The 57175-nt window shown below is 49.0% G+C and carries 53 protein-coding genes; 41 read left to right on the top strand and 12 right to left on the bottom strand.

The features are described from left to right. Positions 1–476 precede the first annotated feature (476 nt). Together EV211_RS04600 and EV211_RS04605 are read left to right on the top strand one after the other, a co-directional pair. Entirely contained in the window at positions 477–1775 is a 1299-nt protein-coding gene (locus EV211_RS04600) for an RNA-binding domain-containing protein (protein ID WP_133528247.1), read from the top strand. Positions 1776–1970: 195 nt separating this feature from the next. Then, the gene (locus EV211_RS04605; RefSeq protein WP_133528248.1) at positions 1971–2927 is read left to right on the top strand and encodes a DMT family transporter; all 957 of its coding nucleotides are present in this window, start codon (positions 1971–1973) and stop codon (positions 2925–2927) included. Positions 2928–3053: 126 nt separating this feature from the next. Here the strand turns inward: EV211_RS04605 and EV211_RS04610 are convergent, their stop codons facing one another. Together EV211_RS04610 and EV211_RS04615 are read right to left on the bottom strand one after the other, a co-directional pair. After that, positions 3054–4532, bottom strand: a complete 1479-nt coding sequence (locus tag EV211_RS04610) for an amino acid permease (protein ID WP_133528249.1) — start codon at positions 4530–4532, stop codon at positions 3054–3056. A gap of 200 nt (positions 4533–4732) precedes the next feature. Next, positions 4733–5614, bottom strand: a complete 882-nt coding sequence (locus EV211_RS04615; RefSeq protein ID WP_133528250.1) for a LysR family transcriptional regulator — start codon at positions 5612–5614, stop codon at positions 4733–4735. A gap of 191 nt (positions 5615–5805) precedes the next feature. Here EV211_RS04615 and EV211_RS04620 point away from each other — a divergent pair, with 191 nt between their 5' ends. Beyond that, entirely contained in the window at positions 5806–7197 is a 1392-nt protein-coding gene (locus EV211_RS04620; protein WP_133528251.1) for an ATP-binding protein, read from the top strand. On the opposite strand, the gene EV211_RS04625 is transcribed toward EV211_RS04620, so the two are convergent. Next, positions 7184–7867, bottom strand: a complete 684-nt coding sequence (locus EV211_RS04625) for a hypothetical protein (protein WP_133528252.1) — start codon at positions 7865–7867, stop codon at positions 7184–7186. The two genes, EV211_RS04620 and EV211_RS04625, sit on opposite strands and share 14 nt — an antisense overlap. A 134-nt stretch (positions 7868–8001) precedes the next feature. On the opposite strand from EV211_RS04625, the gene EV211_RS04630 reads away from it, so the two are divergent. After that, positions 8002–9012 (top strand): lysine exporter LysO family protein, encoded by a 1011-nt coding sequence (locus EV211_RS04630; RefSeq protein ID WP_133528253.1) that lies wholly within the window; start codon positions 8002–8004, stop codon positions 9010–9012. A gap of 24 nt (positions 9013–9036) precedes the next feature. Here the strand turns inward: EV211_RS04630 and EV211_RS04635 are convergent, their stop codons facing one another. Next, positions 9037–9816, bottom strand: a complete 780-nt coding sequence (locus tag EV211_RS04635; protein ID WP_133528254.1) for a CorA family divalent cation transporter — start codon at positions 9814–9816, stop codon at positions 9037–9039. Positions 9817–9930: 114 nt separating this feature from the next. On the opposite strand from EV211_RS04635, the gene EV211_RS04640 reads away from it, so the two are divergent. The 9 genes from EV211_RS04640 to EV211_RS04680 all read left to right on the top strand — a co-directional run bounded on the left by EV211_RS04640 (position 9931) and on the right by EV211_RS04680 (position 20135). Next, on the top strand, positions 9931–10938 hold the full coding sequence (locus EV211_RS04640) for a lysine exporter LysO family protein (protein ID WP_133528255.1): 1008 nt from the start codon (positions 9931–9933) through the stop codon (positions 10936–10938). Positions 10939–10951: 13 nt separating this feature from the next. Further along, positions 10952–11761, top strand: a complete 810-nt coding sequence (locus EV211_RS04645) for an AAA family ATPase (RefSeq protein WP_133528256.1) — start codon at positions 10952–10954, stop codon at positions 11759–11761. 3 nt (positions 11762–11764) lie between these two features. Further along, positions 11765–12955, top strand: a complete 1191-nt coding sequence (locus tag EV211_RS04650) for a vWA domain-containing protein (RefSeq protein ID WP_133528257.1) — start codon at positions 11765–11767, stop codon at positions 12953–12955. An 18-nt stretch (positions 12956–12973) separates the two neighbouring features. After that, positions 12974–13759: a MerR family transcriptional regulator gene (locus tag EV211_RS04655; protein WP_133528258.1), complete on the top strand. Its 786-nt coding sequence runs from the start codon at positions 12974–12976 to the stop codon at positions 13757–13759. A 114-nt stretch (positions 13760–13873) separates the two neighbouring features. After that, the gene (locus EV211_RS04660) at positions 13874–15235 is read left to right on the top strand and encodes a Sapep family Mn(2+)-dependent dipeptidase (protein ID WP_166635372.1); all 1362 of its coding nucleotides are present in this window, start codon (positions 13874–13876) and stop codon (positions 15233–15235) included. A gap of 55 nt (positions 15236–15290) precedes the next feature. Beyond that, the gene (locus tag EV211_RS04665; protein ID WP_133528260.1) at positions 15291–16667 is read left to right on the top strand and encodes a Na+/H+ antiporter NhaC family protein; all 1377 of its coding nucleotides are present in this window, start codon (positions 15291–15293) and stop codon (positions 16665–16667) included. A gap of 280 nt (positions 16668–16947) precedes the next feature. Beyond that, positions 16948–17367, top strand: a complete 420-nt coding sequence (locus EV211_RS04670) for a hypothetical protein (protein ID WP_133528261.1) — start codon at positions 16948–16950, stop codon at positions 17365–17367. 11 nt (positions 17368–17378) lie between these two features. Continuing rightward, a complete protein-coding gene (locus EV211_RS04675; RefSeq protein ID WP_133528262.1) occupies positions 17379–19166 on the top strand; it encodes an N-acetylmuramoyl-L-alanine amidase in 1788 nt (595 codons plus the stop codon). A 126-nt stretch (positions 19167–19292) separates the two neighbouring features. Next, positions 19293–20135: a sialidase family protein gene (locus tag EV211_RS04680; RefSeq protein ID WP_133528263.1), complete on the top strand. Its 843-nt coding sequence runs from the start codon at positions 19293–19295 to the stop codon at positions 20133–20135. Between the two features lie 72 nt (positions 20136–20207). On the opposite strand, the gene lexA is transcribed toward EV211_RS04680, so the two are convergent. Beyond that, complete coding sequence (lexA, locus tag EV211_RS04685) at positions 20208–20855, bottom strand: transcriptional repressor LexA (RefSeq protein ID WP_133528264.1); 648 nt, start codon at positions 20853–20855, stop codon at positions 20208–20210. Positions 20856–21183: 328 nt separating this feature from the next. Between lexA and EV211_RS04690 the strand changes: the two genes are divergently transcribed. Further along, positions 21184–22347 (top strand): FIST signal transduction protein, encoded by a 1164-nt coding sequence (locus EV211_RS04690; protein ID WP_133528265.1) that lies wholly within the window; start codon positions 21184–21186, stop codon positions 22345–22347. A gap of 19 nt (positions 22348–22366) precedes the next feature. Next, on the top strand, positions 22367–23797 hold the full coding sequence (locus tag EV211_RS04695) for an aldehyde dehydrogenase family protein (protein ID WP_133528266.1): 1431 nt from the start codon (positions 22367–22369) through the stop codon (positions 23795–23797). Positions 23798–24075: 278 nt separating this feature from the next. Here the strand turns inward: EV211_RS04695 and EV211_RS04700 are convergent, their stop codons facing one another. Beyond that, positions 24076–24840, bottom strand: coding sequence for an IclR family transcriptional regulator (locus EV211_RS04700; RefSeq protein ID WP_133528267.1), 765 nt, complete (start codon positions 24838–24840; stop codon positions 24076–24078). Between the two features lie 266 nt (positions 24841–25106). On the opposite strand from EV211_RS04700, the gene infC reads away from it, so the two are divergent. Genes infC through rplT form a run of 3 tightly spaced genes read left to right on the top strand, consistent with a single transcriptional unit; the run spans position 25107 to position 26245 of the window. Next, complete coding sequence (gene infC / locus EV211_RS04705; protein WP_442866704.1) at positions 25107–25637, top strand: translation initiation factor IF-3; 531 nt, start codon at positions 25107–25109, stop codon at positions 25635–25637. 23 nt (positions 25638–25660) lie between these two features. Continuing rightward, positions 25661–25861 carry a 50S ribosomal protein L35 gene (gene rpmI / locus EV211_RS04710; protein WP_133528269.1) on the top strand — a complete coding sequence of 67 codons (201 nt, stop codon included), beginning with the start codon at positions 25661–25663 and terminating at the stop codon, positions 25859–25861. A 24-nt stretch (positions 25862–25885) separates the two neighbouring features. Beyond that, positions 25886–26245 (top strand): 50S ribosomal protein L20, encoded by a 360-nt coding sequence (gene rplT / locus EV211_RS04715; RefSeq protein ID WP_133528270.1) that lies wholly within the window; start codon positions 25886–25888, stop codon positions 26243–26245. A gap of 164 nt (positions 26246–26409) precedes the next feature. On the opposite strand, the gene EV211_RS04720 is transcribed toward rplT, so the two are convergent. The 4 genes from EV211_RS04720 to cbiM form a co-directional block, all read right to left on the bottom strand. Next, complete coding sequence (locus EV211_RS04720; protein WP_133528271.1) at positions 26410–27114, bottom strand: queuosine precursor transporter; 705 nt, start codon at positions 27112–27114, stop codon at positions 26410–26412. Between the two features lie 741 nt (positions 27115–27855). After that, positions 27856–28623 carry an energy-coupling factor ABC transporter ATP-binding protein gene (locus tag EV211_RS04725; RefSeq protein WP_243108546.1) on the bottom strand — a complete coding sequence of 256 codons (768 nt, stop codon included), beginning with the start codon at positions 28621–28623 and terminating at the stop codon, positions 27856–27858. A gap of 53 nt (positions 28624–28676) precedes the next feature. After that, positions 28677–29543, bottom strand: a complete 867-nt coding sequence (cbiQ, locus tag EV211_RS04730) for a cobalt ECF transporter T component CbiQ (RefSeq protein WP_133528273.1) — start codon at positions 29541–29543, stop codon at positions 28677–28679. Further along, a complete protein-coding gene (gene cbiM, locus EV211_RS04735; RefSeq protein WP_133528274.1) occupies positions 29527–30645 on the bottom strand; it encodes a cobalt transporter CbiM in 1119 nt (372 codons plus the stop codon). The genes cbiQ and cbiM overlap by 17 nt, the downstream gene beginning before the upstream one ends. 608 nt (positions 30646–31253) lie before the next feature. Between cbiM and larE the strand changes: the two genes are divergently transcribed. The 12 genes from larE to EV211_RS04795 all read left to right on the top strand — a co-directional run bounded on the left by larE (position 31254) and on the right by EV211_RS04795 (position 44320). Then, a complete protein-coding gene (larE, locus tag EV211_RS04740; RefSeq protein ID WP_133528275.1) occupies positions 31254–32003 on the top strand; it encodes an ATP-dependent sacrificial sulfur transferase LarE in 750 nt (249 codons plus the stop codon). Between the two features lie 147 nt (positions 32004–32150). Further along, the gene (gene larB / locus EV211_RS04745) at positions 32151–32909 is read left to right on the top strand and encodes a nickel pincer cofactor biosynthesis protein LarB (protein WP_133528276.1); all 759 of its coding nucleotides are present in this window, start codon (positions 32151–32153) and stop codon (positions 32907–32909) included. Further along, entirely contained in the window at positions 32906–34264 is a 1359-nt protein-coding gene (gene larC / locus EV211_RS04750) for a nickel pincer cofactor biosynthesis protein LarC (RefSeq protein ID WP_133528277.1), read from the top strand. Before larB ends, larC begins: the two co-directional genes overlap by 4 nt. Continuing rightward, positions 34264–34692 carry a DUF3842 family protein gene (locus EV211_RS04755; protein ID WP_133528278.1) on the top strand — a complete coding sequence of 143 codons (429 nt, stop codon included), beginning with the start codon at positions 34264–34266 and terminating at the stop codon, positions 34690–34692. Before larC ends, EV211_RS04755 begins: the two co-directional genes overlap by 1 nt. Then, on the top strand, positions 34679–35863 hold the full coding sequence (gene coaBC, locus EV211_RS04760; protein WP_133528279.1) for a bifunctional phosphopantothenoylcysteine decarboxylase/phosphopantothenate--cysteine ligase CoaBC: 1185 nt from the start codon (positions 34679–34681) through the stop codon (positions 35861–35863). The genes EV211_RS04755 and coaBC overlap by 14 nt, the downstream gene beginning before the upstream one ends. A gap of 98 nt (positions 35864–35961) precedes the next feature. Next, positions 35962–36816: an arsenic efflux protein gene (locus EV211_RS04765; RefSeq protein ID WP_133528280.1), complete on the top strand. Its 855-nt coding sequence runs from the start codon at positions 35962–35964 to the stop codon at positions 36814–36816. Positions 36817–36829: 13 nt separating this feature from the next. Continuing rightward, entirely contained in the window at positions 36830–37249 is a 420-nt protein-coding gene (locus EV211_RS04770) for a Fur family transcriptional regulator (RefSeq protein WP_133528281.1), read from the top strand. A 139-nt stretch (positions 37250–37388) separates the two neighbouring features. Continuing rightward, positions 37389–38936 carry a radical SAM protein gene (locus EV211_RS04775; protein WP_133528282.1) on the top strand — a complete coding sequence of 516 codons (1548 nt, stop codon included), beginning with the start codon at positions 37389–37391 and terminating at the stop codon, positions 38934–38936. Between the two features lie 894 nt (positions 38937–39830). Beyond that, on the top strand, positions 39831–40526 hold the full coding sequence (locus tag EV211_RS04780; protein ID WP_133528283.1) for an iron-sulfur cluster assembly scaffold protein: 696 nt from the start codon (positions 39831–39833) through the stop codon (positions 40524–40526). An 11-nt stretch (positions 40527–40537) separates the two neighbouring features. Further along, positions 40538–41533, top strand: coding sequence for a GGGtGRT protein (locus tag EV211_RS04785; RefSeq protein ID WP_133528284.1), 996 nt, complete (start codon positions 40538–40540; stop codon positions 41531–41533). An 11-nt stretch (positions 41534–41544) separates the two neighbouring features. Next, on the top strand, positions 41545–42093 hold the full coding sequence (locus EV211_RS04790) for a DUF4234 domain-containing protein (RefSeq protein ID WP_133528285.1): 549 nt from the start codon (positions 41545–41547) through the stop codon (positions 42091–42093). A gap of 154 nt (positions 42094–42247) precedes the next feature. Continuing rightward, positions 42248–44320: an ATP-binding protein gene (locus EV211_RS04795; protein ID WP_133528286.1), complete on the top strand. Its 2073-nt coding sequence runs from the start codon at positions 42248–42250 to the stop codon at positions 44318–44320. Positions 44321–44472: 152 nt separating this feature from the next. Here EV211_RS04795 and EV211_RS04800 read toward each other — a convergent pair whose 3' ends face one another. Further along, on the bottom strand, positions 44473–45219 hold the full coding sequence (locus EV211_RS04800) for a hypothetical protein (RefSeq protein ID WP_133528287.1): 747 nt from the start codon (positions 45217–45219) through the stop codon (positions 44473–44475). A 204-nt stretch (positions 45220–45423) separates the two neighbouring features. Further along, positions 45424–45873, bottom strand: coding sequence for an Lrp/AsnC family transcriptional regulator (locus tag EV211_RS04805; protein ID WP_133528288.1), 450 nt, complete (start codon positions 45871–45873; stop codon positions 45424–45426). 435 nt (positions 45874–46308) lie between these two features. Here EV211_RS04805 and EV211_RS04810 point away from each other — a divergent pair, with 435 nt between their 5' ends. The 11 genes from EV211_RS04810 (at position 46309) to tig (ending at position 56592) form a co-directional block, all read left to right on the top strand. Further along, positions 46309–46509, top strand: a complete 201-nt coding sequence (locus EV211_RS04810) for a FeoB-associated Cys-rich membrane protein (RefSeq protein ID WP_133528289.1) — start codon at positions 46309–46311, stop codon at positions 46507–46509. Between the two features lie 1298 nt (positions 46510–47807). Beyond that, positions 47808–48929 (top strand): ATP phosphoribosyltransferase regulatory subunit, encoded by a 1122-nt coding sequence (locus tag EV211_RS04815; RefSeq protein WP_166635373.1) that lies wholly within the window; start codon positions 47808–47810, stop codon positions 48927–48929. Beyond that, positions 48922–49560: an ATP phosphoribosyltransferase gene (gene hisG / locus EV211_RS04820; RefSeq protein ID WP_133528298.1), complete on the top strand. Its 639-nt coding sequence runs from the start codon at positions 48922–48924 to the stop codon at positions 49558–49560. Before EV211_RS04815 ends, hisG begins: the two co-directional genes overlap by 8 nt. Beyond that, positions 49557–50729, top strand: coding sequence for a pyridoxal phosphate-dependent aminotransferase (locus EV211_RS04825; RefSeq protein ID WP_133528291.1), 1173 nt, complete (start codon positions 49557–49559; stop codon positions 50727–50729). The genes hisG and EV211_RS04825 overlap by 4 nt, the downstream gene beginning before the upstream one ends. Beyond that, positions 50726–51313: an imidazoleglycerol-phosphate dehydratase HisB gene (gene hisB / locus EV211_RS04830; protein WP_133528292.1), complete on the top strand. Its 588-nt coding sequence runs from the start codon at positions 50726–50728 to the stop codon at positions 51311–51313. The genes EV211_RS04825 and hisB overlap by 4 nt, the downstream gene beginning before the upstream one ends. Then, positions 51313–52050: an imidazole glycerol phosphate synthase subunit HisH gene (gene hisH, locus EV211_RS04835; protein ID WP_133528293.1), complete on the top strand. Its 738-nt coding sequence runs from the start codon at positions 51313–51315 to the stop codon at positions 52048–52050. Before hisB ends, hisH begins: the two co-directional genes overlap by 1 nt. A gap of 2 nt (positions 52051–52052) precedes the next feature. Beyond that, positions 52053–52775, top strand: a complete 723-nt coding sequence (hisA, locus tag EV211_RS04840) for a 1-(5-phosphoribosyl)-5-[(5-phosphoribosylamino)methylideneamino]imidazole-4-carboxamide isomerase (RefSeq protein WP_133528294.1) — start codon at positions 52053–52055, stop codon at positions 52773–52775. Positions 52776–52853: 78 nt separating this feature from the next. Beyond that, entirely contained in the window at positions 52854–53612 is a 759-nt protein-coding gene (hisF, locus tag EV211_RS04845) for an imidazole glycerol phosphate synthase subunit HisF (protein WP_133528295.1), read from the top strand. 43 nt (positions 53613–53655) lie between these two features. Next, entirely contained in the window at positions 53656–54375 is a 720-nt protein-coding gene (gene hisIE / locus EV211_RS04850; RefSeq protein WP_207667990.1) for a bifunctional phosphoribosyl-AMP cyclohydrolase/phosphoribosyl-ATP diphosphatase HisIE, read from the top strand. Continuing rightward, on the top strand, positions 54372–55151 hold the full coding sequence (locus EV211_RS04855) for a histidinol-phosphatase (protein ID WP_133528296.1): 780 nt from the start codon (positions 54372–54374) through the stop codon (positions 55149–55151). The genes hisIE and EV211_RS04855 overlap by 4 nt, the downstream gene beginning before the upstream one ends. 340 nt (positions 55152–55491) lie before the next feature. Beyond that, positions 55492–56592 (top strand): trigger factor, encoded by a 1101-nt coding sequence (gene tig, locus EV211_RS04860; protein ID WP_133528297.1) that lies wholly within the window; start codon positions 55492–55494, stop codon positions 56590–56592. The last annotated feature ends 583 nt before the right edge of the window (positions 56593–57175 follow it).

Below are 57175 nucleotides of genomic sequence, written 5' to 3' on the forward strand. Positions count from 1 at the left end.
GAATGAAGGAAACACTAGGTTATTTGAGCCCGGTAGAATACAGGCGTTCTCTTGGATTAGCTGCATAGGCAGTCCAAGAAAATGTCCGCACCCCCCATTGATCCCGGCATCTTTAATATTGAGCAGTTTTATGATATCATTGTTCATACAGTTATTCTCCTTTCATAGATGAAATGTTTGTACATCCATGATAAAAGGAGAAGGCTAAAAGGGCAACCGGCATATTTGCTGGCTGCCCTTTAAAACTAGATTTGCCCCCAACTCCAGCCCCCAAAAAGTTTGTAAGACTATTCCATATCATTCCAGTTTGTGGAATTTATTTTGCCCCCAAATAACTTTGGATACCCGGGGCGGCTCCTTTTATCGTTGGCGTATTCGGCATAGGCTATTGACATATCCGTTCTTATACATTAGAATATATAAGAACAGATAAGAATGTATAAGAACGAGGCAAGTGTGACAATGGAGGTGTTGAAATGAATATGACAGAAGGTTCGACCATTGAATTTAAAAGGATATATGTAAATGATATAGCGAAGACAGCCGTTGCTTTTGCAAATACAAAGGGCGGCAGGATATACATAGGAATCGAAGATGACGGCACAGTCGCAGGAATAGACGATGCGGATGATGTAATGCTAAAGTGTACTAATAATCTACGTGATTCCATCAAGCCGGACATTACGTTGTTTTCAGAATGCCGGATGGAAAATATAGAAGGAAAAGATGTTATTGTACTGGAAATACAGAAGGGTACTGCCTCTCCCTATTATATAGCATCCAAGGGTATTCGACCGGAAGGCGTGTTTGTACGGCAGGGATCCTCTAATGTACCGGCAACCGAAACTGCCATCCTGAAAATGATCAAAGAAACGGATGGAGACGAATATGAAGATGTTAGGTCTCTTGATCAGAATCTGACTTTCCTGGAAGCGGTAAAGGTATTTGATAATGAGAATATCCCATTCGGGCTGACTCAGCAGAAAACTCTTGGTATTATTAATACTGACGGTGTCTACAGTAATCTTGGGCTTTTGATCTCTGATCAGTGCGTTCATACGATCAAAGTTGCAGTTTTTGAGGGAACAGAGAAGCTTGTTTTCAAGGATCGCACTGAGTTTACCGGATCACTATTAAAACAGTTATCCGACGTATTTGAAATGCTGGGGCGTTACAATAGAACACATTCGGAATTCGGAGGGTTGTACCGTGTCGACACTCGCGATTATCCCATTGAAGCGATTCGTGAAGTTCTGCTTAATGCATTGGTGCATCGCGATTATTCCTTCAGTGGCAGTATACTTATAAGCATTTTCGACGATAGAATAGAAGTCGTATCACTGGGTGGCCTTGTAAAGGGCATAACATATGACGATATTATGCTTGGCGCATCGATACCGAGAAACAAGAAGCTGGCCAATCTTTTCTATCGCCTGAAACTGATCGAGGCATATGGGACAGGAATGCCGAAAATCATCAGCTGTTACAAGGAATGCTATACCAAACCCATGATGGAAGTATCCGATAATGCCTTTAAAATCACGCTTCCCAATATGAATTTAGCAGGGAAAGAAATAATGACAGGATCTTTGACTGTAAAAGAAAAGGCGTGCTATGAACTATTCAAAGGGGAACGAGAATTAACACGCAAACAGGTGGAATCATCCCTGACTGTGTCGCAGCCCTTTGCTGTTAAGATTTTAAATGGGCTGGTTGACAAGAATTTGATAGATCGTGTAGGAAAAGGTAAGAATACACGATACGAGTTGAAATGAGCTTATCCTGATGTTGCAGAACTTGAAGCCCACTTTTGTTGGCAGCCTGAACATAAGCTATTTCAACGCTTTACCGAGGCAAATGGACTGGCAATGTATAATGGTTCATAAATTGTTTTTATACTGAAATAATAATTATTTGTGTTATATTCATATAGGTAATCAAGACACAAATAAAAATATTGAGGTGTAAAAATGAAGAAGTCAGTAATAGTTTATATAGTTATGACAGCGTTTTTCTTCAGTACTATGAACGTAGCTCTGAAGATCGCGGGAGCGGATATCGATCCATTGGAATTGACATACATCAGATTCCTTATCGGAGGTCTCATACTCTTGCCGCTGGGCATCATGGAACTCAGAAAGAATCATGTCAGGCTGAATCTGAGAGACCTGGGCTACCTGCTGATACTGGGCATCATATGCATACCGGTCAGCATGTTGTTCTTCCAGTACAGTTGCAATCACATGAACGCATCCACTTCAGCAGTGTTATTCTGCATCAATCCGCTGTTCACGATGCTATTTGCATGCACTATGTCCAACGAGATATTCACAAGCAGGAGACTTGTTGCAGTGGTAGTCTCACTGGCAGGCTTTGTATTCATGGTACAGCCTTGGAACATGCAGGCAGGTAATACTTTGAGCGGCGCATTGTCAATGCTGCTGGCAGCTATATTCTTCAGCTTATACAGCGTACTGGGCAAAAAGAACATCAAACGCATCGGCACATTTGCACAGACCAGTCTGGCGTTCATATTTGGATCTCTTGTACTGATGGTCATAGTAATGGTCACGGGACGTCCGCTTGTGGCAGGCGTTGCGGATAACCTGCCGGCAGTCCTTTACGTAGGCATTGCAGTTACAGGCATCGGATACCTAGCTTACTTCCTGGCAATTAAGAACAGCGATGCTACTACAGCTTCTATCGCATTCTTCCTGAAGCCGGCCATCGCTCCTATAGTAGCAGTGATAGTTATGGGAGACGTGCTCCTGTGGAATTCATTCGTCGGAATCGGATTGATCCTTGTAGCTTCATTCCTGAACATGAGGGAGAGCAAGAGATGCGCTGAATTAAAGGCTAAGGGCGAACCTGTCAAGGCTCTTATCGGAAATGATATAAACAGTAAAGAAGAAAAGGGAGTCGCTTAAGGGCTTCACTACTGACACCATATTAAAAAGGCCGTCGTTCAGTTAAGAGCGGCGGTCTTATTATGGGTAAACGCATTTATTATGGGAAATTGATCGTAAATTAATAATTAACTTTTATATCTACATTTAGTTAGCTTTCTTTTCCTTGACATTTCCTGTATCAGGCGTCAGGTCGATATCCTTCAGAGGTATCATGTGATCGTGATGTTTCAATCTCCAACCTACGAATAATACTATGAACAGAACCAGACCTATGTATGCTGTCATGAAGCCCTTGATAGAATAATCGCCATATGCGAAGAATTGTCCGCATATTACGAAGGCACACATGAGCATGCATATCATTGGGCCCACAGGGAATCCCTTTGCCATATACTTAAGCTCGCTGGTAGAATGACCCTGCAGGATGAAAGCTCTTCTGAACCTGTAGTGATCAAGGCCAATGCCGAACCATGTAATGAATCCGGAAATACCGATAGTGTTTACCATCCACAGATATAACTGACCTTCGCCAACGAAAGATCCGAAGAACGAAAGTACTCCGAATACTGTGGTGAATATCAGTGCTACATACGGGACTCCGCGTTTGTTGGTCTTGGCAAAGGCTCTTGGGATCTTGTCCTCAGTTGCCATTGCGTATAGAGTACGTGAACCTGCATATATGGCGGAATTACCTGCAGACAATACGGAAGTCAGTATTACTGCATTCATTAGAGAGGCTGCGAATGCAATGCCGGCTCTCTTGAATACCAGAGTGAACGGGCTGACAGAAACGTTTTCTACGCCGCCGTTAAGCAGGTTCGGATCCGTATATGGAATCAGTAACGATATAACGATTATAGATCCTATGTAGAACAGAAGTATTCTGTAGAATATAGCCTTTACAGCTTTTGGAACAGCGTGCTCCGGGTCTTTCGCTTCGCCGGACATGATACCTATCAGTTCCGTGCCCTGGAAGGAGAAGCCGGCTATCAGGAAGACTGAAATACAGCCCCATGCGCCGTGAGGGAAAGCCCCGCTCCCTACATGCCAGTTTGAAAATCCCGGCGATGCCTGGCCGCCCATGATTCCGAATATCAGTAAGACACCCGTTATCAGGAATACCACTATAGTTACTACTTTGATCCCGGCAAACCAGAATTCCGCTTCACCGAAGGATCCTACAGAGAACCAATTCAATAAGAATAAGAAAATAATAAATCCAAGACTCCAGAAGAGTGAGTTGGCATGGGGAAACCAGAACCTTAAAACCAGCGTTGCCGCTTCCAGTTCGCAGGCTATGGTTACAGCCCAGTTGAACCAGTAATTCAGTCCCATTGCAAATCCGAAGGACGGACTTACGAACCTGGTCGAATAAGTTTCAAATGCTCCGGATACCGGCATATATGTCGACATCTCTCCTAAGCTTGTCATTGAAAAGTAAATCATGACACTTACAAGACAGTAAGCCAGAATGATTCCTCCGGCACCGCCTTCGCTCAGTGAGCCGCCGGTACCTACGAACAATCCGGTACCTATGGCGCCGCCGATCGCTATCATGTTTATATGACGGACCTTCAGCCCTCGCTCGAGAGCCTCGCCCTCGTTGTTATTTTTGTTAGACATTTTATTACGCCACCTCCTACGATACAATCCCTTAATAACGCCTTCATTGTACACCCGGGAGAGCCCTATACCAACGACAAAAAGAGCCGTATATATCAATTGGTATACGGCCGAATAATTATAATATGCCTGCGCATAATATAGGCAAATTGTTATGTGAAAGGGTGACAATTAATGGATTCATAATAGGTCAACAAAAGTTAACCTGCGGTGTTATAGAGTCTGGAGGTTTTCGCGAAGCGGTCGACTGTATAGGAAAAGAAGTCGCTCTTGCGGGGGCTTTCATCGACCCTGAAGCCTTTCCTGAGATACAACTTCCAGGCAAGATCCATATCCTGGATATCCAGGAGTTTTATGGCGCTGGCATCGGGAATACCCCAGGTGCCGGCGAGCCAGAAGGCCGCGCCTATGCCTGCGCCTACAAGCTTTTTCACTTCGTTGATATCGCTGGTGCGATAAGCCACTTCCGGTTCGAAACCTTCAGAAAGACAATAACTTTCGGTAATATATGAAAACTGTCTGCTATCGTCCACAGCGATGAAATTTTCCTCACGCATGTCGATCAGGTCGATGAGATTATCACTGCTGCAGACATAATCTGCCGGTACAGCCAGGCGTATCTTTTCTGAAGACAACACCTGCGCCGGATACTGATGACATCCATCATCTATGGCAGTTATCTCCATATCCCAGTCGTCGACGCTTTCATCCTGAAACAGGTTCATAACAGTGTCAGGATGTTGCTTCTTATAGTCGCTTATGATGTCGATGATCGGATACTGACCTGCGAGTATGTTAATATTGACAGTCCTGTTCTGCAGTTCATTTTCATTACCGAGGATATACGGCATTTCATCCAGTTTCCTGACAAGAGGAGCCACCTCAGAATAGAAGAGCTTGCCCATTTCGCTGAGCCTGATATTGCGTCCGACTCTGATGAAAAGCTTGACGCCTAATTCCTCATTCAAGCGCCTGATAGCCTGGCTCAAAGCTGGCTGAGCCACGTGAATAGCTTCTGCTGCCTTAGTCATACTCTGGGATTTAGCCACCGCCACGAAATACTGTAATCTTAAAATGTCCATTTATACTCTCCGTAGAAAATCAATTTCAAATCAATTATAGACCTATTTATGAAATAATCAATCGGTTTCTTCAACAATGGGAGTGGATGTGTCAGTAAATGAAGATTTAGTCAATCGTGATTTAGTCAATTGTACTTGACTAAATCTGCCATGGGTGCTAATATATGAACATAGTCACAGGAGGAAAGAGTATGTTTATAGGTAGAAATCACGAGATCGATGTTCTAGAAAGAGCATATGAGTCTGATAAATTTGAATTCACCGTCATATACGGTCGCAGACGTGTCGGCAAAACGGCACTGATCAATAATTTCATCCAGGAGAAAAGGGCCATATATTTTATGGGTGTAGAGAGTAATGCCAAGCAGAATCTAGAAAACCTGAGCAGGAGTATTTATGATTACAGTTCGGATATGGAAATGGATTCTACATTTGCGTCTTTCCAGGCTGCTATTGAATATGTTTTCAGGTTAGCAGAGAAAGAACGAATCATACTGGCCATCGATGAGTACCCTTATGTGGCCCGGTCATCCAAAAGTCTGGCGTCCACATTGCAAATGCTTATAGACAAATATAAAGACAGATCCAAATTGATGTTGATACTCTGCGGTTCGTCTATGTCATATATGGAGGATAAGGTACTCGCATATAAAGCACCGCTTTACGGTAGACGTACGTCACAGATCAAACTGCTGCCCTTTGATTTCTATGAGACCTGCAAGTGCTTCGAGCATTTTTCAGATATAGATAAGGCTCTTGCTTACGGCGCCACAGGCGGAACGCCCCAGTACATTTTGCAGTTCAATGATAGACTGAGTTTCGAAGACAATATCAAGAAGACATTCCTTGATCCGACATCTTTCCTATATGAGGAGCCTGTAAATCTTCTGAAACAGGAAGTTAGAGAATCATCGGTATACAATGCCATCGTATCGGCAGTTGCTATGGGTGCTACTCATATGGCTGAGATTTCAAGCAAGGCAGGAGAGACTACCAGCGTATGTTCTACATATATGAAAAACCTTTTGTCTCTTGGTATAATAAAGAGGGAGACTCCTTATGGTGAAAAGTCCAGCAGGAAATCGATATATTCCATCGAAGACAATATGTTCAGATTCTGGTTCCGCTTTGTCCCTGTGAATAATTCAATCATAGTCCGCGGCGCTGCAGACCTGGCATACAGCCGCATCGAACCCCATATTTCAGAGTATATGGGGCAGGTATTTGAAGACATTAGTAAACAGTATCTGTGGAGATTGCTTATTGACCATAAGTGCCCTATAGAGTTCAAGAGTCTTGGCCGATGGTGGGGCAATGACCCGCGCACACGCAAGCAAACAGAGTTAGACATTATGGGTGAGCAGGACAGGACGGCCGCCGTATTTGGCGAATGTAAATGGACTAATGAAAAGGTTGACATAGGGGTCTTAGTCACGCTTGTCAGTCGAAGCGAGCTCTTCCCATATAACAAAAAGCAGCTTTATCTGTTTTCCAAGGCGGGCTTTACAAAAGGCTGCATAGACAAGGCGGCGGAGCTGGGGAATGTGACACTGGTGACATACGAGGATATTATTTCTTCGTGATATTGCAGAATTTGCATCCGCCTTTGGCACCTTGGCAGGTGACGCAGGCTGCAGGGGCATCCAACTGGAAATCGTGAAAGGCAAACATAATAGAAGCGCAGGACTTCTGAGGTATCAGAAGGCCTCCATCGTTGACCTGGATACCGATGTCATCGGCCCTGAGGATATCCGCCAGTTTCCGGGTGTTCTCTACAGGTATGCCGAAATAGCCGGGACCGAATTCCGGTGACAGAGTGAGACCTGAACCGATTCCCGAATCGATAAGAGATTTGACATATTCAGAGGCTGCCTCCACATAACTGGTTCCCCAGATGTCCGCATAGACATAGCCCATCATATCTGAATCGCTGTCGATGGAGTATTCTCCGGCAGTAAGGGTAAAGGCATATACTTCAGAGACAGCATCTTCAGGGATTCCTTCGAATATATTGCAGGAGATGGGCCCGTCCCCGAGGTCCACAATACCATCGGCGAATGTATCTGCCCCGAAGCTCCCGATTATAGCCGGAAATTCACGGCCTTCATATTCCTGAGACCAGACGGCCCGAGCCGTAGCCATCATCCGCCTGTCCTTCTCTTTGGACAAGTCAAAACCGCAGGCTTTAATAAAGATACTTTCCGCCTGTCTGTGCAGTTCCTGTTCTGTTATTCTAAGGATTTTCTTTTTCATAATAAGTAATTATACCATAAAGAACGGTAATGGGAAATGCATTGAAATAATATATAGTTTTGGTAGACTTATGACCTGCCAGCCTATATAATAAAAGGATAGTTAACGTTTGATTCCGGAGGGAGTATCGGTTTATGAGTGATATTGTGCTGTATTTGGGTATCACAATCGTCGGTTATATCATTGGTTCTAAATTAAGAAATATTAAGGATAAACTAACGTGGACGGGTAAAGTGCAGACTGTTGCCATTACCCTTCTTGTTTTTGTTATGGGTCTGCGTATAGGCGCTAATAAGGAAGTAGTAGACAAGCTGGATTCCATAGGCCTCTACGCCTTCGCATTTACTGTGGTCGTCATGATAACTACGGTGATCGCCATCACCATCGCCAGAAAGATCCTGGGCATCGACAGGTACGGCCTTATGAAGGATCCAACTGCTAATATGGATATCAGCGAAGAAAGCGCTGAGGTAGATGAAATAGAGAACATCAGCGTCGGCGGCATTACTGCCACCAAACCGAGGAAAATCGACCCCATGACCATCATCATAGTTATTTCTGTGACCCTGGGTATTTTGGCCGGAGTTTTTATCTTTGGGAAGATCGTCAGCGATTTCGATGTGTTCAATAACTATTGCAGCCTTGCTATCAAGATAGGCCTTTGCACATTGCTGATATTCGTAGGTATGGATCTGGGCCTTGACGGGAAAATAGTTGAGAACTTCAGAAAAGTCGGCATAAGGATCATGGCAATTCCGGGAGCGGCCATCATCGGCACTCTGGCGGGTTCTGCTCTATGCATGCTGTTCCTGCCACTGTCCATGAGAGAAAGCCTGGCTATAGGCGCGGGCTTCGGCTGGTATTCACTGGCACCGGGAATCATCATGGACAAAGGTTTCCTTATGGCGGGCGCCATTTCATTCATGCATAATGTAATGCGCGAGCTTCTCGCTATTATCAGTATACCTTTTGTCGCCAAGCATGTTGGCTATGTGGAATGCTGCGGACTTCCGGGAGCGTCGGCTATGGATGTGTGCCTGCCTATCGTAGAGCAGGCTACAAGCAGCAACACGGCCGTGTACTCCTTCGTGTCCGGCGTGACTTTGTCAATAGCGGTACCTATTATGGTTCCCCTGATCATATAGAAAATGCAATCAAAAAGTGGCTCGTCAGAACCACTTTTTCTTTTTGAAAAATATTATCATTATCACTAAGACTGCGACACTTAGCCCGATGACATAGGCATAGCCGAAAGCCCAGCCGAACTCCGGCATCTTCAGGTTCATCCCGAACCAGCCGGTGATCAGGGTCAGCGGCAGGAAAACCGTAGTGACCACTGTGAAGATCTTCATGATGTTGTTTTGTTCAATGTCGATCTGCGACTGATAGGCCTCACGGACCTGCTCCACATATTCCTGTAGGTGCATGTTGAACTCCAGCAGTCTGTCGAACTTCTTGTCTATGAAGTTGAAGGAACTGTTCAGCTCCGCCAGTTCGTCAGTGAGGAATTCCATCTGCTCATAGTAGCGCTTGTTGTGGAGGACTTCCTTGCGGATCGTTACGATGCGGTTGCTGCCTTCCTTGTTAGGGTGACCTGTTGTCAGCAGATCGTCCTCTAGCTTGGATATTCTGTTTTCAAGTGCTTCCAGGCCGTAGACATCCTCAGAAGTCAGAGCCAGGAAGAACTCGAACATTTCCATGATACCGCTTTCTTCATCGATATTTGCGGCATAGCTCAGGATCTTCTCGTCGTCGGTGGCTAGTTTACAGCGCTGGTCGTCTGCATAGATCCATACCTTAGTATGCCTTACAGAATGGAAGGACATAAGGTACTTGTTTTCACCGATAGGAAGCACATAATTTCTGGCTTTTTCTATATGCGCCACAGTTTTCTCTTTCAGATATTTATATAGTTCGCTGACCTGTTCAGGTCCATAGGTTTCAATCATTTGTCTACCTCGAAAAGTTTAACTTTATCTTATCAAAAATCATATACTTTCGATGGACTTATGTCAAGGTTAAAGATATAATGGAAATAAGTCGTTTAACGAGTAGGAGGGGAAATGAAATACGTAGTACTATATCTTGGCACTATGCTCATTGGTTACGCTATTGGCGGCAAGAGAAGAGGCAAGGCGTCCAATGACACATTAGTAAATCTGTTATTGCTCATCAGCGTTTCGATCCTGGTGTTTATGATGGGCGCCAGAATGGGCGCAAACCAGGAAGTCGTAGATAATATCGGAAGCATCGGATGGATATCCCTGCTGATAACTGTGGCCCTTTGGATAGGGGCTATAATTGCTATTACCTGCGCCAGGAAAATCATGGGCATCGACAAGTGGGGATACATCGGCGGAAGCGATACTCCTGAAGAGGACTGCGCCGCAGATGAACTGGAAGCCAGGGTTGTATCTACTGAGGAAAACGCAGGCGATAATGATATAATGACCAAGGCTATCCTGGTCTGCATCGCTGCGGGCATTCTGGTTGGATTCTTCTACATCAGGAAGGAACTGACTCAGGAACAGATAGCCAGCTTTTACAATATCACCGGGTACCTGCTGACTATATTCCTCTGCATGATGGTATTCGTTATCGGATACGGCATGGGATTGTCGGGCACTATTGTTGAAGAACTCAAGGGCATCGGTGCCAGAGTTTTCGCCATACCGGCGGCAGTCATCATCGGCACCACCGTAGTAGCCATAATAATAGGCTTTGTGCTGCCACAGATAAACGTGAGAGAATCCCTGGCCATCAGCTACGGCTTCGGATGGTACACCTACGCGCCTGTTGCCATAGCCAACGCAGGCCACGAGATCGCCGGCGCCATTTCATTTCTGCATAACGTCATACGCGAGCTGGGAGGCCTGGTGCTGATACCTTTGCTGGCGAAGAGAGTCGGATACATTGAAGTCACAGGTCTGCCGGGAATAGCCGCCATGGACATCTGCCTGCCTATAATACAGCGGGCCACCCGTGAGGAAATAATAGCCTATGCCTTTGCAGTGGGCTTTATAGAAGAGATCGCAACGACGGTCCTGGTGCCAATAATAATCGGCGCCTGATAAGGAGAAATAGATGAAGAAATTTAAGGGAAGCGATGATTACGTCGCATCTAATGAGTTAATGAACGCGGTCAACGTGTCTATCGCACTTGAAAAACCGCTTTTGATCAAAGGTGAGCCGGGCACGGGGAAAACCATGCTGGCTCAGTCTATAGCCGAGGCTCTCGACATGCCCCTCATCGTCTGGGGCATCAAGTCTACGACTAAGGCCCAGGAAGGGCTGTATGTTTACGACACGGTCCAGAGACTTTACGACAGCCAGTTCGGCGAAGGCGATGTAGCTGACATAAGCAAGTACATCAAGCTTGGCAAACTGGGCGAGGCCTTCACTTCAGATGAGCAGGTGGTACTTCTCATAGACGAGATCGACAAGGCCGACCTGGAATTCCCAAACGACCTTTTGTGGGAACTGGACAGGATGGAATTCTACATCAACGAGACCAAGGAGACCATAAGCACCAAGCACAGGCCTATTGTCATCATTACTTCAAACGCAGAGAAAGAACTGCCCGACGCATTCCTGCGCCGCTGCATTTTCCACTATATAGATTTTCCGACGGAAGACAAGATGCTTGAGATCATCAGGGTCCACTTCGGTGACATCGATAAGAAGCTGGTAAAGGAAGCTATGAAGGCCTTCTACGACATCAGAGACATGCGGGAGATCCAGAAGAAGCCAAGCACCTCAGAGCTCCTTGACTGGCTCCAGGCTTTGCAGATCAGCGGCATCGACGTGAGCCGCATCGCAGACGAGATACCATATATAGGCGTGCTCCTGAAGAAAAATCAGGATATCGACATAGTGAAAAGTTACAGGAGATAGCCTATGTTTACGCAATTTTTTTACCTGTTGCGGGGCCACGGTCTGGACATTTCTCTGGACGAGTGGCTATGCCTTATGGACGCTCTGGACAAAGGGCTGGCGGGCAACTCCCTCATAGAGTTTTATTATCTGTGCCGCAATGTGCTGGTAAAGACCGAGACCGATTATGACAAGTTTGACATGGCCTTCGCTGAGTATTTTCAGGGTATCGAATCAGTCGACGACATACCGGAGGAACTCTGGAACTGGCTGTCTGAGGGCGAGCGGGAGCGCGACCTTGAGGACATGCCGGCCTGGGCCAAAGAGCACGACCTGGAGAAACTGCGTCAGATGTTTGCGGAGCGCCTCGAGGAACAAAAAGAAAAGCATGACGGCGGTAATTACTGGATAGGCACCGGCGGTACTTCGCCTATGGGCCACGGCGGTTACAATCCGGCCGGGATCAGAGTCGGCGGTTACAGCAGGCACAAAAGCGCCATTCAGGTGGCCGGCGAGCGGAATTTCCGTGACTTCCGTCAGGATAATGAACTTGACATCAGACAGTTCCAGATGGCTTTCCGCAAGCTTAGACAGTTTTCCACCAGAGTGGACACAGCCAAGACTGAACTGGACATAGACGAGACCATAGACGCCACCTGCGAAAACGCCGGCATGCTGAAGCTTGTCTATGAAAAACCGCGGAAAAACACAGTGAAACTTTTGTTGCTCATGGATTCAGACGGATCCATGACCAGGTACAGTCAGCTATGCAGTCAGCTGTTCCAGGCAGTCAACCAATCTACCCACCTGAAGGACCTGAAGACCTATTACTTTCACAATTGCATCTACGATTACCTGTTCACAGGGCCTGAATGCCAGGACGGCAAATGGGTGGAGACCGACTGGGTCTTCGGAAATCTGGATAGCAGCTACAAGGTCATAGTTGTAGGAGATGCGGCTATGTCGCCATATGAACTGACGGCCCGGGGAGGAAATCTTGACTGGTATGCTTTCAATCAGGATCCGGGACTTTTATGGCTGGAGAGGGTGACTCGCCGCTATAAGAAGACCATCTGGCTGAATCCTATTAAGGAGAATCGCTGGAGGCTGGCTTGGGGAAGCCGGACCATCGCCATGATCGCCAATGTTTTCCCTATGTACGAGCTGACTTTGGACGGCCTGGATAAGGGGATCAAGAAACTATTGTCTAATTGATATGCGGGAGGTGCTGATATGCGCTTGACTGTTGGGGAAATAAGCAAGGCTCTGGGAATATCCAACGAGTCCATCAGATATTATGTGGACGCGGGGTTGATTACTCCTGAGAAAAACATTCAGAACAACTACTGGGAATACTCGTCAGACGATCTGATCAGGCTGACTGATATTCTGTTCTACAGAAGCATGGGTCTCAATGTCAGGGAAATCAAGGCTATAATGGACGGTTTGCCTCTGGAGAATCTGGGTGATGTTATCGATGAACGTAAGAGCGCCCTTATCAAGGATATCCATCAGTCTATGGAGGCCCTCTGGAATCTCAATGACTGGCATGAGAGATATAAGACGGAAATGGATCTTCTGGGTAAGTACACCATCGGCGATATGCCGGTAGGGTTCCGTCGTGACAGTACTTATGAAGAGGCCACTCATATGGCCAAATATATCGAGGACTGCTTCGATCTGGATAAAGAAGACTGGGGAGATGTGTCTATCTCTTTCTATTACAATACGGCGGATCAAGACCCGAAACTACAACGATATCTGTCCATAGAACATTCCATCAAGATAAATCCATCCAATACCAATGAGACCAGTATAGAAGAGAAAGCCGAGCATTGTCTCATTACTGAAGTTCACTTCAGCGATAATGTCATGGAGATGATACAGCCAATAATCGATTACGCCTCGGAAGCGGGATATAAACTTACCGGCGTTTTCTACGGCAGGGAGAACACCAATTATTTTGCCGGCGGCAAGAGGCTGGGTCTATACCGGGTCTATGCTCCTATAGAAAATTAAATTTCAGAAAATTGAATAATTATCATTGACCTCGTGGTGACCACGAGGTTTATTATTTATATATGGAAAGCTATACATTATTACGGTTAAGCAAATATGAAGAGGGTGATATGTATGTCTAATGATGAACTGATCGAGTATATGGTTAAACATCTGGGAGATATTGAGAAGAATCTCCGGGGATTCATAGCCATACCAAGCGTATCAGACGACAAGGAGCAGGTGGACAGAGCTTTAGACTACGCCTTGGATCTGGGCACCAGGCTGGGCTTTGATTCACGGGCTGTCTGCAATCACCAGGTAGGCCTTATTGAGATCGGCCAAGGCCCTGAGACTGTAGGCATACTGGCTCATGTAGACGTAGTGCCTCCCGGGGACCGGGAGGATTGGAACACTGAACCCTTTGTTATGACCAAAAGGAAAGGGAGGCTGTACGGCCGGGGAACCTTGGACGACAAAGGACCGGTAGTTGTCTGCCTCTACGCCATGAAGGCATTGCTTGACAGCGGCGAGCCCATGCATAAGAAGATCCAGATGATCCTCGGCACTCAGGAGGAGGTAGACTGGGTGGACATGGACGAATACGTGAAGAAGTACCCACTGCCAGACTACGGGTTTACCCCCGACGGAGAGTTTCCCCTTTGTAACATCGAAAAGGGAATCATCGATTGCAACATGATTTTCAAGCTGGACGAAAAACGCCCTGCCAACGGTTGGTATCTGACAAAGGTCGATGCAGGAGTCATGGACAACGCCGTCCCTGGCAAGGCCAAGGCCATGGTGGAAAAGTTTGACCAGGGCAATTCCATGTGGAGCAGGGAAATCGTAACTACGGGCAAAGCCGTCCATTCATGCCAGCCGGAAAAGGGAGACAATGCTTTGTTCCACCTGGCAGATACTGTGGAACAGGAAGGTCTGTGTGAGAACAGGCTTTACGACATCCTTATTATGCTGAGAGATAAGTTCGGCGATATCTACGGGAAGGCATTGGGCCTTTACAGCGACGGTGAGACCTACAAGGGTGAGTTTGTTCACAGAAATGCATTCTCTGTGACAAGGACCTTCATTAAAGGCAATCAGCTTTCTGCTCACGTCAATGTGCGGTTTGCTTACGGCACTGAGGCTGATGAGATCCTCAGCGTTCTTGAAGAACTGGCGGCAGAGTACAATGGAAGAATAGAGGATATCTGCACGCTACCGGCAGTATTCGTAAGTGCTGCCAGGCCTTTCATTAAAGAATTCGGTGACGCATATGAAGAGGGTACCGGCCGCAAGCACGAATGTGTTCTGGCCTACGGCGGTTCCTACGCCAAGGCCATGCCGAACATCGTTTCCTGGGGACCGATCTTCCCGGGCGATGAGGACACCTGCCACGAGGACAACGAATACTGGTCAGAAGCCAGCCTTCTGGGCAACGCCAAAGTTTTCGCCCTGGCCCTGTACAAGGTGGTCATGTCTGAAAAAAGTTACAAGTAGAAGTTAATGAGTTAGTATTATTAGTTATTATCTTAAATCGAAAGGAAGTGATTTTATGAGTTTTGGATTTTGGGCCCTCATACCGGTCATAGTTATACTGGTCCTGGCGCTCATTACGAAGGACACATTTATTTCCCTGTTTCTCGGCGTTGTAGTGGGATTCGTCATGATAGCACAGGGCAATCCGGTAATGGCATTCAATAAGTTCATCGATGCGCTGTACACGGTCATGTGCGATTCCAATACTGCTTGGGTGCTGATGATATGCGCCTTGTTCAGCTCCGTGATTTTCCTGATCACCGAGTCCGGCGGCGTACTTGGATTCTCCAACCTGGCTGAGAAAGTGCTGAAGACCAGAAAGCAGACCATGATAGGAACATGGATCCTGGGTCTCATTGTATTCGTAGACGATTATCTGAACTGCCTGGCCGTTGGCGCCGCAGTAAGAAAGATCGCCGACAGACAGAAAATCTCCAGAGAGATGATCGCCTTCATTGTCAACGCTACAGGCGTTACTATGTGTGCTATCGTACCGTTCTCATCCTGGTCGGCATTTATGGGCGGGCTTATGCAAAAGGCTGACATGCTGGGCGGACTCAGCGTTACAGGAGCTTACATCCACACCATTCCATATGTTATCTATGGCTGGCTGGCTATAATCGTAGTGCCTCTGATTTGCCTGAAAGTCATCCCTCTCTTCGGGCCTATGAAGAAGGCCGAACAAAGAGCAATGGAGACGGGCGAGGTCCAGTCTCCTGAGGCAAAGGCTCTCCATGGCGAACTTCCTGATGAAGAACTGAAGTTCAAGGACAAAAAGTGTCGCGCAGTGAATTTCCTCCTGCCGATCCTGGTTATTGCTATAGTTGCTGTATGGCGTGATGATCTGCTTATTGGTGTGTTCGCGGGTCTGCTGGCTTGTCTGATAATGTATCTGCCGCAGAGACTTATGAATATCAATCAGTATTTCAACGGCATACTTCAGGGCATTACGGATATGTGTTCCATGCTCGTGATCATCATCATGTCTTATGTGCTCATAGAAGTGAACAATCAGTTGGGCCTGGTCGATACCATAGTGGGAGCAGCACTTAAGACAGTCAATCCGGCACTGCTTCCTGTAACTATCTTCGTAGTTATCGGACTGTTGTCATTTGCTTCAGGAACCTTCTGGGGACTTGCAGCAATTGCATTCCCAATCGTAGGGCCACTGGGCGCAGCTCTGGGAGTGAGCCCGTTCCTCTGCGCCGGCGCTGTAATATCTGCAGTCGCCTTCGGAGGACAGATCTGTATGTATTCTGATACAGTAATGCTGACATCATCATCCACACAGATCACCAACGCCGAGTACCTGAGAACATCAGGGCCGCTGGTGGTAATACCGTTTGTACTGGCTGTCATTGGATTCACTATTGTAGGATTCGTAGCAGCATAATCGATTGTAAGACTTGGCCAGAAGCGCTCCGCTTATTGGAAGCGCTCCGCACTTCTGCCGGCCAGTTTATTGGAATCAGGATCGTGGGTGCTGACCTTTGGTTAGCACCCACGATTTTTCTTGGCGTTAGTGTGGTTTCCAAACAGACCAAGGCCCATATACGCAGATCCGCATCAACCTCAATTACCTGAAGCTCGAGAAAAGGTGGCATAACTATGTGATTTCCTGTATAATACATGTATGAGATAGTTGTTGGATTAAAGATCGTGAGGTAACAACCATGAAGAGAGTATTGATAGTGATCCTGCTGGTCATCGCGTTGGCAGTTGCAGGCGTTGTGTGCTATAAAGTTCTGAATGATTCACAGGAACAGGGGAAGGATAACACCGGCACCACCCAGACTGAGGAGAAACAGGATGTCAATGAGGATACTGATAAGGACAAGGACGAAGACGCAGATGATAAGTATGCAGATTTCGACGACCTGAAAGCAGGTCAGAAGAATGTCACAGTCAAGGGCAAGATAGAGAGCATTGCTGAGACTCCGTGCCTTCTGGTAGATAATGATGAGGATGACATACTCATTTTAGAAAATGTCACAGAGGTATCAACAGGTTCAACGGTCATCGTTACGGGAGATATAACCAGCGGCGATGGCGATAAACTTGGGATTTCAGTCGATTCAATGAAAAAACAGTAAGGAGAATCCTCGTGTCAATAACAAGGAAAAGTAAAATATTTCTGTCATTGGTACTTTCAGCTGCAATGATAATTGCGTTCATGCCTGAAAGCACCTTCGCTGCATCATATTACCCCAGCAAGATAACTTCGGTCAAGGCGTCATCGGCCTCCAACGGAGGTATTACCATACGCTGGGCTAAGAAATCCGGAGTCACAGGCTACAGGGTTTACCGTGCCACTTCGGCCGCCGGGAAGTATACCAGGATCAAGGAACTGTCGGGGAGTTCCAGTATTTCCTACACTAATGTGAGCATCACTGCAGGCGTACGGTATTATTACAAAGTTCGGGCTTATAAGACGGTAAGCGGCAAGCGTTATTATGGCAAGACATACTCTTCTGTAGTATCCGCCAAAAGCTCCGTATCTTTGGCTACGCCTAAATTGACAGGCGCTCAGTACAGCGCCACATGCAATAAACTGACCTGGGACAAGGTCAGCGGCGCCAGTGGATACAGGGTGTATGTTCTGGAAGAAAGCGGATCTTATACAAGACTGGCCACTGTTACATCAACATCATATTCGGATACGAAGGCTGTTACGGCAGTGAAGTATAGTTATAGGGTAAGGGCTTATCGGACTATCAAGGGTACAAATACCTATAGCAAGATGTCTAATCTTGCTGAAGTGACCACTAAGGTGTCGATAGCCAGACCTGTAGCCACTGCCGCCCAGAAGGATGCAGTCAGCAATAGCATAACATGGGCGACTGTGAAAAACGCCTATAAATACACTATAGCCAGGGCAGCGTCTGAAGACGGGGATTATGATACCCTTGGCACAAGCACCACTACATCTTTTGTCGATGATACAGCCAAGTCGCGGGTCACATACTATTACAAAGTCGCTGCCTATGCCAAGGTCAAAGGCACAGTCTATAAAAGCTATTATTCCAAGGCCGCGTCAGTAACGACCAAGGATATCGAGGCGCCGGTCATTGCGGTCAGCCAATACAAGGTGGGATATAACAAAGTCACCTGGGGCAATGTGGTAGGCGCAGTGAAGTACAGGGTCTACAGAGCTACGTCTGCATCGGGGAAATACAGCTTGCTGAAGGAGTATGATGCAGGCTCTCTGGCGTCGGCCAAGTACGCTACGCCGGGCAAGACATACTATTATAAGGTCAGAGCCAAAGCAGAAGATTACTATAGCGGCTACTCACAAGTAGTGTCAGTCAAGACCATGAAAGCTGAAACAGGTCTCTATGTTTACCTGGCCTGCGGTCATGGGACGCAGACAGACGGTTCATGGGACCCTGGGTGTGTGTACGGAAAATACACTGAGGCGGCGCTGATGCTGCCAATAACCAAGGCAATGACAAGCGCTATGCGCAGAAGCGGCGTTCATGTATATACCGACTCTGATAAAAATAACAATTTGAACATGATAAAAAGCGTCGCCTTGTCTAACAGTCACAGTAATATCAAGGCTTATGTGGATATCCATTGCGATTATTCGGGAGCGAAAAGTGGTACAATGCCTTTATATTATTCGTCTTCGGGCAAGGTACTGGCTACTGCTCTCAACGATGCAGTCACAGGTGATGCATCTCTTGGAATTGGCACTAACGGAGTTACCAGAAGGACAGATCTATACGCTTTGAAAGCAACCAATGCGGTGGCATGCATCTTTGAGACAGGCGCTATCAAAGCTGACCTGGCTGTTCTGTCCGGCAAATCCAAGGCATACGGCGAGGCTCTCGCCAGAGGGCTTTGTGCTTACCTGGGCGTGGACTATTATGCGGCCTCATCGGTGAATTAGCCATCAAAAAAAGCTTGCATAATTATTATAAAAAAATTATAATATAGTTACTAAACGGTTAGTAACTATATTTTTTTAAAGATTTCGAGTTTTAAATCCTCGGTATCATGAAAGTTGTGGAAGTCGATGATAAAGACCAATGATAAGAAGAAAGGATTCACCCTAGCGGAGTTGTTAGTTGTAGTGGCCATAATCGCTGTGCTGGTTGCCGTTTCTATACCTATATTCACATCTCAATTAGACAAGGCCAGAGCCTCAACGGATGCGGCCAATGTCCGCTCGGCCAAAGGCGCCGCCACGACGGATTATCTGAGCAATGGATATGAAGGCACAACAGTGACATACTATTACGATGCCGCCAACGGGAAGGTCACCACGGATCTTACAGCGGCCAAAGCCTTCGATGTTTATGGGAAGTCCACCAAGGATATCGACCTGGATAAGGCCACGGGAATCCCTAAAGATCAGATCGTTTCTATCACGATTTCAGAAAGCGGTACTACAGCCGCCTGGGCACTGGGCAAAAGCACCAGCGGCGATGCTACGGGCGATAGCGAAGACAACGATACGGTTGCTGCGTTGAAGAAACTGGCGGGATTGACTTGGGACGATATTAAGGCTGCAGTTACAGGGGATAGCGGAGCGTCATTGGCGCATGGCACATTAGTCAAAGATGGCGATAAAATATACCTTGTATTTGGCTATCAAAATAATTATGGAAAGAAGGAAGCGACATCAATGGCGGATTTAGTAGCTAAATATCCTCAATTTATTGAAGAAGTGACAAACTCTACACCGGTGATATCCGAATCAAGTATGAAAAGCGGGAGCAATGCAGGTATAACAATAAAAGGTGGATCTATCACATACTATGACGGCGTGTATTATTCAGCAGCTCAGGATATCATATATGGAAATGGTGAGAAGGAAGACCCAACGCAAACAGGCAGATGGTTCCAAATCAAATAGCTATGATTACATTAGAACATAAAACAGAGGCTATTGCATCAAGCAATGGCCTCATTATTATGCAAAGCTATATTAACTGAAATACCTGAACACGCCTTTGACCTTGCCCTGGATGCTCACATCCTGGACGATGATCGGGCTCATGGTGTCGTTCTCCGGTTGCAGTCTGATATGATCCTTCTCCTTGAAGAATGTCTTCACTGTGGCCTCGCTCTCAAAGCCGTCGATCATGGCAACTACTATGTCTCCGTTATTGGCGGTGTTCTGCTGCTCGACTAAAATCAGGTCCCCGTCCATAATTCCTACATTGACCATAGATTCGCCACGTACACGAAGCATGAAGCAGGTACCCTTGGCGTACTGAACAGGAACAGGGAAGGTGCCCTCCAGATTTTCCTCAGCGGTAATAGGCGTTCCGGCAGCGACGCGACCTACAACAGGGATGTCAACAACATTCTCCCTGTCTGCCATTTCAGCAGTGCCTGCCACCGTAGCCTTCTTTCCGTCTCTATTTACGAGAACCAAAGCTCTTGGCTTGGATGGGTCCTTCTTCAGGTATCCCTTCTTGACCAGGTCGTCGATATCCTTATGAGCAGTAGATGTGGACTTGATGCCCACAGCGCTGCAGATTTCCCTCACTGTTGGGGGATATCCCTTGACGCTGATTTCCTCTTTCATGAAATCAAGTATTTTCTGTTCTCTGGCCTTCAGGTCACTCATTTCAATACCTCCAATTACCCGTAAACTTATGTTTATCTGATTATACCACAGCATGAACAAAATGTAAACATCTGTTCGCAATTATATAATATATTTTGTGCGGCATCAGGAGCAACTCTGCAGAATATTTTGTGCGAGGATGATCCCGGACCGCGGCGATTTTCTGTGGCAAAACCAGCCGTTCCGCATTGTGGAACGCAAGGTTCCCATAGCAGAACCGGCCCTATTGACGAACAGAATATTCTGACTTAATATGTACGTGTAAAAAAACATTGGTACACCTGGTATTAATGATTTTGATACGCCAATAGGCGAGGAGGTAAAGATAATGTTAAACGCAAAGACTGGTACAAGCATAAATGCAGACCCTAAACTTGCAGGCAAAGAGGCAGCGCAGGCCCTTAAGGACGTGAAAGACGCCAAGATGGCTTTTGTTTATAGCGGAGTTCAGTACGATCAGAAAGAACTGCTGGGCGCCATCGCTAAGGAATTGCCGGGAGTTCCTCTCGTAGGAAACACCTCATTCACAGGCGTCATTACAGATCAGGGCTTCGTCAGCGGCGACGATGGATTCGTTGGCATCATGGCTCTCGGGGACAAAGATATGGCTGTTGGCGTTGCAGGCTCACCTAAGCAGGGCGATGCCAGGGCAACGGGGCACAAAGTTGCAGTTGAGGCTATGAAAAAGGCCGGCAAAACTACTGCACCTGACTATTTCTTCATGGTGGCGTCTCCGGGCGAGGAAGAATTCTATCTGAAGGGCATCAGCGAGGTAATCGGCAGAGTCCCATGCTTCGGCGGCAGCGCAGCTGATAACACCATAACAGGCGAGTGGGTTCTGTACACGGACGAAATGGTAACACCGGAGGGCGTTGCTGTTGCATTCTTCTACACGGACAAAAAGTTCGCTAATGTTTACACCGGCGCATATAAAGAGACTAAGAAATCAGGAGTCATCACCAAGGTGGAGGATTACAGAAAGATCTGCGAGATCGACGGAGTTCCGGCTCTTGAGAAATACATGGAGTGGACAGGCGCTACACCTGACCAGGTAAAGGGCGGAGATCTTCTTGGATATTCCATCACAGCCCCTATCGGCGTCAAAGATCCTCTGGGCGATCTGATCGCAATCAGACATCCTCAGGCAGGTAATGACGACAATACGATTTCAGTAGGAAGCAATGCTGCAGAGAATACCGTAGCAATATTGATGGAAGGCTCAGTAGACCAGTTGATCACATCGACAGGAGCTACTTTGAAACAGACTGCTGAGAGACTCGGAGCACCGGCAGGAGCTTACATGCTCGTACACTGCGGCGGCAGACGCGCAGGCATCGGCGACAGGATCGACGAAGTAGCGGCCCAGCTTAAGGCAGCATCAGGCGGAGTTCCATTCATTACAGAATTCACTTTCGGCGAGTTCGGCTATGAGGATGACAGCAGAAACACCTGCGGTGGATTGATGCTTTCATTCACAGGATTTGAAAAATAAATAACAGGAGGCAGTTTTTATGAAAATGATTATAAACGGAAAGAAAGTCGACAGCGAAAGCGGCAAGACTTTCAACGTAACAGATCCGGCAACAGGCAAGGTCATTGAGGCAGTGCCTAAGGCAACGGAAAAAGATATCGAGTTGGCTGTCGATGCGGCAGTCACAGGTCAGAAGATATGGGCAGAGATCCCCGTATGGCAGAGAGTTCAGGTCCTGAGAAAATTCCTGGACCTGGTAGAAGTTAATAAGGAAGACCTGGCCCAGACCCTTTGTGCAGAAAACGGCAAACCTATAAGCGAGGCCAGAGGCGAGATCGGCAACATTCCAATCGGCTTCTCCGGCTTCATTGAGCACGCCAAACATTACTACGGCAGCATCATCCCCCAGGGTACCGAGCAGGGCCAGGACAAAAATATCCAGATGGTCACCCGCGAGCCTATCGGAGTCGTTGCCTGCATCATACCGTTCAACTTCCCTTGCGATCTTTTTGATCAAAAGGTAGCCCCGGCGTTGATGATGGGTAATGCAGCCATCGTTTTGCCGTCGTCAGACAATCCTCTGACACTGATGAAACTGACGGAGCTTCTCGTAGAGGCTGGCGTTCCAAACGGAGCGATCCAGTGCCTGACAGCACCTGGCGCAGTTAAATCTGCTGCAGTTGCTGACCCTAGAGTACATCTGGTAACTCTGACCGGAAGCACAGAGGTCGGCATCGATACAGCGAAAATAGCGGCCGGCAACCTGACTCACTCAGCTCTTGAACTTGGCGGAAACGACGCTTTCATCGTACTTGATGACGGCGACGTAGATCTGGCAGTTGAAGAACTGGTCTGGGGCAGAATGTATAATACAGGGCAGGTCTGCTGCGCAAGCAAGAGATTCCTGATCCACAATTCTCTGAAGGATGAGTTCGCTAAGAAGGCTGTTGAGCGCATCAAGAAGCTGAAGGTAGGAATGCCTTCTGACGAGAGCACTCAGATCGGCTGCCTGATCAGCGAGAAGGCTGCTGTCAAAGTCGAAGGCGAGGTCGCCAGAACTGTAGAGCAGGGCGGCAAGATCATTATGGGCGGTCACAGAGACGGCGCATTCTATGAGCCGACTGTAATCGTAGATGTACCTAAGACGGCAGATGTAGCTAAGGACATGGAGATCTTCGGACCGGTAGTTCCTGTAATCGGATTTGATACTGATGAGGAAGCCATCGAGATCGCTAACAATTCCATCTTCGGATTGTCAAGCTGCGTATTCTCCAGAGATCAGAAGAGAGCTTTCAAGGTAGCTACTGCTATGGAAGCAGGCGGCGCAGTAATCAACGGCGCAAGCTTCTTCAGGGCTTTCGAGCAGCCATTCGGCGGCTGGAAGCACAGCGGCATCGGCACCGAGGGCGTATTCTCCACCTTCGATGAGATGACCAGAGTCAAGACAATAGTACTGAAGAATATATTATAATCAGCAAAACAGAATAACATTAATGACAAGACCCGGGGCAGAAGCCCCGGGCCTTATACTATGCATTTATGATAGACCTGGTAAACCATATGCCAAGCTAAAACCTGGGACTCTTTACCAAAACCAAGGATTCTTTCAACCAGGTAGGCAATTTCCACAGGCAGTGATTTCGAAGGAGACTTTTTATATTTCGCCAAGTTCGTAACGTGTTCTGCCTCTTGACGAGCGAGTCGTCAGGGTTTGTTCGCACACGAGGACAAACGGGCTGCGGAAATCGCCTACCCCACATAGCCCATGCTCTTAGATATTTCCATCGCCTGGGCCTTAACATAAGAACTCACCTGATCGATTCGGTCAGGTGTGAAAACCGTAGTAGGACCACTGGCAGAAATAGCCGCGATAATGTCGCCCCTATAATCGTAAATAGGCGCTCCGATGCATCGGTGGCCAACCTCGGACTCCTCATCGTCAATAGCCCAGCCACGCTTGCGCACCAGCTCAAGGTCCGACATAAGATCCTCAATAGAGCAGATCGTTTTGTTCGTGAACCTTGTGAAACTGCAGTTGGCCATGATCTTGCGCAAATCTTCAGCCGAGTAGTTCGATAGGAGACACTTGCCGAGAGAGCAGGAATAGGCGTGGACGTGTAGGCCAATCTGTGAGTACATGCGGACATTAGAAAAGACGTCCATTTTTTCTATGTAGACCACCTGATCTCCATCCAGCACTCCCAGATGGCTGGTGAGACCCAATTCCCCGGTGATTTTTGCAATATAAGGGCGGGCCTCCGTCTGAAGTTCCAGGCTGTTTATGTAGCAACTGACCGCCTCGATAAGCTTCAGGCCGATTTGATAATTGCCAGACTTATTTTTGTTCAGGTAGCCACGGTTAGTCATAGTGGTGATGATGCGGTGAGCCGTGCTCTTATGCAGGCCTATGCGGTTTGCAATCTCGGTGACGCCGAGACCCTCGCTTTCATCAGACAGTACTTCGATGATATCCAGAGCCCTGTCGATAGATTGAACGTTATTATCAGTTGCCATTTTGCGCACCCTCCTAATATTGTCAATTATACTCAAAAATCAACCTGATTGCAATCGCAGGACCAACAAAAAAACATTTGACATGGCTTGCTTGCAATGGTATACTTGTTGAGTGATTAAGAAGAAGTTATCCGCTTCTCACCTTTCAGACTATCGTGTTTGTCGGGTTAATAAGTGAGAACAACGTAATACGTTTGTTTTTTTGGCGGATACTTTAGGTATCCGTTTTTTAGTAGGAGGTAAAGAAAATTAGCAAGGAAAGTAGAATCAACGAAGAGATTCGTGCGAAGGAATTAAGAGTTCTCGATGACAATGGCGAAATGCTTGGAATCATGAGTCGGAACGATGCCCTGGCCAAGGCAGATGAGAAGAACCTAGACCTGGTTGAAATTTCACCGAATGCCAAACCGCCTGTTGCCAAGATTCTGGATTACGGTAAATACCGCTATGAACTCCAGAAACGCGAGAAGGAAGCCAAGAAGAAACAGAAGACCGTTCAGGTCAAGGAAATCAGGCTCAGCACTTTTATTGAAGAGCACGACATCCTTGTGAAGGCCAACACTGCTACCAAATTCCTTAAGGAAGGCGATAAGGTAAAGGTTAGCCTCCGCTTCAGAGGACGCGAACGTGATTACGTAAATAAAGGTCGCGACGTTATGAGAAAGTTTGCAGAAGTATGCAGCGAGGTCAGCGTCATGGACAAAAAGCCTGCTTTCGAGGGTAGAAGTCTGACAATGTTTTTGTCGCCTAAACCTGTAGACAAGCAGAAGAAGCCAAAGGATAACGAAGAAAAATAGTTAGCATAGGAGGAAATTACAAAATGGCAAAGAATAAGATGAAGTCTCATAGAGGCGCCTGCAAAAGACTGCATGTAACCGGATCAGGAAAAATTTCAAGGCATAAGGCTTTCAAGGGCCATATTCTTACAAAGAAAACGCCAAAGAGAAAACAGGGTCTGCGTAAATCAACTATATTGGGCAAGGCAGATCATAAGAGAATGTTAAGGTCAATGGCGAAGTAGTCGTAGTATTAGGAGGTAAGAAAAATGGCAAGAGTAAAAAAGGGTGTTAACGCCCATAAGAGACATAAGAAAATTTTGAAGATGGCCAAAGGTTATTATGGCCAGAAGAGCAAGGTGTTCAAGGCTGCTAATCCAGCAGTTATGAGAGCCTTGAGATCAGCGTACACAGGTAGAAAACTCAAGAAGAGAGACTACAGAAAAATGTGGATCGCAAGGATCAATGCCGGTGCAAGAAAGAATGGCATCTCATACAGCAGACTCATGGATGGTCTTAAGAAGAGCGGAATCGAAATCAATCGTAAGATGCTTTCAGAAATGGCTATTTACGATGAGAAAGGCTTCGCAGAACTTTGCTCAACAGCAAAAGCATCCTGCGGAAAATAAATTAGGATAAGGAAGCGCCCTTTATGGGGCGCTTTTCTAATGAATTGGTAGGGAATATCGCATCGCGATATTCCCATATTTTATAATAATGGCAGGTGCTATGGGAATTTTTGTCAGAAACTCCGCGCATACTTCAACACCGGCATAACCCTTGGCAACAAAATCTAACTGGCAGCGCCCGCCTTCTCATGCCATCTTCGCGCTATATACACCGCCGGCGTGTCCAGCAGGCTCGTGGCGATGAAGATCACATAGCTGGAAACGCAGATAGCCAGAATCGTGGAAACGCTGTGCAGTCCCCAGAATGCGCCGAAGTTGAAAAGCACCGTGTTCAAAAGCTGCGATACCAGCGTTGAACAGTTGTTTCGAATCCACAGACCCCGGTGAGAATCCCCGAAAAGGCGACTCGTGTGAGCCCATATTTTGTGGTATGCCCAGACATCGAAAACCTGGACGATTGCGTAAACCCCAATGCTTACCAGCATCAACCGCGGCGTGTTGGAGAAGACTGAGCGGATGGCCGGAGCAGCCCAGTCGTCGGACGCCGGCGCGTACAAAAACCATGACTGGGAAATCAGTATGAATGCGATGCTTGTGATAATGCCGATGGTCACCGCGCGGTCGGCCTCGCGCTTGCCTTCGTTTTCGCTGAGAATGTCAGTCACCAGGAAAGTCGACGCGAACAAAATGTTGCCTAAGGTCATTTCCATGCCAAAGGCGCGCACCAGTATCAGCACTTCGATGTTGGCGGCGATGGTGGCGATGACAGTCCACATGAAGAGTCCGGTTTTCCCAAGAAATCTATATAACAGAACCACTGCCGTATATATACAGACAAGGCTCACTATAAGTATTATTTCATTACGCATAAATTTCCTCCATCAATTCTCAGTCGTGGCATGCATCTTGCTCCACGCTTTCGTTTCACGTCCGCAGTATCTCACTGGCAGCTCAGTCAAAATAAAAATGCGCACGGAAAACGCGCGCATTAAAATTGCATTGTTCCCGTAGTTTTGTTTTCAGACAGGATGGTCACGAACTGTCTTATTTAATTACTATGAAAATATACCATAAAACCAGAAGAAAGTAAAGCAATAGGTAAGTCAACAGGTAAGTCAACAGGTAAGTCAACAGGTAAGTCAACACGCTGGCGCTTGGTGACTGGTGGTCGCGCACTTCCTATTAGCTATTTGGTTGTAAACGTGCGTCTGCGCACGTATAGCCTCATATCAAGGAATCAAGGTGCGTTTTTGGAATTCCAAATTTCATTTCCGCACTTATCAGCCATTCTCAGAGCATGGAGGTGCGCATATTGGAATTCCAACGATTATCCGTGCACTTATAGCCCGTTTCAAAGACCAGGAAGTGCGTTTAAGTCACGATATACTGCTAAATAATGGAAATAATGGGTAATGCATCCATTGGCGCGCACCTCGACCTATTTGAATCGGTCAATAAGTGCGATATTGGTTTACAATAATAAAAAATTCGCACTATCGTTCCAGATATTGGGCCAATACGTGCGCAGAGGGCTTCCGCTAATCGCAGAGGGCTTCCGCTAATCGCAGAGGGCTTCCGCTAATCGCAGAGGGCTTACGCTAACCTCAAATCTATTCAAAATCCCACGGATGCGTGTGGAAGTGCTCGTCTACCAGGTTCACGCTGCGGAGCAGATCTACCCGCTGCAGGAGTTCGCGGACCGGCAGGTCGGCGCATAGTTGATGATCTTCATTGAACAAAAGGGCCCTGTCTGCAATGTGTGGCACAAGTTCCAGGTTGTGCGTGGAAAAAATAAGAGTTTTGGCATGGGGCTTGCTGCCGTCTAATAAATCGCTGGCATGGGGCTTGCGGCCAGCGTCACCGCTAGCCATATCTCTGTGTAGCAGTTTCAGCAGCCATGTCTGGGAACGTGGGTCCAGATCGTTAGTAGGTTCATCCATAATAAGTACCTCTGGATCCAGAATCAGAGTGCTGGCTATGGCCACCTTCTTTTTCTCACCGCCACTCAGGTGGAAAGGCGCTTTGTCGAGTAACTTTGTTATGTCAAGGGATTCGGCCATTCGGTTCACGCTGGCCATGACCTCGTCATGGGAGAGCCCCAGCTGTAAGGGCCCGAAGGCCAGCTCCTCCCTGACATTACTGCAGAAAAGCTGTACGTCAGAATCCTGAAAAACATAGCCGACCCGCCTGTGATAAACCTTTGATTCGTCCCGGGAAAGCACCGCAGGGTCCATTTTGTTCCCGAAAGCGAAGAACTCGCCCGCCGTAGGAGACAGAAGCCCCGCCAGGATTTTCAGGAGCGTGGATTTGCCGCAGCCGTTGGCGCCGAGTATGCAGACCCGTTCGCCGGCCTCCACGGAAAAATTCAGCCCAGTCAAGACCTCAGGCCTCATCGAATATGAGAAATTCAGATTTTTTAGCTGGAAAATATTCAAAAAACATAACCTCCAATAGTTAAAATCACAAGTATTATCACGTTGACCAAGACGAAAAGCCAATCAGCAGCCCCCGTCCGCAGCTCTCGCAGATTCACAGGGCTGCCATCGTAGCCCCGCAGTTTCATAGCACCGTAAATGTCGTCGCTCATGGAGTGGACCCGTATAAAAAGCTGCCCCGCACGGCTGCTGACGAATCGACGGCTGTCGGCGCTTTTAATGGCGCCCACTGTTCGCATGTGTCGCGCCTGCATCATGTCCGTGCCCGTTTCCGCAATGAGAAAAAGGTAGCGGTAGGCCATATTCAGGATCGAAACGAAAATCTCCGGCAGGTGCATCCGCCGCAGGCCGCAGGTCAGGTCGGACCACCTGGTCGTCATGAGCAAAAGAAAGGCGAAGGCCATGGAATCTCCCGTGCGCAAAGCTATCCGCAGGGCCATATTCAAGCCGGCCGTGGAGAAGTACACACCCTCGTGCACAAAATTTCCCGCAGGAATAATGTAGAAAAGCGGCGTGCCTCCGGTTAGCAGGCTGGATGCGCCGGGCAGGTTCAAAATGAAAATCAATGTTGGCAGATACAGCCAGGTCCGGCGCAGATACGGCCGAAGCGGCAGGGCCGATGCGGCTGCGTAGAGAGCGGATACGGTGCCTGCCGCCACCAGAATTATGCAGTTGTCCGTGAAACCGATGAAAACCATGAATGCCAGTACTACTAGGACTTTGATCCGCGGGTCCATGCTTTGGAGCAGGCCGTCACCGGCCGCGTACCTCTCATTATATAATTCGTTCTCGAAGAGCTGAGCGAAGCGGCTCAGAGTCTTTCCGACGAAACCTTTTCCGTAGATTTTATCTGGTCTGTTCACGGGCTACATTACCTTTCCTGGATTTTTTAACGAATAGTGACAGGGCGAAGATCAGGGCTGCGATGAGCAGTATGCCTACGACGGCGGAGATAACGTAGCCGGTAATTGAGCCGGCGGCTCCGTTACCGAATATCTTCACTGTATAATCGGGCAGAATAGATTTCCACCAGTCAGCCATAGACGCGAAACCTGAAGGCACATAGCCGAGAGTTTTTTTGATTTCGTCGGTTCCCCATTCGCCCCAGGCAGTTCCCTGGGCAATGAGGCCAAGGGGTGTCAGAATCACCAGGATACCGAGAGGGATCAGTAAGGCTTTGTATCTTTTGAGGAAAGACTGCCTTTCCACAGACACGTCGCCGCTGACGAACATCTGCGGCGCGGCTTTTGCGATATATGCTATGGCCGCTCCCGTGACGACTCCTTCAATAGGCCCGGCCACCAGAATATGGGCGAACATCATAGCCGGAATCGAAACCGACAGCGGATACGGACAGTAGAGGGCTGCGCCATCAGCCCCGGTGAAGAGCAGAGGCTGGATGCCGAATTCCACAGCCGCCAGCAGGGCGGCCGCGTTGAGACCGACAAATCCGGCTATGGCTGCAGCAATGATACTGCGACTACTGCCGAAAGCAACTGCAGTTGACTTTGTTCGGCTATATTCGACCCCGGCACCTATGTACTCCCCGGCTTTAGCAACTGCAGCCGACTTTTTGCCGCTGATGAGCCGGTAGACGCCGTAGCCCACGAAAGGCATGACTACGGCCATATTTAGGCAGTTCATGCCGAAAGCCAGTATGCCCCCATCGCCGAAGACGAGGGCTTGAATGAGCAAGGCCGATGACACGGCAATAGTCGCCGCCCAGGGACCCAGCATTATAGCTATTAGCACAGCGCCCACTGCATGGGCCGAGCTGCCGCCGGCCACAGGGACGTTCATCATCATTATAGTAAATGAGAACGCTGCGCCTAAAGCCAGCGTCGGCAGATTCTTCTCGCCGACCTTTTCTTTGACCTTTTTTGCGGCCACGGCCCACACAGGGACCATACCCACCAGCACCGGGATCGTAGTTTCCGGCGCCATATATCCATCAGGAATGTGCATTGATTACCTCCAACAAAAAACCCACTCAGGGTACTACAAAAAAATAGTTTTTTCCCTTCGTGGGTGTGTAAAGTCTTCGTGACTTTTATGGTAAGATTATATCACTTGCCAGGTCGATGCGTCAAGTGGATAACTTAACGGTACTAAATACTAATTATTATTCGTCGAAAATGGAACTTGAACTGATTTTGATAAAATCACCAGTATACGTTATAATAAATTGGCATTTTAGGCATCAAAAATCAGAATCAATGATTGATAAATGAACTGTGGTATAATATTGGTGTGGGTTTTAACGATTTCCACTATAAATAATGGATGATAACAGGTTTCATAAGGACTTCCGTTTGAACATTGATACAATCAGCACGCATCTGGTTATCCTATGATTAGCAAATTTGTATATTCTTTGCATAATTAATGTATAGCCACTTTCCAAAGTTGAAAATTCGGATTCTAAGAGGCAAAAATCGTGTTTTGTCATAAAACACATCCGTCAACCCGACCAAGTCCGTCAACCCGACCACATCCGTCTGCATTTTTTGCCGATAGTCCTTGATTTTTATCATGGCTTGCTTTATTCTTAATTACATTAGAGGGGGACAACGATGAATATACAGGAATTTTTCGAAACGAATAATAAGGTAGCCCTTGGATTTTCCGGCGGGGTGGATTCTTCATATCTGCTCTATGCCGCCAAAGAGGCCGGGGCAGACATAGGCGCTTACTACGTCAAGAGCCAGTTCCAGCCGCAGTTCGAGTTAGATGACGCGCTGAAATTGGCCGAGCATGTGGGCGCGGAGCTGAAGGTGTTGGAGTGTGACGTTCTCTCCGAACCAAAAGTAGCCTCCAATCCATCCGACCGGTGTTATTACTGCAAAAGGCATATTTTTGGCGCGGTGGCGGATCGGGCCGCAAAGGATGGCTACGGGGTTCTCATAGATGGCACCAACGCTTCCGATGATGCAGGCGACAGGCCGGGGACCAAGGCCCTCGGCGAGCTGAAGGTTTTGTCGCCTTTGCGGGACTGCGGTCTGACAAAGGATGACATCAGGGCTCTTTCCAAGGAGGCCGGCTTGTTCACATGGAACAAACCATCGTACGCTTGCCTCGCGACCAGGATACCCGAGGGCGAAGAGATCACCGATAAAACCCTGCGCAGGATCGAAGGAGCAGAGGATGTTTTGCGCATGATGGGTTTCTCGGATTTTCGCGTCAGAAAGCGTGGGGATATCGGTCTATTGCAGATACCGGAATGCCAGATGGTTTCGGCAGTTAAATTAAATGAGGAAATCGTCTTGGGCCTCAAGCCATATTTCAAGGATGTGGTCCTGGACCTGGTCGGACGCAGGCGCTGAGGGACAGCGCCCATGTCGACCGCAAACGCAGGCGCTGAGGGACAGCGCCCATGCCGACCGCAAACGCAGGCGCTGAGGGACAGCGCCCATGTCTACCGCAAACGCAGGCGCTTAGGGACAGCGCCCATATATAGGAAGGAAACGCTCATGGATAAAAATCAGGTAAAAACTTTGCTGGAGCAGGTGGCCGCAGGGGACACTTCTGTTGACGACGCCGTGCTCAAGCTTAGAATGGAGCCATTTACAGATATAGACATAGCAAATCTGGACACCCACCGGGCTCTGCGACAGGGCGTCGGCGAGGTGATTTACGGCGCCGGCAAAACACCCGAGCAGATAGACCGCATAGCCCACACTTTGTGGGAAGGCGGACAGCGGGCCATACTCATTACACGCATGTCAGAAGCAGCGGCAGAGGCTTTTACCAAGGACGTGCCTTTTGAGTACTTTCCGGATGGCCATTCGGCAGTAGTCGGCGCACAGATGGAGCCGGATGTGAGAGGTAATATTCTGATAATAACCGCAGGCACCAGCGACATTCCCGTTGCCGAAGAGGCGGCTGTCACGGCGGAGACTCTGGGCAACAATGTAGAGCGCATCTACGATGTGGGCGTTGCAGGAATCCACAGGCTTCTCAGCCACACGGACTCCATAATGAAAGCCCGGGTCATTATCGCCATTGCAGGCATGGAGGGTGCTCTGGCCAGCGTCGTTGGCGGACTGGCCGCCTGCCCTGTGATTGCAGTGCCTACAAGCATCGGCTACGGTACGGCCTTCGGCGGCGTGACAGCGCTTTTGTCTATGCTCAATTCCTGCGCCAGCGGCGTCAGCGTCGTGAACATCGACAACGGCTTCGGCGCCGGCTATCTTGCCAGCATGATAAACCACATGGAGGAAAGCAAATGAAAACATTGTATATAGAATGTAATATGGGCGCGGCCGGGGATATGCTCATGGGCGCGCTGCTGGAAATTGCGCCGGAGGGTCTCGCACAAAAAATATCTGAGCTTGCGATCCCGGGGGTCGCGATTTCTGCGGAGAAGGCGGCTAAGTGCGGGGTCACTGGCACTCACGTTCACGTTCTGGTCAAAGGCGAGGAAGAGGGCCACGACCATCACCACGACCATGGTCATCACCATGAAGACCATGACCACCATCATGGCCATGACCACTGCCACGACCATCACCATCATGAACACCACAGTTTGGCCGACATTGAAGCAATAATCGACGGAATCGACATTTCAGATAGAGTCCGTACTGACGCTAAGGCAATATATAAAGCTATCGCCGACGCGGAGTCCACTGTTCACGGAGAGCCTGTGAGCCAGATCCATTTCCACGAAGTCGGAGCTATGGACGCAGTTGCCGATGTTGTTGGAAACTGCATGCTTATAGAGGCCATTGGTGCAGATCGCATAATCGTATCGCCGATAAACACTGGCAGCGGCACAGTCAGGTGCGCTCACGGGATACTTCCCGTTCCGGCGCCTGCAACGGCGGAGATACTGAAAGGCGCTGAGTATTATAGCGATGGAACCGACGGAGAACTATGTACTCCGACAGGGGCCGCCATATTACAACATTTTGCGACTGCTTACGGACAGCAACCACAGATGAAGCTCATAGATTCAGGTACTGGAGTCGGTAATAAGGATTTCGACCCTAAGGCAAACATCGTCAGGGTGTTCCTGGGGGATACGAGCGGCGGCAATGGCGACAGTTCGACTGTTACCCATTGCGCCAGCGCTAATGGGACGAGCACCGATAAAATCTGCGAACTTTCGGCAAATATCGACGATATGACCGGCGAAGAGCTGGGGTTCGCCATGGAGCGACTCCTTACGGCCGGGGCAGTCGATGTATATTTTGTTCCTATAGTAATGAAGAAATCCAGACCGGCCGTGAAATTGTCCTGCCTTTGCAGGGCCGAGGACGCAGACGCTATGGCGAAGGCCATGTTCAAACATACCAAGACTGCCGGCATCAGGCGGCAGGACTTTGACAGATACGTCCTTGACAGATATACTGAAGATAGAGACGGATTGCGGGTGAAGACCTGCAGCGGGTACGGCGTCAGCAGGAGGAAGGCGGAGTTCGACGATCTGGCAGAAATGGCCAGGGCAGAGGACTTGAGCCTTGATGAGGCTCGTGCCAAAGGCGGAGTGGTTGCCGGAGGCGGAGCGACCGCCAAAGCCGGCGCCAGGGCCAACACCCGTGCTAACGCACATGGCGACTCCGATTCGAAGGGAGAAAAGTAATGGTCATACTTGTAATAGACGGACAGGGCGGACGCCTTGGGAAACAGCTGGTGGAGGCTTTGCGCGGGAAATTTGCCGGAGCAGAGATACTGGCGGTGGGAACCAACAGCGTAGCAACGGCCACCATGCTGAAGGCCGGCGCTGACGAGGGCGCCACGGGAGAGAATCCGGTTGTCGTAGGCTGCCGCAAGGCTGACTTCATCGTCGGGCCTCTGGGCATAGTCATCGCCGATTCCCTTATGGGCGAGGTCACTCCGAAGATGGCCCTAGCCATTTCTCAGAGCGAGGCCACTCGCATCCTCATACCTATGAATATGTGCGACAATCTGGTTGCCGGCGTCACGGCTCAGTCAGTCAACGAACTGCTGGACGACGCCGTGGCCAAGATCGCCGGAAAAATAAAGGAGAATCAAAATGCTGGAAAATAAGACTGTATTGTTGGGAGTAAGCGGCGGAATAGCCGCATATAAGATCGCGTACCTGGCCAGCCATCTGAAGCAGGCCGGAGCCGAGGTCCATGTGATCATGACGGAGAACGCGTGCAAATTCATCAGCCCCCTGACCTTCGAGACACTGACCGGGCAGAAATGCGTGGTTGATACCTTTGAGCGCAACGGGACTTACGAAGTCGAGCACGTGGCATTGGCCAAGAAAGCAGACGTCTTCATGGTAGCTCCGGCTACAGCTAACGTCATGGCCAAGCTGGCACAAGGCATCGCCGACGACATGCTGACCACAACCTTCCTGGCCTGCGACTGCCCTAAGATCGTCGTGCCTGCCATGAATACGAAAATGTTCGACAATCCGGCTACCCAGGACAATATTTTGTGCCTGAAAAAGTACGGCATCCAGGTAGTAGAGCCGGCCAGCGGATATCTTGCCTGCGGAGACACAGGCGCCGGCAAAATGCCTGAACCCGAGGTTTTGTTCGATTATATAGAGCGCCAGATCGCACGCCCTAAGGACATGGTCGGCAAGCGCGTCCTGGTCACGGCGGGAGCAACCTGCGAAGCCATCGATCCGGTCCGCTTCATCACCAACCACTCCACAGGCAAAATGGGATTTGCCCTGGCCAAGGAATGCATGTTGCGTGGTGCCGACGTGATCCTCGTGAAAGCAGCCACAAGCGCTACGCCGCCTAGGTTTTGTCATATAGTCGACGTTGTCAGCGCCGGCGAAATGTTCAAAGAGGTCACTGCCAGGTCTGAGGCTGCGGACATCGTCATTATGGCGGCCGCTGTTTCCGATTACACGCCTCTGCAGGTAGCCGTACAAAAAGTAAAGAAATCCGATGGAGATCTGTCGCTGCCTATGAAGCGCACTTTGGACATCCTGGGATATCTTGGGGGCAACCGCCGGGAGGGTCAGTTCCTATGCGGTTTCTCTATGGAGACTGAGAACATGGTGGAGAATTCCAAGGCCAAACTGACCAAGAAGCATGTGGACATGATCGTGGCCAATAATCTGAAGGATGACGGCGCCGGCTTCGGCACGGACACCAACCTGGTGACATTGATCACCCCGGACGACGTCCACCAGTACGACCTCATGAGCAAAGAGGACGTGGCTCGGACCGTAGTCGACAGGATACTCAAGTAACAGCATTTGACAAACTGTAAATAAGTGGTATAATACAAAATGCAACTGAGTTGCAAATACATCCAAGTTGCAAATTCATACCAAGGAGCAGGACACACATGCTGGACGCACTGACAGATTCACTCATAGATAGTTTAAAATTATTTCCATTTTTGTTCGTGACCTATCTCGTCATGGGTATGCTCGAGAAAGCTGCCAGCGACAAGGCCAGGAACGCCATAAAAGAAGCCGGGAAAGTCGGTCCCATCTGGGGCGGACTTTTGGGCGCCATACCCCAGTGCGGGTTTTCGGCGGCGGCTTCATATTTTTATGTGGGCAAGGTCATAACCCTGGGAACACTGATTTCCATATACCTGTCAACATCCGACGAGATGCTGCCGATTTTCATTTCCGAGCAGGTACCCGTCAAGACCATGGTCAGCATCATCGTTGCCAAGGTCATCATAGGCATGATCTCAGGATTCCTGGTGGAGATCTTCTTCGGCTGGATAGCCAGGAAGCGCCACGTGCCTAAGGACTACATCGGCGAACTCCCGGGCGAGGGCTGCAACTGCGGCGCCAGCCTCATAATCAACTCAATCGTAAGATCACTGAAAGTACTTATTTTCATTTTCATCATATCGGTAATAATCAATGTGGTCGTAAATGCAGTGGGTCACGATGCTATATCATCGCTGTTCCAGGGCCTGCCGGTCGTCGGCGAACTGGTGGCGGCCTTAGTGGGCCTCATCCCCAACTGCGCCGCGTCCGTCGTCATCACCCAGCTTTACCTGGAAGGCGTCATCGGCGCCGGACCAATGATGAGCGGCCTTTTGTGCAGCGCCGGCGTAGGGCTGCTGGTTTTGTGCAGGGAAAATACACACCCCAGGCAGGATCTTCTCGTCATCGGCACCCTGTACGTTGTCAGCGTGGGCTGGGGCATATTGATAGAAGTCCTGGGTATAACGTTTTAGGAGGAACAAAACTATGGCTGAGCATGAATATAAAACCAACAATCGCACTAAGATCATGGAGTTTCTCAAGTCTAACAAAGACCGTACCGTCAGCGTTTCTGACATAGAAGACCATCTGGCGGGCGAGCAGAACCCCGTGAACAAAACGACCATCTACAGGTATCTGGACAAGCTGGAGGCTGATGGCAATGTCATCAAGTACGCGGCCGAGAAAGGCGACAAGGCCACATATCAGTATGTGGAGCGGGAGCATAAGTGCGACGAGCACCTGCATCTGAAGTGTACCAGATGCGGAATGATCATACACCTGGACTGTGAGTTCATGGATGAGATATCAGAGCACGTGGCCAAGGATCACGGCTTCAGGATACAATGTAAGAATTCTATCATCTACGGCCTTTGCGAGAGGTGTCAAAAATTACAAAAAGATTAGTATAAATGCCTAAAATTTAGACGAATGGCCTATATTGTCGTTTGCTTTTTACATGGCCATGCAATATAATAAGGTAAATTTAAGAAGAAAAGTGTATTTAAATGCACTTATGTAGAGAAAGAGATTGGAGAAAACGACAATGGGAATCAAACATAAACTAGGAAGAAGAGCTTTTTCGAAGGGATTTGACATAGCTTATGGGAAAATGGGAAAAGATAGACAGAAGGCTGTATTGGATCTGTTCAGAATGGCTCAGAAGTACATCGACAAGACCGATGTGAAAATCGACTATAAGAAGGGCGAAGACTGGATCATGAACGAAGACGGCGCTCTGATGAAGTATATCAACCGCGCAGTTGACAACCTGGACAGAAACGTCCTGAAGACAGCTGCCCTGAACTTCGGTTATGAAGCCATGTTCTACGGCACCAAGGTAATGGAAGACGCCAGGAAGGTACAGAAATGCAACGTGCCTTGGCTGATCCTGATGGACCCTACAAGCGCATGCAACCTGAAATGCACAGGCTGCTGGGCTGCAGAGTACGGCCACAAACTTAATCTGACCTTAGAGCAGATGGACAGCATGATCAAACAGGGAAAGAAACTGGGCATCCATTTCTACATGTACACCGGCGGCGAACCACTTGTACGTAAGGACGACCTGATCAAGCTTTGCGAGATGCACCCTGATTGCGCTTTTGCATGCTTCACCAACGGAACTCTCGTAGACGAGAAATTCTGCAAGGACCTGAAGCGCGTAGGCAACATGTATCTTGCTATCAGCCTTGAGGGATTCGAGGACACCAATGACGCAAGACGTGGCCCTGGAGTGTTCAATAAGGTAATGCACGCTATGGACCTGCTTAAGGAGAACGGTTGCCTCTTCGGCACATCGGTCTGCTACACAAGCCATAACATCGACCTGCTCACATCAGACGAGTTCATCAAGATGGAGATCGAGAAGGGCGTTCAGTTCTCAATGTATTTCCACTATATGCCTGTAGGCAATGATGCGTCCCCTGAACTGCTTCCTACTAAGGAGCAGAGAGAGTACATGTATCATAAGCTGAGAGAAGTCAGAAATATGACAGACGGAGACGGCTTGTTCGCCTTCGACTTCCAGAATGACGGAGAATTTGTAGGCGGCTGTATTGCCGGCGGAAGGAATTACTTCCACATCAACGCCAACGGCGACGCTGAACCTTGCGTATTCATCCATTATTCAAATATGAACATCAAGGATCACACTTTGCTGGAGATCCTCCACTCACCGCTGTTTATGGCTTATCACAACAATCAGCCATTCAACGACAACCATCTGAGACCGTGCCCGATGCTTGAGAATCCGGACATGCTGGTGAAGATGGTCCACGAGAGCGGCGCCAAGTCTACGGATCTGGAGTCACCTGAGACAGTTGAGCATCTTTGCGACAAGTGCAAACAGTATGCTGCAAACTGGGCTCCTGAGGCTGACAGAATCTGGGAGGAAAGCGGTAGAGCTGAGCAGCAGAGACAGAAGAAGGCCGCTGAGGCCAGAGCCGCAGGACAGCCTGGACCCAGTACAAAGGTAAAGACGGACCTTAAGGCTGCAACAAAGGCCAGCGCGGAGGCAAAGGCTAATGCAACGGCAAAGGCCAGCGCTGACGCTGATGCAGGCGCTGACGAGAAGAAAGCTGTAAATCAGTAAATAGGTAAATCCTTACATATGTAACATTAATGAGAAGAACTGTTGCTTAATGCGGCAGTTCTTTTTTCTTTGTTACAGTTGGCTATTGTTCCATCAATGGTACAGTTATGCATGAACTTATGCATAAATAAGGGCGCCAGTCTAGACAAGATAATCACTGAAGCCTGTTTTCGTGGCCGCAAGAATCGGCTTTAAAAAGTCGCCTATGTGGCGTGCACGGGTAATTTCAACGTCTCACGCGCAAGAATCAGGATCAAAATGAAGCCTGTGTGGCGACTTGCTGGTTTTAATAAGAGTGACGTGCAAGAATTCCATATAAAATTAAATCAATGTGGCGGGATAGCCTATCAGAAGTGACTGATATTAAGGCTTCACGCCACATTGTTATTATTATTCAAGTGATTCTTGCGCGGTACCACGGAGAATCCAAGCTACACGCCACAGTGCCTTAAATATCAAGTCGATTCTTGCGCGAAGCCTCATCAGAAAATCCGAATGCGCCACATCGTCTCAAATATCAAGTCGATTCTTGCGCGCAGTATACTAAGTTATGGTACACAAACCTGATAGATCCACATACTTCCGAAAACGAAAAAATGCTTGAAGAACATTTTCGTTGTCGGAACTTGCATACTTTCACTGAGAAATTCAACTATAACATACACCATGTCTAAAACATAATTGATCATGACCCTGTAAACCGTTGGAACTACTGGATTCAAGCAAATATATGGTTTACGATGTCAGGATGTGGTGATATCAGTAGATCGTTTTCGTTGCATTTAAAAATGTATGTATCGTACCATTGATGGAACGATACCGGTTGAATAAACCGGCGGCAAATGGTATACTTGAGTCGACTTGATATTGCACTGTTTTTATGGAGGTTTACATATGATATACACTAAAGAAGTCGAAAACATGTGTCCTGTCAACAGGATGGATGCGACTCAGGGGCCTTCTCCGATACCTGAAGAAGGCAAATGGGTGCAGGCTAAGGAAGTGAAGGACATTTCCGGATTCACCCATGGAATCGGCTGGTGCGCGCCGCAGCAGGGCGCCTGCAAGCTGACACTCAATGTTAAGGAAGGCATCATCCAGGAAGCTCTTATAGAGACCATCGGATGTTCGGGCATGACCCATTCAGCAGCCATGGCAGGAGAGATCCTCGTAGGCAAAACTTTGCTCGAGGCTCTGAACACCGACTTGGTCTGCGACGCCATAAACACCGCCATGAGAGAACTTTTCCTGCAGATCGCATACGGCAGGACCCAGTCGGCATTTTCCGAGGACGGCCTGGCAGTAGGCGCAGGCATGGAAGACCTGGGCAAGGGACTCATGAGCCAGGTGGGAACTATTTTCTCCACAGAGAAGAAGGGCCCGAGATATATGAACCTGACCGAGGGCTACATCCTCGAGAATGGTTTGGACAAGGATAATAACATCATTGGATACAAGTACGTGAACATGGGTAAGATGATGGAATTCATAAAAGACGGCATGGAACCTGGGGCAGCGATGGAAAAGGCTACCGGCGAATACGGAAGATTCGGCGAGGCAGTCAAGACCATTGACCCGAGGAAGGAATAGGAGGCGATGACATGGAATTATTCGAAAACTACGACAGAAAAATCGAGAAAATAGAAAAGACAATGAAAGAATATGGCATCCAAGACCTCCAGGAAGCTCGCAAGCTTTGCACGGATAAAGGTTTTGATCCGTATGATATCGTCAAGGGCGTGCAGACTATCTGCTTCGAGGACGCCTGCTGGGCATATGTTCTCGGCTGCGCCATTGCTATCAAAAAGGGAGCTACGAAGGCTGAAGAAGCTGCCAAGGCTATAGGCGAGGGCCTGCAGGCCTTTTGTCTACCGGGGTCAGTTGCCGAAGACAGAAAAGTCGGCCTGGGCCACGGAAACCTGGCATCGATGCTTTTGAACGAGGACACGGCATGCTTCGCATTCCTCGCAGGCCACGAATCCTTTGCGGCCGCAGAAGGCGCCATCGGAATCGCCAACTCCGCCAATAAAGTCCGCAAGAACCCTTTGCGCGTTATTTTGAACGGCCTGGGCAAAGACGCGGCACTTATCATTTCCAGAATCAACGGTTTCACCTATGTTAAGACGGATTTCGACTTCTACACAGGTAAACTGAACATAGTAAGCGAGACAGCCTATTCCAAAGGCGACAGAGCCAAGGTCAGGTGCTTCGGCGCTTACGATGTCCGCGAGGGCGTTGCGATCATGGATCACGAGGGAGTAGACGTTTCCATCACAGGAAACTCCACCAACCCTACCAGATTCCAGCACCCGGTAGCAGGCACATATAAGAAACAGTGCGTAGAGCAGGGCAAGAAGTACTTCTCCGTTGCATCAGGCGGCGGCACAGGAAGAACACTTCATCCGGACAACATGGCGGCAGGGCCTTCATCCTACGGCATGACGGATACTATGGGAAGAATGCACTCGGACGCTCAGTTCGCAGGCAGCTCCTCCGTTCCGGCTCACGTTGAGATGATGGGATTCATCGGCATGGGCAACAATCCGATGGTCGGCGCTTCCGTAGCCTGCGCTGTAGCCGTACAGGAGCACTGCTAAAGGAGACGAATATGGACGAAGAAAGAAAGAACGGCGCCGGGGAACGGCCGGCAGAGGACATGCATGAGGCCGGGGAACGCCCGGCTGAGGACCAGCCTAAGAACGCCGGCTGGAGCGACGACGCGGAAATGCACAGCCTCAACGAATATAAGGACTACGACGGCAACAGTGACAAATACATGCCGAGAGAACTGCTGGAAGAAAAGAATATCGTCCTTTGTGTGATATTCTCTATCATCAGTTTCGGCATATATTACGTGTACTGGTTCTACACTCTGAGCAAGAAGATACAACTTCTGAATCATGAGGAACCTAGCTGTGTCGGCGAAGTACTGCTGTATTTCCTGATACCTTTCTATTGCCTGTACTGGATGTATACCAGAGCCAGAACGACTATGGAGGCATCGAGAAAGTACTGGCATTACAACAGAGTGTCAGACGAGGGAGTTGCGTACCTTTTACTGGCCCTATTCGGGTTGGGAATAGTAGCAGTCGCTCTCATGCAGAACGACTTCAACAAGTTTGCCAGAGACATGAGCGAACTTCGCGGAAACAATTAGAATATCAGGGACTGTCTGAGGACGGTCCCTATTATTTTGTGGTATATTCTGACAATTTGTAGTATAATGACATAAAAGAGAAAAAAACAGGATAATAATCGGAATAGGCTTAGGGTGCAATGCTAATGCGTTTCACAACTATGGGGGACACATAATGAAATATGCCGAATTCCACAGAGCAACTAAGGATTATTATCTTGGTATCCGCGCCCGGGCAGTGACATGGGACGGTAAGGACGCATACATAATGTATATATCCGATGAGACCAACGAGCATAAGAAGCGCATGGAACAGGAAGCGCTGCTGAATCTGGTGCCTGTGGGCATAGGAATATACACAATTGAAAATGGCACATTGAGACAGGTGTACATGAATGACAGGTACTACCTGATGATAGGAGAATCCAGAGAGAAGCGTAAGAAGAATGTGCAGGAAGGCTTTCTGGACTTCGTTCATCCCGATGATATGCCTGCTGTAAACGGGGCAGTGAAGAAGATGGTAGCCGGCAGCCAGGAAGAAACATTGGATCATCGTATCCTTTGCGGAAACGGTAAATATGTATGGTTCCGTCTGGTCGCCTCCGTAAGTAAACGAACAGATGACAAGTTGATCCTCTATTGCAGCTATGCGGATATTGATGATACTTATGCGGCGCAGGAAGCCCTGAAGAATGCCAACGCTGCCATTAAGAAGCAGTACGACCACGAGCTGTCACAGCGGGAGATGCTGGAGAGAGACAGTCTCATAGCGGTTCAGTTCAACGTCGATCAGGACAAGCTGATTTCTTATCGAATGAATAACGAACTCATTAAGGAATTTGAAAACGGTACAGCGGGGAATGCCATCAGGCCGGATCTTATGTCGGCAGCTCCTACAGAAGAAGAACGTGAAATCGTAGCCGACTTTTTCAGCAAAGAAAAGGCTGTGGAAAGGTATAACTCAGGCGTCAAGGAATTTTCGGCGGAATATCGCCGCCGGCTAAACGACGGCAGATACCACTGGCTTCGCTCTACCTGCATGCTTGCTCCCGATGAAAACGGGGACCTGATTTCATACACATATTGCAGAAGCATCGATATAGAGAAGAAGAAGGAACTGGTCGCCTACAGTGTCATAGATGAAGACACTGATTTCGTTATGCTGCTGAATACCGTGGCCAATAAGGTCAGGCTCATACGCATAAGCGGCGATTATCATGACTCACCTTGGGTACTCAACAGGGAATTCAACTTTGACAGGACGCCTAAAGACGGCGCGCTGGAAACTGTTGAACCTGCTGACAGGGCTATGGTCTATGATTTCTTCGTTGAGGACAATCTCCTGGAAAGATTGAAAACAGAGCCACTGGTGCAGATCATCTACAGATATCACGGGCCGGATGGAAAGCGCCGTAGAAAGAAAATCAGAGCATTCTATCTTGACGAACTCCACGAGGATATCGTCATCGCCCGCAGAGACATCACCGACATATATGAAGAGGAGCAGGAACAAAAGCAAGCTTTGCAAACTGCCCTGGATGAAGCCAGGCAGGCAAACAACGCCAAGAGCGACTTTTTGTCCCGTATTAGCCACGACCTGAGAACTCCCATGAACGTCATCATGGGACTCACAGACCTGGCCATAGAGATCCCGGATCAGGGCAGCGAGATGAAGGAAACTTTAGCCCACATCAGCAGCTCAGCCCAGTACCTCCTCAGCCTCATCAACGATTGCCTGGACATGGAGAAAATCACCAGCGGCAAGATCGAGTTGCATCCGAGCACTTATTCGCACGCGGATTTCTATGATAATGTGAAGGCAGTCATAGTGCCACTTTGCGAACAAAAAAAGATTAATTTTGTTATTGCTGACAAGAGTGATACGGCGCCGGCCATAATGGTTGACCGAGTGAGGATGGAACAGATATTCTATAACCTTTTGTCCAATGCGGTAAAATTCACGCCGGAAGGCGGCAAGGTGGAAATGCTGATCGAGAACAAGCGCATCAAGGATGGCTATGTCAGCTATGATTCCATAGTCCGTGATAGCGGCATAGGTATGACTCGGGAATTTCAGGAGCATATGTTTGAGGCCTTCACTCAGGAAGCCAATAATGTGACACCGGATTATAAGGGGTCGGGTCTGGGCCTTGCCATAGTGAAGCAACTTGTGGATCTTATGGGTGGGAGGATTTCAGTGAAGAGCAGTCTCGGCAAGGGGACAGAGTTTACGGTACATTGCCTATAGACGCTAAGATATTATATGATACCTTAGCAGAATTCATAAAATCATAACAAACCTTGCGACAAGAGGGCCCCGCGGTTTTACCCGCAGGGCCCTCTCGCTATGAGAATGAATTTAAACTATCATTGAAATCAGTTCAGACTGTGGAAGTCCAGCTAATAAACAGTGATAGTGCCGATTTTGATTGTACCAAGGTTAAGGGTTCCAGAGCCTTTCTTCAGGCCCTTAATGGAACTGGAGTTGATTTTCACCAGTTTGCTTTTGCTGCACTTGATTTTCGGGCTGGTGATGCTGACCGTACAGTCATCTTTGCTTGTATTCTTCAGAGAATAACTGGTTGACTTGCCTTTTTTGATAGTGCTCTTATCAAGATCAAATTTCAGATTCATGATGTTAGAGCCTGCGCTTACAGTAACGGCCTTGGTGTAGTTCTTATTTACAGGGCTCTTGCTTTTAGCCGCTGTATCAGAAATTGCGATATACCAGTAGCTCTTGCCACCTGCTACGAATTTGGCAGCAGCCATACTTACGAACTCAGGAGAGCTATCGTCATCAGTGTCCTCGTCTTCTGTATCGTCGGTGACATCAGTATCGTCTACATCAGTATCATCGGTGTCATCTACATCTGTATCTGTATCATCTGTGACATCACCGGTAAGGATTTCATCGTAGAAAGCTTTATAAGCAGCCTCTGCTGTACTTGCTTCTGTAACATAGGACAGAACGCTTTCTTCGTCAGTTTCGTAACCGTCCAGATCATCTGTCCCATCAGGAGTATATTCTTCGCTGTGATAGATGGCCTGTTCCGCGGCTCTCTGCATTGCATACTTTTCCAAAGCCTTATTCCATGTTACTTTGCAGTCATTGGTCGTACCGTATCCGGCGTTGAAGAGGGCCAGCATTTCATAGGCGGTCTTCTGATAGTACTTTCCGGCAAAACCGATTTTGATAGGATCGCCGAAATCGATATCTTCTTCAGTTCATTCCCTTTCCGCGATGGTCGCTTGACAGGTGATATACTTGCTTTCCGCGCAGGTCTATCCGCTGCGGTTATATTCCAGTTATCGTATAGTCACATTATACACTTTAGCATACTAAAATGCAATCTATTTTTTGTGCTTGCCCCAGTCAATATTTTCCTTGCGATAAAAGAGTGTATTCAGGATGACAGACGTCTGAGAAATGCCGAAAAGCTGTATCTGCCCCAGCAGTTCGGCCAGCTCGTCGGAGTCGCTTACGGCCACGTGAAGCATGGCGTTGTAGGGCCCGATAATGTGGAAATGCGATTCTATCAGAGGACTGTTTTCACAAAAGGCACAAAAGGTATCGTACTTTTTCGGGTCGCAGTCTACGGTGACGAAGGCCTGAACGGTTTTGCCCATTTTCAGGTAGTTGATGTCCGCGTGATAGCCGTCGATGACGCCGCTTTCCTCGAGGCGCTTGATCCGCTCTGTCACCGCCGGAGATGACAGGTTGACCTGCCCGCTGATTTCTTTTATAGATGCCCTGCCGTTTTTCTGCAGATAGCTTAAGATTTTCAAGTCTGTATTGTCCATGATGCCTCCCTGCGCGCCGATGTATGCTGCGGTCGCCGCGCCGTCCTGGGCCGCATTTTGCGCGCTCAAAATAAAATAAAGTTTTTGCTTAATATATTTTACTTTATTTTGAAAAAACGGTCAACTACCTTTGCGCCGATATATACAAAAAACCATAAAAAAGTATAATAATAATATAAATATTATCTCTCCGGGAGCTGCTTCAAGAGTTAGTTCTTCCATAGACGTCAACATCCCTACAACTTGTCTGTGGCAGAACGAGAAATTGGAGAAGTTCCCGTTTTCATTTTTTGATCTTCCGCATCCTCACAACTTCTGCATCTTCGCAGTTACGCGTTTTCGCAGTTACGCGTTTTCGCAGCTTCCGATTCCTCACAACTTCTGCGGTTATTTTCCGCGAAATGTGGTATAATCATCTTGGTCGGAGGTGATATAATGGAATACTTTATGAGTCATATTGTAGATATAATAATTATTGGAGTAGTACTGGCGGCAGTTTGCCTGGCCTGGGCCTGGATGACAGCCAAAAACGACGCAAGTCGCAAAGCGGACGGTGAAGAGGTCCACGATTGCAGCCTTGGCTGCAGCAGTTGCTCCAGTTTCAGCAGTTGCAATAAATCTGAGAAAAAGAATTAGAAATGAATTAGGATTGAATTAGTAATGATCAGAATCAGAATCAAATAGGATCATATGGCGGCCCGCAGGCAGAACTGCGGGCTGTTTTTTGTAGTAGGCTATCGTTCCATCAATGGTACCTTTATACATAAGTTCATGCATAATTCTGGCCATCGGAATGTACCCGTAATCCTGGACAGTGGTATATACCACAGGTTGCCCGCACCTTTTCTCAACGATTTGGACCTATAAGTGCGTCTGCGCACTTATAGCCTCTTATCAAGGAATCAAGGTGCGTTTTTGGCATTCTAATTTTCATTTCCGCACTTATCAGCCGTTCTCAGAGCATGGAGGTGCGCATATTGGAATTCCAACAATTATCCGCGCACTTATCCACTTTTTTAAAGGAACAGAAGTGCGTTTAAGTTATGATATGCAGCCATATAATGGAATTAATGGGTAAAACATCCATTGACGCGCACCTCGACCTATTTGATTCAGCCAATAAGTGCGAGTTTGGTTTACAATAATATAAAATACGCACTATCGTTCCGGATATTGGGCCAATACGTGCGCGAAGAACTTTCAACCCAGTATCGGAGGACTTTCAACCCAGTATCGGAGGACTTTCAACCCAGTATCGGAGTACTTTCACCCCAGTATCGGAGGATATTTCCCACATCTTGGGTCCGCGGGCGAGCCTACCCAAAGGGCTCTGGACCGCGATGCCAGGTTTGGAAATATTCATGTTCCAAACACCAGAATATTCTCCAACAACTTTTTCGTTGCTGTACTTTGCATATAAGTCTAGGATCGTGATGGGAAATGGGCATCCAAATTGCGCAAAAAGCACCCTGAAGTGGGCCTGAATTATGGCTGCCAGGGCCGAATTGAAATGCTTACATCGCCTGAAACGCTTGCGCTACAAGGCCTACGGCCGTCCGCTGGCCGCGTGGCCACTCCCTGCCTCAAGTCGGCAGGGACGTTTTTGATCAAGGTTTGCGAAGATGAATAGGTTGATGCATAAACTTGTGCATAAAGGTACCATTGATGGAACAATAGCCAACCTGCATAAACTATTATCCGCACCACCACCCAGCGCCGTGCCGTCCGCGCCGCCACCCAGCGCCGTCACCCAGCGCCGCCACCTAACGCTGGCTGTCCGTGCCGGCTGCACCGCCAGACCCGAAAATCCGTGCGAAGCCACAATCCGGCAGGGTATATTTTGTACTAAACACACAAATAATCCACAAACCCCCTTGACTTATCGCTTTAATATGTTACTATGGTAAAGTATCATCAAAAAAATGGGAGGTAACATGAGAATCGACAGAAACAGAATGAACACGGAAGAGAAAGCCATGCTCGAGCTCCACTCTTTGTACCAGAAGTTCGGATACTCCAGGTATAAGATGGGCAAATTCGAAGAGTACGACCTTTACGTGCGCAACAAAGACTTCATTCCCACTGAGAGCATCATTACGTTCAACGACATGAACGGCAAGCTCATGGCTTTGAAGCCAGACCTGACACTATCAATAGTCAAGAACTACAGACACATTCCCGGTTTTGTTCAGAAAGTCTACTACAGCGAGAACATCTACCGGGCATCTTTGAGCGCCCACGCCCATCGCGAGATCATGCAGACCGGCCTTGAATGTATGGGAGACATCGACCTTTACCAGATATTCGAAGTCACCATGCTGGCAGCGAGGAGCCTAGCCGCCGTGAGCAGCGACTACATATTGGAAGTTTCCCATATGGGCCTCATCGCAGACATACTCCATCCTCTCCCGGAGGATATAAAGGAACAGATATTACGGTGCATCGGCGAGAAGAACATCCATGAGATCCACGAAATCGGCGAAGCCCATCATATAGACGAAAACATCATACGGTCATTGGAAATACTGGTATCCACCTACGGCGACTACCGGAAAGTCCTCAAGAAACTCGAGACCCTGCCCCTTGGACAACAAGGCAGACAGGCCCTCGACCAGCTGTCACAAGTCCTCGGCCTCATGGCCCGGAACAAAATGGCAACCAAAGTCAACCTGGACTTTTCCATAGTCAACGATCTGACATACTACAGCGGATTCCTGTACAAAGGTTTTGTCAACGGAGTCCCAAGCGCCGTTCTTTCCGGCGGTCAATACGACAAGCTCATGGAGAGAATGGGAAAAGAAGGCGGGGCCATCGGCTTTGCTGTATACCTGGATAACCTGGACCGTCTCGATGCCGGCGAAAAGAATTTCGACGTCGATGTGGTCTTTATTTATGATGAAAATGACGACATGGAAACCGTATACCGCACGGTCCGCGATCACACCGCGTCGGGCAATTCCGTCCTGGTGGAACGAGCCGTGCCGAAGAAACTCCGCGCCAGGCGCGTGATAAAGTTAAAGGAAGGCGAGGTGGTCACAGTTGAACAAAATGATTAATGTGGCGCTGCCAAAGGGCAGGCTGGGCAAAAAAGTTTACGACATGTTCGAACTGGCCGGCTATGAATGCCCCGCTATTAAAGAAGATAACCGCAAGCTGATATTTGAGAATGAAGAGAAAGGCATACGCTATTTCTGGGTCAAACCCAGCGACGTGACAATCTATGTGGAGCGAGGCGCCGCCGACATCGGCATCGCCGGCAAAGACATACTGCTGGAGTACGAGCCGGACGTTTTCGAGCTCCTGGACCTGGGCTTAGGCAAGTGCAAAATGGCCGTCGCGGCGCCGGAGAACATCCGCGAAGTCACCGACAGGACATTGCGCGTGGCAACTAAATTCCCCAACATTACCAGGGACTTTTACCATAAAGAAAGCCGTGACATCGACATTATCAACCTTCACGGCAGCATAGAGCTGGCACCGGTAGTCGGTCTGTCAGACGTCATCGTGGATATAGTGGAAACAGGAAAAACACTCAGGGAAAATCATCTGGAAGTCATCGAGGATGTGGTGCAGATCAGCGCTCGCCTCATTGCCAACAAGGCCAGTTTCCGTTTCAAAACGGCGGAAATCGAATCCCTACGGGACGCCCTGGCCGCTCAGATAGCACCAAAGGAGGCCGCCAAATGAGCAGATTCATAAACGAAAAATTCAGAAGCCTCGTAGAATACGTTCCCGGCGAGCAGCCTAAGGATGGCGAGTACCTGAAATTAAATACCAACGAATCCCCATATCCGCCGGGGCCGAAGACACGGGCGGCTCTGAGAGACCAGGATCTGACCAAGAAGCTTCGGCTATATTCGGATCCGGATTCCGGCGAATTATGTCGAAAGCTGGCTGAAACCTACGGAAAAGGTCGAACCGCCGCTGCAGCCGGCCAGCGAACCGCCGGCCGCCCGCAGGCCGGCCTTGGGCCGGAAAACATCTATGTGGGCAACGGCAGCGACGAGATCCTCAACTTCATATTCATGGAATTCTGCGAAGGCGGAGTTTTGTTCCCGGAAATCAGCTACGGATTCTATGAAGTGTTTGCAGACCTTTACGGCGTGGATTTTGTTAAAGTACCACTGCGAGAAGACTTTTCCATAGACCCGGACGATTACGCCGGGTGCGGCAGGACCATAGTCATCGCCAACCCCAACGCGCCCACAGGACGCATTTTGTGCCTGGATGAAATCGAGACCATCCTGAAGACCAACCCGAAAAATCTGGTGGTCATAGACGAAGCCTACATAGACTTCGGCGGCGAGTCGGCAATGGGATTGATCGGCGGGTACGACAATTTGCTCGTAGTCTGCACCTATTCCAAGAGCCGGAGCATGGCAGGCGCCAGACTGGGATTCGCCATGGGAGCCAAGGCCGTTATCGACGACCTGGTGAAAATCAAGTACGCCACCAACCCGTATAATGTAAACGCTTTGACGGCGGCGGCGGGCCTGGCGGCCCTCCATGAACCGGGATATTACAGAGAAAACTGCAGGCAGATCCAGGAGACCAGAAGATGGACGACGGAGGCCCTGACAGACCTGGGATTCCGAGTGGTGCCATCCGCAACAAATTTCATTTTCGTCACTACGGACAGAATCGGCGGAAGCGAGTTATACCAAGGCCTGAAGCAGAGAAAGATTCTTATCAGACATTTTGACATTCCGGCCATTAGACAGTACAATAGAATCACCATAGGAACGCGGCGGCAGATGGAACTTCTGGTGGAGACCATCGACCGGATGCTGGGCGACGCAGACGACGGCGCCGGCCCGGGAATTGCAGCCAGCCCAGACGGAGAGGAGCAGTTATGAGACGAAGCAGAATAGACCGAAAAACTTCAGAGACAGATATCAGGCTGGCTCTGACAATTGAAGGCACCGGCAGATCCGAGATCGACACCGGTTGCGGATTCATGGACCACATGCTGGAACTTTTCGCCCGCCACGGCAGGTTCGACCTGTTCATACAGTGCGACGGCGACACCGGCGTGGACTACCATCACTCCGTGGAAGACATTGGAATTGCTCTGGGGCAGGCTTTTGTTGACGCCCTGGATGACAAAAAGGGAATCGTGAGATATGCCGATATGGTCCTGCCCATGGACGAAGCTTTAATGCTTTGCGCTGTGGACATTTCCGGCCGCGGCTGTCTGGGATTCCATGTGGAAATGCCGACGGAAAAGGTCGGAAATATGGATACGGAGTTGGTAAAGGAATTTTTCCTGGCTTTCACCCGCAACGCCGACGTGACCCTGCATTTCAGGGAGCTGGCCGGCGAGAACACCCACCACATTATCGAGGCCATGTTCAAAGCCTTCGGCCGCGTTATGTCGGGGGCCTGCGCCATCGACGAAAAATTCAGCGAGGAGATACCTTCCACGAAAGGTGTGTTATAATGATAGCGATAATAGATTATGGAGTAGGGAATATTTTCTCCCTTCGCAGCTCCTTCGCCCGCATTGGCGCCGACGTGAAACTCACAGGGGACCCGGCGGAAATAAGGGCAGCCGACAAGCTGATCCTGCCCGGGGTCGGGGCTTTCGGCGATGCTGCGGATAAACTCCGGGAAAGCGGACTTGGCGACGTGGTCGTGGACGAAGCTCGACGGGGCAAGGCTCTCATGGGCATCTGCCTGGGCATGCAGCTGCTATTTGACGAGAGTTACGAGTACGGCCGTCACCGGGGCCTGGGCCTCATAGAGGGCCGGGTGGTGACAATGGATCCGGCAGCAACGCAGCCGGAGACAGGGCAGGCAGCGGAGACGGACACGCCGGCCGCCGAAACGCAGGCAGCGGAGACGGACACGCTAGCCGCCGAAACGCAGGCGGCCTGCACTCACACAGTGCCGGCAGGCCTGAAAGTTCCACACATCGGCTGGAACGCCCTGCATTTCCCTGAAAGCCGACCGAAAAGTAAAATTTTCGACAAAATAGACCAGGGCGACTTTGTCTATTTTGTTCATACATATCATGCAATAGACTGCGATGCTTCGGTCATCGCGACTACAGACTACGGAATCCAGCTGACGGCCGCAGTGGCCCGGGGCAACGTTTACGGCCTGCAGTTCCACCCGGAGAAAAGCGGCGACGTGGGCATGAAGATATTGAAGGCGTTTGTTGAGATGGAGGTATAGTTATGAAGATTTTTCCGGCAATCGATTTGAAGGACGGGCAGGTGGTCCGCCTTTTGAAGGGCGACTATAACAAAATGACTGTTTACGGCCAGAACCCTCTGGCTGTGGCTAAGGAGTTTGAGGCGGCGGGGGCTGAATACCTGCACGTTGTGGATCTGGACGGCGCCATCGACGGCGACCAGCCGAATTTCAGTGCGGTGGCCGACATCATCGAGGGCACGGACCTGAAGGTGGAAATCGGCGGCGGCATCCGCAACGAGGAGATCATCGTGGACTACGCCCAAATCGGCGCGCTGCGGGTGATCATCGGCACTATGGCCATCAAGGATCCGGAGTTTACGGACCGCATGATCAAAAAGCACAGTAACAGTGTGGCTGTCGGCGTTGATATTACCGGCGTTAACGTGGCCATCGACGGCTGGACAAACGTGACGGATATTACTGTAGATGAAATGTTCCAGACCCTCATCGACGAAGGGGTCAGCACGATCATCTGCACAGACATAGCCAAGGACGGCGCCATGGAAGGCACCAACCTGGAGCTTTACAGGAAACTCGTCAAGTACTACGGCGGCTACGCGGACATAATCGCCTCCGGCGGAATTTCGTCTATGGACGATCTGCAGGCCTTGGCGGACCTGGGCGTAGACGGCGCCATAATCGGCAAAGCCCTCTACACGGGTGCCTTGGATCTGGGCGAGATAATAAAGAAGTTCGGAGAATAACGGCGGGGCGGGCCTTACTTCAGCTGGCTTTCGGCCTTCAGTTGCCTTCGGCCCCGGCCCGCCGCATAAAGGAGAAAAATGATAACCAAAAGAATTATTCCCTGCCTGGACGTTAAGGACGGCCGCGTGGTGAAAGGCGTGAATTTCCAAGGCCTTGCCGACGTGTCCTCTCCCGTGGAGCTGGGCAGGTACTATAGCGAACACGGCGCCGACGAGCTGGTGTTCTACGACATCACAGCTTCCTCCGACGGACGGAAGCTATTTACGGATATTTTGCGCCAGGTGGCCTCGACGATTTTCATACCACTGACCGTCGGCGGCGGCATCAACACGGTGGAGGACTTCGACCGCGTCTTGAAATGCGGCGCTGACAAAGTCTCTGTCAATTCCGGCGCTCTCCGCGACCCGGGCCTCATCGGCCGGGCCGCTAAACTTTACGGCAATCAGTGCGTTGTCCTGTCGGTGGACGTGATGCGGGTGGACGGCAGATTTACCGTCTTCGCCAAGGGCGGCCGCGAGAACACCGGCCTGGACGCTATCGACTGGATCCGCAAAGCCGAGGCTGACGGTGCCGGCGAGATCGTTGTCAACAGCATCGACACGGACGGCGTCAAAGGCGGCTTCGATATTGAGATGTTGCGGGCCGTTGAGGATGTAGTGTCCGTCCCGGTCATTGCGTCCGGCGGAGCTGGCTGCATAGAAGATTTTGTTAAACTGTTCCGGGCTATCCCGGACATAGACGCCGGCCTAGCCGCGTCGATTTTCCACTTCGGCGAAGTGTCCATCAGCGACCTGAAAAGGGCCTTGGCCGCCGCGGGAATAAATGTAAGGATTTAGTGGTGAGCAGCCAACAGCGCTCAGCCAACGAATAGGAGATAAGATGATAAACATAGACGAATTAAAATTTGACGACAGGGGCCTGATTCCCGCCATTGTCCAGGACGCCACATCCAAGCGCGTTCTGACCCTGGCCTATATGAATCGGGAGAGCCTGGAAATAACATTGAAGGAAAAGAAGACCTGTTTCTGGTCCCGCTCCCGCCAGGAGCTCTGGCTGAAGGGCGAGACTTCCGGAAATTATCAGCATGTAGTCAGCATCATCGCCGACTGCGACCGCGACGCCCTGACAGTCCTGGTCAACAAAGACGGTCCGGCCTGTCACATGGGCACGGACTCGTGTTTCGAGTATCCGCTGTTGGGGGAAGTGGAAGCGCCTTGCTGCTGCGATGGCGATAGCTGCTGCCAGACAGACTCCGGCACCGGCTCGACCAGCGCCGGCACCGCAGACTTCTCAGTGGACACTTTGTACCAGATGCTCCAGGGCCGCAAAGCCGACATGCCCGAGGGCTCGTACACCTCGTACCTTTTCGACAAAGGCATCGACAAGATCCTGAAGAAAGTCGGCGAGGAATCCACGGAAGTCATCATCGCCGCCAAAGCAGGCGACAAGCGCGAGACCGTTTACGAGATCGCGGACCTCTACTATCACGTGCTGGTCATGATGGTGGAAATGGGCATCAGCACCGACCAGGTCATGGCCGAGCTGGCTTCGCGCCACGTCATCGACCACAAAGTCAAACAGGAGAAAATGACCAAATGAAGATTTTGAACCCGCGTGGGGACGCAAACCTCCACACACATACAAGCTTTTGCGATGGCAAAGATACCCCGTACGAACTGGTTCAGGCGGCTATTTTGCTGGGCTTTCGCACGATCGGTTTTTCCGGACACGAGTACGCGCCCCACGATCTGGACGCCTGCATGGCCAGGGACGACGTGCCGAAATACCGCGCCGCTGTCCTGGCCGCCCGTGAGAAATATGCCGGCCGGATCGACGTCCGCCTGGGCATCGAGAGGGATTATTACGGCGCCACCGACGGCTACGCCTATGATTACGTCATCGGCTCCGTTCATTATGTGAAGGCCGGCGATGTTTTCGTGCCCGTGGACAACACGCCGGAGCTCATGGAGCAGGGCGTGCGCGACTGCTTCGACGGAGATTTCAAGGCTTACGTGGCTGCGTATTATGATTGCGTCGCAGACGTGGTTGACCGGACCGGCGCAGACATCGTCGGGCATTTCGACCTGGTCACAAAGTTCAACGAGGGCAATCGTTATTTCGACGAGCACGCTGCCTGGTACAAAAAGCTGGCTCTCCATGCTCTTGCCCGCATTTCTCAGTCGCGGACACCGTCGGGCGCCCGGCCCATCGTCGAGATCAACACCGGCGCCATGGCAAAGGGTTACCGCACGCGGCCTTATCCGGACGCGTTCATTCGCGACGAAGTCGAGCGCTTAGGCTTGCCGATGCTGCTTTCCAGCGATTGCCACGACAAAACCAAGCTCGATTATGGTTTCGACATGTTCAGAGAATAATAAGATGTAAGGCGGTTGCCAGATGCAACCGCCTATTTATATGCAGCGCACGCAAAAATACCAAAAGGCCCTGTCCGAAGATAGGGCCTTTTGGCTGCGATATTTATTTAATTAAGAAAGAACGTTCAAAAGGAGGATTGCTCCGTCCTTCTGACAATACTAATTATATTCGACTTCACTTTTGATTGCAATAGAAAAATTGTGTATTTTTCGTGAAGAAACTGCTTTTCATTTGAAAAGATATAGCCTTGGTGGTATCATTGAAAAAGCACGTTACTTAGAGTGGATATCTGTGACGTACTAAATATATTTGACATTATTATAAGGGAGATTTATTAACATGACGAAAAATAAGAAAATAATTCTTGGTAGTGCCATAGGCGTAGTTGCGATAGTCGTAATATTTTTGCTGTTGGCCTTCGTATTTGACACATTTGGATTCATTACGGATCAGTACAGAGTTAACTACAGCAAGTACATCAAACTTGGTGATTACAAGGGCCTGACATATGATAAGGTCAGCGTATCTGTAACAGATAAAGAGATCCAGAGCGAGATCAAGACCAGAGTAAAGGCCAAGGCTTCAACCAAATCAGTGAAGACCGGCACAGTAGCAGACGGAGACACTATCAGCGTAGATTACGTTGGTAAGATCAACGGCAAGACCTTCAGCGGCGGAAGCGCTGAGGACAGCAATATCACCATAGGCACAACGTCAATGATAGATGGATTCACCGATGGACTTATCGGAAAATCCGTTGGAAGCAAGGTAACACTTCACCTGAAGTTCCCGAGCGATTATTCCAACACCAAGGTCGCAGGCAAGAAGGTAGTCTTCACCGTGACCATCAACTCCAAGCAGGTAAAGACAACGCCAACATACAATCTGGCTTTTGTTAAAAAATATTCCAAGTACGACACCATCAAGGACTATGAAGCTTCAGTCAAGAAGTCTTTGCTGAAGACCAAGAAAGAGTCCGCTGAGACAACGATCAAGAACACTTTGTGGAACCAGATCGTCGCAGACACCACTGTTAAGAAGTACCCTGAGAAGCAGTACAAGTACGAGCAGGAGCAGGTAACTCAGAAGTACAAGAAGATGGCCAAGAACTACAACCTGTCATGGAAGAAATTCCTGAAGAATTACATGGGAACAACCGAGTCAGGCTTCAAGACTCAGGCCAAGGCTTATGCCAAGACCGTCGTTAAGCAGAAACTCGTTATGTACGATATCGCCAAGAAGGAGAACCTGAAGGTAACGAACAAAGAATACAAGAAGTACCTGTCAAATCTCCTGAGCAATGCCGGCTTCACGGAGTCGTCATTCAAGAAGCAGTACAACGAGACTATCGAGGAGTACGGCGAGGAAAACGATTTCAAGACAAACCTCTTACTGCAAAAGGTAATGGATAAAGTTTTGGAAGAAGGCAAGGCTAAATAGCCTACCAGAAAACTGAAATCAGCTTAGGCTGCGCATAGGATAATTATTCTCTGCGTAGCCTTTTTTATTTGTATTCAAAGCTGTTAGCCGCTGGCCCGTGCTTGCCCGCAGACCCGGGCGGCGCGGCCTGGCCGGAGTCCTTGAAGATCCCGGTCAGCCTGCTGGCCGCCGGGCCGTCCCGCGGGCCTGAGCCTTTTGGGTGGGCTCGCCCGCAGACCCGGGAAGAATTCCGCACACATATTGGTGTTGAGCCACTCGGCCACGGATATATGAAGCAGCAAGTAGAAAGTCCTTCGCGCACGTGTGGAAAGTCCTTCGCGCACGTATTGGCCAAATATAAGGGACGGTAGTGCGAATTTTTGTTTATGGTAAACCAAATACGCACTTATAGGCTGGATTAAACAGGTCGAGGTGCGCATGGCTGGTGTTATCATCCTTAAATGGGAATAAATGGCATATATTCGGAACTGAAAACGCACTTTTTATCTGATTGAGTCCGTATAATGGTGTAAAAGAGAGAATTGGAGAGATCAAAAAAATATAGAGCCAAATGCTCCACTTTCAAGTATAATTGAAATTGAAA

Origin of the sequence: Aminicella lysinilytica (assembly GCF_004362975.1) — a bacterium.
In the GTDB taxonomy this organism is placed as follows: Bacteria; Bacillota; Clostridia; order Peptostreptococcales; family Anaerovoracaceae; genus Aminicella; species Aminicella lysinilytica.

What these genes read in the sequence shown, in the direction of transcription:
- EV211_RS04600 (WP_133528247.1), top strand. Translation starts at nt 477, where the DNA reads ATGAATATGACAGAAGGTTCGACCATTGAATTTAAAAGGATATATGTA.
- EV211_RS04605 (WP_133528248.1), top strand. Translation starts at nt 1,971, where the DNA reads ATGAAGAAGTCAGTAATAGTTTATATAGTTATGACAGCGTTTTTCTTC.
- EV211_RS04610 (WP_133528249.1), bottom strand. Translation starts at nt 4,532, where the DNA reads ATGTCTAACAAAAATAACAACGAGGGCGAGGCTCTCGAGCGAGGGCTG.
- EV211_RS04615 (WP_133528250.1), bottom strand. Translation starts at nt 5,614, where the DNA reads ATGGACATTTTAAGATTACAGTATTTCGTGGCGGTGGCTAAATCCCAG.
- EV211_RS04620 (WP_133528251.1), top strand. Translation starts at nt 5,806, where the DNA reads ATGTTTATAGGTAGAAATCACGAGATCGATGTTCTAGAAAGAGCATAT.
- EV211_RS04625 (WP_133528252.1), bottom strand. Translation starts at nt 7,867, where the DNA reads ATGAAAAAGAAAATCCTTAGAATAACAGAACAGGAACTGCACAGACAG.
- EV211_RS04630 (WP_133528253.1), top strand. Translation starts at nt 8,002, where the DNA reads ATGAGTGATATTGTGCTGTATTTGGGTATCACAATCGTCGGTTATATC.
- EV211_RS04635 (WP_133528254.1), bottom strand. Translation starts at nt 9,816, where the DNA reads ATGATTGAAACCTATGGACCTGAACAGGTCAGCGAACTATATAAATAT.
- EV211_RS04640 (WP_133528255.1), top strand. Translation starts at nt 9,931, where the DNA reads ATGAAATACGTAGTACTATATCTTGGCACTATGCTCATTGGTTACGCT.
- EV211_RS04645 (WP_133528256.1), top strand. Translation starts at nt 10,952, where the DNA reads ATGAAGAAATTTAAGGGAAGCGATGATTACGTCGCATCTAATGAGTTA.
- EV211_RS04650 (WP_133528257.1), top strand. Translation starts at nt 11,765, where the DNA reads ATGTTTACGCAATTTTTTTACCTGTTGCGGGGCCACGGTCTGGACATT.
- EV211_RS04655 (WP_133528258.1), top strand. Translation starts at nt 12,974, where the DNA reads ATGCGCTTGACTGTTGGGGAAATAAGCAAGGCTCTGGGAATATCCAAC.
- EV211_RS04660 (WP_166635372.1), top strand. Translation starts at nt 13,874, where the DNA reads ATGTCTAATGATGAACTGATCGAGTATATGGTTAAACATCTGGGAGAT.
- EV211_RS04665 (WP_133528260.1), top strand. Translation starts at nt 15,291, where the DNA reads ATGAGTTTTGGATTTTGGGCCCTCATACCGGTCATAGTTATACTGGTC.
- EV211_RS04670 (WP_133528261.1), top strand. Translation starts at nt 16,948, where the DNA reads ATGAAGAGAGTATTGATAGTGATCCTGCTGGTCATCGCGTTGGCAGTT.
- EV211_RS04680 (WP_133528263.1), top strand. Translation starts at nt 19,293, where the DNA reads ATGATAAAGACCAATGATAAGAAGAAAGGATTCACCCTAGCGGAGTTG.
- lexA (WP_133528264.1), bottom strand. Translation starts at nt 20,855, where the DNA reads ATGAGTGACCTGAAGGCCAGAGAACAGAAAATACTTGATTTCATGAAA.
- EV211_RS04690 (WP_133528265.1), top strand. Translation starts at nt 21,184, where the DNA reads ATGTTAAACGCAAAGACTGGTACAAGCATAAATGCAGACCCTAAACTT.
- EV211_RS04695 (WP_133528266.1), top strand. Translation starts at nt 22,367, where the DNA reads ATGAAAATGATTATAAACGGAAAGAAAGTCGACAGCGAAAGCGGCAAG.
- EV211_RS04700 (WP_133528267.1), bottom strand. Translation starts at nt 24,840, where the DNA reads ATGGCAACTGATAATAACGTTCAATCTATCGACAGGGCTCTGGATATC.
- rpmI (WP_133528269.1), top strand. Translation starts at nt 25,661, where the DNA reads ATGGCAAAGAATAAGATGAAGTCTCATAGAGGCGCCTGCAAAAGACTG.
- rplT (WP_133528270.1), top strand. Translation starts at nt 25,886, where the DNA reads ATGGCAAGAGTAAAAAAGGGTGTTAACGCCCATAAGAGACATAAGAAA.
- EV211_RS04720 (WP_133528271.1), bottom strand. Translation starts at nt 27,114, where the DNA reads ATGCGTAATGAAATAATACTTATAGTGAGCCTTGTCTGTATATATACG.
- cbiM (WP_133528274.1), bottom strand. Translation starts at nt 30,645, where the DNA reads ATGCACATTCCTGATGGATATATGGCGCCGGAAACTACGATCCCGGTG.
- larE (WP_133528275.1), top strand. Translation starts at nt 31,254, where the DNA reads ATGAATATACAGGAATTTTTCGAAACGAATAATAAGGTAGCCCTTGGA.
- larB (WP_133528276.1), top strand. Translation starts at nt 32,151, where the DNA reads ATGGATAAAAATCAGGTAAAAACTTTGCTGGAGCAGGTGGCCGCAGGG.
- larC (WP_133528277.1), top strand. Translation starts at nt 32,906, where the DNA reads ATGAAAACATTGTATATAGAATGTAATATGGGCGCGGCCGGGGATATG.
- EV211_RS04755 (WP_133528278.1), top strand. Translation starts at nt 34,264, where the DNA reads ATGGTCATACTTGTAATAGACGGACAGGGCGGACGCCTTGGGAAACAG.
- coaBC (WP_133528279.1), top strand. Translation starts at nt 34,679, where the DNA reads ATGCTGGAAAATAAGACTGTATTGTTGGGAGTAAGCGGCGGAATAGCC.
- EV211_RS04765 (WP_133528280.1), top strand. Translation starts at nt 35,962, where the DNA reads ATGCTGGACGCACTGACAGATTCACTCATAGATAGTTTAAAATTATTT.
- EV211_RS04770 (WP_133528281.1), top strand. Translation starts at nt 36,830, where the DNA reads ATGGCTGAGCATGAATATAAAACCAACAATCGCACTAAGATCATGGAG.
- EV211_RS04775 (WP_133528282.1), top strand. Translation starts at nt 37,389, where the DNA reads ATGGGAATCAAACATAAACTAGGAAGAAGAGCTTTTTCGAAGGGATTT.
- EV211_RS04780 (WP_133528283.1), top strand. Translation starts at nt 39,831, where the DNA reads ATGATATACACTAAAGAAGTCGAAAACATGTGTCCTGTCAACAGGATG.
- EV211_RS04785 (WP_133528284.1), top strand. Translation starts at nt 40,538, where the DNA reads ATGGAATTATTCGAAAACTACGACAGAAAAATCGAGAAAATAGAAAAG.
- EV211_RS04790 (WP_133528285.1), top strand. Translation starts at nt 41,545, where the DNA reads ATGGACGAAGAAAGAAAGAACGGCGCCGGGGAACGGCCGGCAGAGGAC.
- EV211_RS04795 (WP_133528286.1), top strand. Translation starts at nt 42,248, where the DNA reads ATGAAATATGCCGAATTCCACAGAGCAACTAAGGATTATTATCTTGGT.
- EV211_RS04800 (WP_133528287.1), bottom strand. Translation starts at nt 45,219, where the DNA reads ATGCTGGCCCTCTTCAACGCCGGATACGGTACGACCAATGACTGCAAA.
- EV211_RS04805 (WP_133528288.1), bottom strand. Translation starts at nt 45,873, where the DNA reads ATGGACAATACAGACTTGAAAATCTTAAGCTATCTGCAGAAAAACGGC.
- EV211_RS04810 (WP_133528289.1), top strand. Translation starts at nt 46,309, where the DNA reads ATGGAATACTTTATGAGTCATATTGTAGATATAATAATTATTGGAGTA.
- EV211_RS04815 (WP_166635373.1), top strand. Translation starts at nt 47,808, where the DNA reads ATGAGAATCGACAGAAACAGAATGAACACGGAAGAGAAAGCCATGCTC.
- hisG (WP_133528298.1), top strand. Translation starts at nt 48,922, where the DNA reads ATGATTAATGTGGCGCTGCCAAAGGGCAGGCTGGGCAAAAAAGTTTAC.
- EV211_RS04825 (WP_133528291.1), top strand. Translation starts at nt 49,557, where the DNA reads ATGAGCAGATTCATAAACGAAAAATTCAGAAGCCTCGTAGAATACGTT.
- hisB (WP_133528292.1), top strand. Translation starts at nt 50,726, where the DNA reads ATGAGACGAAGCAGAATAGACCGAAAAACTTCAGAGACAGATATCAGG.
- hisH (WP_133528293.1), top strand. Translation starts at nt 51,313, where the DNA reads ATGATAGCGATAATAGATTATGGAGTAGGGAATATTTTCTCCCTTCGC.
- hisA (WP_133528294.1), top strand. Translation starts at nt 52,053, where the DNA reads ATGAAGATTTTTCCGGCAATCGATTTGAAGGACGGGCAGGTGGTCCGC.
- hisF (WP_133528295.1), top strand. Translation starts at nt 52,854, where the DNA reads ATGATAACCAAAAGAATTATTCCCTGCCTGGACGTTAAGGACGGCCGC.
- hisIE (WP_207667990.1), top strand. Translation starts at nt 53,656, where the DNA reads ATGATAAACATAGACGAATTAAAATTTGACGACAGGGGCCTGATTCCC.
- EV211_RS04855 (WP_133528296.1), top strand. Translation starts at nt 54,372, where the DNA reads ATGAAGATTTTGAACCCGCGTGGGGACGCAAACCTCCACACACATACA.
- tig (WP_133528297.1), top strand. Translation starts at nt 55,492, where the DNA reads ATGACGAAAAATAAGAAAATAATTCTTGGTAGTGCCATAGGCGTAGTT.